General features: G+C 67.2%; 49 protein-coding genes and 2 pseudogenes (1 of these 51 running past the window's edge). 34 read left to right on the forward strand and 17 right to left on the reverse strand.

The window, feature by feature from the left end:
* A partial coding sequence (locus tag ACTICP_RS03355) for a DUF1775 domain-containing protein (RefSeq protein WP_441889496.1) occupies positions 1–428 on the reverse strand: 428 nt, incomplete at its 3' end.
* Between the two features lie 97 nt (positions 429–525).
* Positions 526–1,107, reverse strand: coding sequence for a hypothetical protein (locus ACTICP_RS03360; RefSeq protein WP_441889498.1), 582 nt, complete (start codon positions 1,105–1,107; stop codon positions 526–528).
* 70 nt (positions 1,108–1,177) lie between these two features.
* Here ACTICP_RS03360 and ACTICP_RS03365 point away from each other — a divergent pair, with 70 nt between their 5' ends.
* Entirely contained in the window at positions 1,178–2,488 is a 1,311-nt protein-coding gene (locus ACTICP_RS03365) for a M50 family metallopeptidase (protein WP_441889500.1), read from the forward strand.
* 3 nt (positions 2,489–2,491) lie between these two features.
* Here ACTICP_RS03365 and ACTICP_RS03370 read toward each other — a convergent pair whose 3' ends face one another.
* Entirely contained in the window at positions 2,492–4,381 is a 1,890-nt protein-coding gene (locus tag ACTICP_RS03370) for an anthranilate synthase family protein (protein WP_441889502.1), read from the reverse strand.
* Between the two features lie 188 nt (positions 4,382–4,569).
* Here ACTICP_RS03370 and ispG point away from each other — a divergent pair, with 188 nt between their 5' ends.
* Together ispG and ACTICP_RS03380 are read left to right on the forward strand one after the other, a co-directional pair.
* Positions 4,570–5,721 carry a flavodoxin-dependent (E)-4-hydroxy-3-methylbut-2-enyl-diphosphate synthase gene (gene ispG, locus ACTICP_RS03375; protein ID WP_441889504.1) on the forward strand — a complete coding sequence of 384 codons (1,152 nt, stop codon included), beginning with the start codon at positions 4,570–4,572 and terminating at the stop codon, positions 5,719–5,721.
* A complete protein-coding gene (locus tag ACTICP_RS03380) occupies positions 5,718–6,590 on the forward strand; it encodes a hypothetical protein (protein WP_441889506.1) in 873 nt (290 codons plus the stop codon). The genes ispG and ACTICP_RS03380 overlap by 4 nt, the downstream gene beginning before the upstream one ends.
* Positions 6,591–6,610: 20 nt before the next feature.
* Here ACTICP_RS03380 and ACTICP_RS03385 read toward each other — a convergent pair whose 3' ends face one another.
* The 4 genes from ACTICP_RS03385 to ACTICP_RS03400 form a co-directional block, all read right to left on the reverse strand.
* On the reverse strand, positions 6,611–8,104 hold the full coding sequence (locus ACTICP_RS03385) for a DUF222 domain-containing protein (protein WP_441889508.1): 1,494 nt from the start codon (positions 8,102–8,104) through the stop codon (positions 6,611–6,613).
* Between the two features lie 66 nt (positions 8,105–8,170).
* Positions 8,171–8,785 (reverse strand): HAD-IA family hydrolase, encoded by a 615-nt coding sequence (locus tag ACTICP_RS03390; protein ID WP_441889510.1) that lies wholly within the window; start codon positions 8,783–8,785, stop codon positions 8,171–8,173.
* A gap of 37 nt (positions 8,786–8,822) precedes the next feature.
* Positions 8,823–9,338: a DUF2087 domain-containing protein gene (locus ACTICP_RS03395; RefSeq protein ID WP_441889512.1), complete on the reverse strand. Its 516-nt coding sequence runs from the start codon at positions 9,336–9,338 to the stop codon at positions 8,823–8,825.
* A gap of 208 nt (positions 9,339–9,546) precedes the next feature.
* Positions 9,547–10,233, reverse strand: a complete 687-nt coding sequence (locus ACTICP_RS03400) for a TetR/AcrR family transcriptional regulator (protein ID WP_441889514.1) — start codon at positions 10,231–10,233, stop codon at positions 9,547–9,549.
* Positions 10,234–10,316: 83 nt separating this feature from the next.
* Between ACTICP_RS03400 and ACTICP_RS03405 the strand changes: the two genes are divergently transcribed.
* From ACTICP_RS03405 to ACTICP_RS03430, 6 genes and pseudogenes are all read left to right on the forward strand, one after another.
* Positions 10,317–11,876, forward strand: coding sequence for an MFS transporter (locus ACTICP_RS03405; protein ID WP_441889516.1), 1,560 nt, complete (start codon positions 10,317–10,319; stop codon positions 11,874–11,876).
* Positions 11,876–12,145: pseudogene (locus tag ACTICP_RS03410) on the forward strand (site-specific integrase); the annotation flags it as partial. The gene ACTICP_RS03405 and the pseudogene ACTICP_RS03410, both read left to right, overlap by 1 nt.
* Positions 12,146–12,240: 95 nt before the next feature.
* A pseudogene (locus ACTICP_RS03415) lies at positions 12,241–12,519 on the forward strand (DUF6262 family protein); the annotation flags it as partial.
* Positions 12,520–12,693: 174 nt separating this feature from the next.
* Positions 12,694–13,317 (forward strand): GrpB family protein, encoded by a 624-nt coding sequence (locus tag ACTICP_RS03420; RefSeq protein WP_441889518.1) that lies wholly within the window; start codon positions 12,694–12,696, stop codon positions 13,315–13,317.
* Between the two features lie 614 nt (positions 13,318–13,931).
* Positions 13,932–14,339 (forward strand): RidA family protein, encoded by a 408-nt coding sequence (locus tag ACTICP_RS03425; RefSeq protein WP_441889520.1) that lies wholly within the window; start codon positions 13,932–13,934, stop codon positions 14,337–14,339.
* A gap of 51 nt (positions 14,340–14,390) precedes the next feature.
* Positions 14,391–15,299, forward strand: coding sequence for an aminoglycoside phosphotransferase family protein (locus ACTICP_RS03430; protein WP_441889522.1), 909 nt, complete (start codon positions 14,391–14,393; stop codon positions 15,297–15,299).
* On the opposite strand, the gene ACTICP_RS03435 is transcribed toward ACTICP_RS03430, so the two are convergent.
* Genes ACTICP_RS03435 through ACTICP_RS03445 form a run of 3 tightly spaced genes read right to left on the reverse strand, consistent with a single transcriptional unit; the run spans position 15,286 to position 19,859 of the window.
* On the reverse strand, positions 15,286–16,131 hold the full coding sequence (locus tag ACTICP_RS03435) for a phosphotransferase (RefSeq protein ID WP_441889524.1): 846 nt from the start codon (positions 16,129–16,131) through the stop codon (positions 15,286–15,288). The two genes, ACTICP_RS03430 and ACTICP_RS03435, sit on opposite strands and share 14 nt — an antisense overlap.
* Complete coding sequence (locus ACTICP_RS03440) at positions 16,128–17,549, reverse strand: RNB domain-containing ribonuclease (protein WP_441889526.1); 1,422 nt, start codon at positions 17,547–17,549, stop codon at positions 16,128–16,130. The genes ACTICP_RS03435 and ACTICP_RS03440 overlap by 4 nt, the downstream gene beginning before the upstream one ends.
* A gap of 51 nt (positions 17,550–17,600) precedes the next feature.
* Positions 17,601–19,859 (reverse strand): LLM class flavin-dependent oxidoreductase, encoded by a 2,259-nt coding sequence (locus ACTICP_RS03445; RefSeq protein ID WP_441889528.1) that lies wholly within the window; start codon positions 19,857–19,859, stop codon positions 17,601–17,603.
* Positions 19,860–19,967: 108 nt separating this feature from the next.
* Here ACTICP_RS03445 and ACTICP_RS03450 point away from each other — a divergent pair, with 108 nt between their 5' ends.
* From ACTICP_RS03450 to ACTICP_RS03460, 3 genes are read left to right on the forward strand one after another with little or no spacing between them, the layout of a single operon-like run.
* On the forward strand, positions 19,968–20,738 hold the full coding sequence (locus ACTICP_RS03450; RefSeq protein WP_441889530.1) for an isocitrate lyase/PEP mutase family protein: 771 nt from the start codon (positions 19,968–19,970) through the stop codon (positions 20,736–20,738).
* Between the two features lie 16 nt (positions 20,739–20,754).
* Positions 20,755–22,509 (forward strand): proline--tRNA ligase, encoded by a 1,755-nt coding sequence (locus tag ACTICP_RS03455; RefSeq protein WP_441889531.1) that lies wholly within the window; start codon positions 20,755–20,757, stop codon positions 22,507–22,509.
* A 2-nt stretch (positions 22,510–22,511) separates the two neighbouring features.
* A complete protein-coding gene (locus ACTICP_RS03460; protein ID WP_441889533.1) occupies positions 22,512–23,543 on the forward strand; it encodes a TIGR00730 family Rossman fold protein in 1,032 nt (343 codons plus the stop codon).
* Positions 23,544–23,587: 44 nt separating this feature from the next.
* On the opposite strand, the gene ACTICP_RS03465 is transcribed toward ACTICP_RS03460, so the two are convergent.
* On the reverse strand, positions 23,588–26,131 hold the full coding sequence (locus ACTICP_RS03465; protein WP_441889535.1) for a LamG-like jellyroll fold domain-containing protein: 2,544 nt from the start codon (positions 26,129–26,131) through the stop codon (positions 23,588–23,590).
* Between the two features lie 156 nt (positions 26,132–26,287).
* On the opposite strand from ACTICP_RS03465, the gene ACTICP_RS03470 reads away from it, so the two are divergent.
* The 7 genes from ACTICP_RS03470 (at position 26,288) to ACTICP_RS03500 (ending at position 35,795) form a co-directional block, all read left to right on the forward strand.
* Complete coding sequence (locus tag ACTICP_RS03470; RefSeq protein WP_441889537.1) at positions 26,288–27,523, forward strand: ATP-binding protein; 1,236 nt, start codon at positions 26,288–26,290, stop codon at positions 27,521–27,523.
* Positions 27,520–28,776, forward strand: a complete 1,257-nt coding sequence (locus ACTICP_RS03475) for a tetratricopeptide repeat protein (protein ID WP_441889539.1) — start codon at positions 27,520–27,522, stop codon at positions 28,774–28,776. Before ACTICP_RS03470 ends, ACTICP_RS03475 begins: the two co-directional genes overlap by 4 nt.
* A gap of 83 nt (positions 28,777–28,859) precedes the next feature.
* Positions 28,860–29,846, forward strand: a complete 987-nt coding sequence (nusA, locus tag ACTICP_RS03480; protein ID WP_441889541.1) for a transcription termination factor NusA — start codon at positions 28,860–28,862, stop codon at positions 29,844–29,846.
* A gap of 41 nt (positions 29,847–29,887) precedes the next feature.
* Positions 29,888–30,160, forward strand: coding sequence for a YlxR family protein (locus ACTICP_RS03485; protein WP_441889543.1), 273 nt, complete (start codon positions 29,888–29,890; stop codon positions 30,158–30,160).
* A gap of 94 nt (positions 30,161–30,254) precedes the next feature.
* Positions 30,255–32,957 carry a translation initiation factor IF-2 gene (gene infB / locus ACTICP_RS03490; RefSeq protein ID WP_441889545.1) on the forward strand — a complete coding sequence of 901 codons (2,703 nt, stop codon included), beginning with the start codon at positions 30,255–30,257 and terminating at the stop codon, positions 32,955–32,957.
* A 59-nt stretch (positions 32,958–33,016) separates the two neighbouring features.
* The gene (rbfA, locus tag ACTICP_RS03495; RefSeq protein WP_441889547.1) at positions 33,017–33,454 is read left to right on the forward strand and encodes a 30S ribosome-binding factor RbfA; all 438 of its coding nucleotides are present in this window, start codon (positions 33,017–33,019) and stop codon (positions 33,452–33,454) included.
* Between the two features lie 85 nt (positions 33,455–33,539).
* Entirely contained in the window at positions 33,540–35,795 is a 2,256-nt protein-coding gene (locus tag ACTICP_RS03500) for a LuxR C-terminal-related transcriptional regulator (protein ID WP_441889549.1), read from the forward strand.
* 20 nt (positions 35,796–35,815) lie between these two features.
* Here the strand turns inward: ACTICP_RS03500 and ACTICP_RS03505 are convergent, their stop codons facing one another.
* Positions 35,816–36,715: an A/G-specific adenine glycosylase gene (locus tag ACTICP_RS03505; protein ID WP_441889551.1), complete on the reverse strand. Its 900-nt coding sequence runs from the start codon at positions 36,713–36,715 to the stop codon at positions 35,816–35,818.
* A gap of 64 nt (positions 36,716–36,779) precedes the next feature.
* On the opposite strand from ACTICP_RS03505, the gene truB reads away from it, so the two are divergent.
* From truB to ACTICP_RS03535, 6 genes are all read left to right on the forward strand, one after another.
* Entirely contained in the window at positions 36,780–37,673 is an 894-nt protein-coding gene (truB, locus tag ACTICP_RS03510; RefSeq protein WP_441889553.1) for a tRNA pseudouridine(55) synthase TruB, read from the forward strand.
* Entirely contained in the window at positions 37,670–38,038 is a 369-nt protein-coding gene (locus tag ACTICP_RS03515; protein WP_441889555.1) for a hypothetical protein, read from the forward strand. The genes truB and ACTICP_RS03515 overlap by 4 nt, the downstream gene beginning before the upstream one ends.
* A 50-nt stretch (positions 38,039–38,088) precedes the next feature.
* Positions 38,089–38,535: a hypothetical protein gene (locus ACTICP_RS03520; protein WP_441889557.1), complete on the forward strand. Its 447-nt coding sequence runs from the start codon at positions 38,089–38,091 to the stop codon at positions 38,533–38,535.
* Complete coding sequence (locus ACTICP_RS03525; RefSeq protein WP_441889559.1) at positions 38,532–39,488, forward strand: bifunctional riboflavin kinase/FAD synthetase; 957 nt, start codon at positions 38,532–38,534, stop codon at positions 39,486–39,488. The genes ACTICP_RS03520 and ACTICP_RS03525 overlap by 4 nt, the downstream gene beginning before the upstream one ends.
* A 149-nt stretch (positions 39,489–39,637) precedes the next feature.
* Positions 39,638–41,773 (forward strand): DEAD/DEAH box helicase, encoded by a 2,136-nt coding sequence (locus tag ACTICP_RS03530; protein WP_441889560.1) that lies wholly within the window; start codon positions 39,638–39,640, stop codon positions 41,771–41,773.
* Positions 41,774–41,980: 207 nt separating this feature from the next.
* Complete coding sequence (locus ACTICP_RS03535) at positions 41,981–43,009, forward strand: 6-phosphofructokinase (protein WP_441889562.1); 1,029 nt, start codon at positions 41,981–41,983, stop codon at positions 43,007–43,009.
* Positions 43,010–43,230: 221 nt separating this feature from the next.
* Here the strand turns inward: ACTICP_RS03535 and ACTICP_RS03540 are convergent, their stop codons facing one another.
* Together ACTICP_RS03540 and ACTICP_RS03545 are read right to left on the reverse strand one after the other, a co-directional pair.
* Positions 43,231–44,202 (reverse strand): hypothetical protein, encoded by a 972-nt coding sequence (locus ACTICP_RS03540; protein ID WP_441889564.1) that lies wholly within the window; start codon positions 44,200–44,202, stop codon positions 43,231–43,233.
* Between the two features lie 257 nt (positions 44,203–44,459).
* Positions 44,460–46,553, reverse strand: a complete 2,094-nt coding sequence (locus tag ACTICP_RS03545; RefSeq protein WP_441889566.1) for a S9 family peptidase — start codon at positions 46,551–46,553, stop codon at positions 44,460–44,462.
* A 156-nt stretch (positions 46,554–46,709) separates the two neighbouring features.
* On the opposite strand from ACTICP_RS03545, the gene ACTICP_RS03550 reads away from it, so the two are divergent.
* The 3 genes from ACTICP_RS03550 to ACTICP_RS03560 all read left to right on the forward strand — a co-directional run bounded on the left by ACTICP_RS03550 (position 46,710) and on the right by ACTICP_RS03560 (position 50,053).
* Positions 46,710–48,179: an anion permease gene (locus ACTICP_RS03550; RefSeq protein WP_441889665.1), complete on the forward strand. Its 1,470-nt coding sequence runs from the start codon at positions 46,710–46,712 to the stop codon at positions 48,177–48,179.
* Complete coding sequence (locus ACTICP_RS03555) at positions 48,176–48,511, forward strand: peptidase (protein ID WP_441889568.1); 336 nt, start codon at positions 48,176–48,178, stop codon at positions 48,509–48,511. Before ACTICP_RS03550 ends, ACTICP_RS03555 begins: the two co-directional genes overlap by 4 nt.
* 81 nt (positions 48,512–48,592) lie before the next feature.
* The gene (locus tag ACTICP_RS03560) at positions 48,593–50,053 is read left to right on the forward strand and encodes an aspartate ammonia-lyase (RefSeq protein WP_441889570.1); all 1,461 of its coding nucleotides are present in this window, start codon (positions 48,593–48,595) and stop codon (positions 50,051–50,053) included.
* Between the two features lie 28 nt (positions 50,054–50,081).
* On the opposite strand, the gene ACTICP_RS03565 is transcribed toward ACTICP_RS03560, so the two are convergent.
* Positions 50,082–50,951, reverse strand: coding sequence for a fumarylacetoacetate hydrolase family protein (locus ACTICP_RS03565; protein ID WP_441889572.1), 870 nt, complete (start codon positions 50,949–50,951; stop codon positions 50,082–50,084).
* A gap of 59 nt (positions 50,952–51,010) precedes the next feature.
* Here ACTICP_RS03565 and ACTICP_RS03570 point away from each other — a divergent pair, with 59 nt between their 5' ends.
* From ACTICP_RS03570 to ACTICP_RS03580, 3 genes are all read left to right on the forward strand, one after another.
* Complete coding sequence (locus tag ACTICP_RS03570; RefSeq protein ID WP_441889574.1) at positions 51,011–52,273, forward strand: PrsW family intramembrane metalloprotease; 1,263 nt, start codon at positions 51,011–51,013, stop codon at positions 52,271–52,273.
* 216 nt (positions 52,274–52,489) lie between these two features.
* On the forward strand, positions 52,490–52,858 hold the full coding sequence (locus ACTICP_RS03575; RefSeq protein WP_441889576.1) for an FKBP-type peptidyl-prolyl cis-trans isomerase: 369 nt from the start codon (positions 52,490–52,492) through the stop codon (positions 52,856–52,858).
* Between the two features lie 152 nt (positions 52,859–53,010).
* Complete coding sequence (locus ACTICP_RS03580; protein WP_441889578.1) at positions 53,011–53,565, forward strand: YceI family protein; 555 nt, start codon at positions 53,011–53,013, stop codon at positions 53,563–53,565.
* A 26-nt stretch (positions 53,566–53,591) separates the two neighbouring features.
* Here the strand turns inward: ACTICP_RS03580 and ACTICP_RS03585 are convergent, their stop codons facing one another.
* Entirely contained in the window at positions 53,592–54,875 is a 1,284-nt protein-coding gene (locus ACTICP_RS03585) for an MFS transporter (RefSeq protein WP_441889580.1), read from the reverse strand.
* A gap of 166 nt (positions 54,876–55,041) precedes the next feature.
* Here ACTICP_RS03585 and rpsO point away from each other — a divergent pair, with 166 nt between their 5' ends.
* A complete protein-coding gene (gene rpsO, locus ACTICP_RS03590) occupies positions 55,042–55,311 on the forward strand; it encodes a 30S ribosomal protein S15 (RefSeq protein ID WP_144795440.1) in 270 nt (89 codons plus the stop codon).
* Between the two features lie 82 nt (positions 55,312–55,393).
* Here rpsO and ACTICP_RS03595 read toward each other — a convergent pair whose 3' ends face one another.
* Complete coding sequence (locus tag ACTICP_RS03595; protein WP_441889582.1) at positions 55,394–55,921, reverse strand: DUF488 domain-containing protein; 528 nt, start codon at positions 55,919–55,921, stop codon at positions 55,394–55,396.
* 100 nt (positions 55,922–56,021) lie between these two features.
* On the opposite strand from ACTICP_RS03595, the gene ACTICP_RS03600 reads away from it, so the two are divergent.
* Together ACTICP_RS03600 and ACTICP_RS03605 are read left to right on the forward strand one after the other, a co-directional pair.
* Positions 56,022–56,900 carry a hypothetical protein gene (locus tag ACTICP_RS03600; RefSeq protein ID WP_441889584.1) on the forward strand — a complete coding sequence of 293 codons (879 nt, stop codon included), beginning with the start codon at positions 56,022–56,024 and terminating at the stop codon, positions 56,898–56,900.
* A protein-coding gene (locus ACTICP_RS03605) for a hypothetical protein (protein WP_441889586.1) crosses the window boundary here: on the forward strand, positions 56,897–57,671 show its 5' portion. Its footprint extends 125 nt past the window's final position; only the first 775 of its 900 coding nucleotides appear in the window; it begins with the start codon at positions 56,897–56,899; the stop codon falls past the right edge of the window. Before ACTICP_RS03600 ends, ACTICP_RS03605 begins: the two co-directional genes overlap by 4 nt.

Consider the following 57,671-nt stretch of genomic DNA (forward strand, 5'->3'; position numbering starts at 1 on the left):
ACCCACTCGTTGACGCCGGTCTCGCACTGCTGCTCGACGGGGAAGGCGAGCGACTCCGGTGCGTCTTCACCGAGGCTCACCGCCATCGTCACCTCCCCGCGCAGGTCGTGCGGAATCGGCTCCGAAGCTGTGTAGGTCACGGCCGATACGAGACCGTTGTCCGCGCGCTCGACGGCGACGTCCCACGTCGCGTCGATCGTGGGCGAGACCGACGTCAGGCCCTCGGGCATGGTGACGCGCAGCGCCGTGGTGGGCGAATCTTCGCAGCCATGGGTGAACGAGAAGGTGAGCACCGCCGACCCTTCGGGCGTGACGCTGTCAGGGCTGACGCCGACGTGCGCCTGGGCCGCGGCGGGCGCCGCGAGAACGAGCCCGGCGGCGAGGGCAGCGACGACGGCGCCGCGACGGGTGAAGCGAGTTCTGAACAAGGTTCTCTCCAATGCAAGTGCAGATCTGTTTCTGCGTGCGAACGCGCCCGACAGGCGCGGAACACCGCGAGATGAATGTGATGCGTGTGCGCCCGGATCAGGCGCGGGAGAGGAGCGGCGGCCCGCGTCGGGAGACGTCTCCGACGGACATGAACGTCACGACGATGCGCGCCGTGCGGGCGATGGATGCCGGTACCGGCCAGTCGGGCTGCGGCTGCGGCATCCGCTCGCGGAGGATCGCACGGACCCACCGAGCGATCGAGCGCAGCATGTTCTCGCCGCGCCAGAGAATGGCGACGGTGACGACGGCTGCGGCAAGGTGCGCGCCGAGCATCCCGACATCCGGTGCGATGACCTCGGCGGACTCGCCGATCGGCGCGAGGACGAGCGCGTGGTGGTGCCCCGAGGTGGCGATGGTCGGGGTGACTGTCGCGTTCAGCACACTGAACAGCACGTGGAAGATGCTCTGCGACAGGAGCACCGTCACACTGAGCCGCGTCAGGCTGAGCCGCCGGCCGACCAGGACCGCGGCGATCGGGGTGAAGAAGACGCTGAGCGCCACGATGAGCAGCGGATGCGGTGCCGCACCACCGCCCAGCGCGTGCGACACCGCGGCGATGATCGTCGCGATCGACGATGCAGCGGCCCCGCGCACGAGTCGCAGCTGCCGAGAGGTCACGCTTTCAGCCTAGTCGCGGCTTGCGCCCTCATGCGGCGGATTCCTAGTTCACGGGCAGTAGCGTTGGCTCGTGGAAATCCTGCTCTACGTCGTCGGCATCCTATTCATGCTGGTCGGCCTCGCCCTGTCGATCGGGCTGCACGAGATCGGTCATCTCGTGCCCGCGAAGCTGTTCGGCGTGCGCGTGGGGCAGTACATGATCGGCTTCGGCCCGCGGCTGTGGTCCAAGCGGATCGGCGAGACGGAGTACGGGGTCAAGGCTCTGCCTGTCGGCGGCTTCATCTCGATGTCGGGGATGTATCCGGCATCCGATGGCAAACCCGTACGCGGGGTCTTCGCGTCGCTCGTGCAAGATGCCCGCGTCGCCAACGACGAGACGATCGCCGAGGGCGCCGAAGACCGCGTTTTCTACCGCTTGCCGGTGTGGAAGCGCGTGATCGTCATGCTCGGCGGCCCGCTGATGAACCTGATCCTCGCCATGCTGATCTTCACCGTGCTGGCATCCGGCATCGGCCTGCAGCAGGGCACCACGACGATCGCCAGCGTGAACGAATGCGTGCTGCCGGCGGGCACGACGCAGACGGAGTGCGAACCGGGTGACCCGGCATCGCCCGCGGCCGACGCCGGCATCCTGCCGGGCGACGTGCTCGTCTCGATCGACGGCACGTCGGTATCGGACTTCGCCGAGGCGACCGAGATCGTGCAGGCATCGCCGGGCGAGACGCTCGACATGGTCGTCTCCCGTGAGGGAGAAGAAGTTCCTCTTTCGATCACCCCGGTCGCTGCGGAGCGCGCCCTGACGGATGCTGGCGGCCAGCCTCTTCTCGATGAGAACGGTGAGCAGGTGGTGGCCGAGGTCGGCTACGTCGGCATGGGCGCGCAGATGGGATTCGTGCCGCAGCCGATCGGCACAGGCGCCCAGATGACGGGGCAGAACGTCGCACTCGTGGGCGAGCTCATCGTTCAGCTGCCCGTGAAGCTGTGGGACGTCGGTGCATCCCTGGTGACCGGAGCGGATCGCGATCCTGATGGCCCGCTCAGCGTCGTCGGCGTCGGACGTCTCGCGGGCGAGGTCGCGGCGACGGATGCGCCGGTCCTGAACCGGTTCGTCTTCCTGCTCAGCCTCCTGGGCTCGCTCAACATCGCCCTGTTCGTGTTCAACCTGCTCCCGCTGTTGCCGTTGGACGGCGGTCACGTCGTGGTGGCGTTGTGGGACGGCATCCGGCGGGCTGTGGCGAAGCTCTTCGGTCGTCCGCCGCCCGCGCCGGTGGATGCGACCAGGCTCGTGCCGCTGACCGTCGTCGTGGCCGTGGTGCTGATTGCGATGGGCGCGCTGCTGATGTTCGCCGACGTCGTGAACCCGGTGAACCTGTTCCAGTAGTTGCTACGTCAGGGCGTGGCCGATGAGCCGCTCGAGCGTGCGGATGCCGTCGCGCGACAGGATCGACTCGAGATGCCCCTGCACGCTCGCGAAGTGCTCGCCGCGCAGCGCATAGACGTCGCCCGTTGCGGTGTCGGCCGAGATCTCTGCGGCTCCGATGCGTTCGGTGCCGGGAGCGACGCGCGCCGTGAACGTGTTGTAGAAACCGATCGACGCGTCTTCGCCGAACACCGGAACCGTCTTCTGCAGACCCTGATGCGGCGCGGACAGCGGTGCGAGGTCGATGCCGAGGCTATCGGCGAGGATCTGGTGGCTCAGGCAGACCGCGAGCAGGGGCGTGCCCTGATCGAGGCGCCGCGCGACGATCTCGCGCATGCGGACGATGCGTTCCGATGTCGTGTCGCGCGGGTCGCCGGGGCCGGGGCCGGCGACGAGCAGTTCCGCCGCGTCGATGTCAGCATCCCGCACGTCGCTCCACAGGACGATCCGCGCGTCGAGGCCGAGGTGGCGCAGCTGGTGCGCGAGCATCGTGGTGAACCGGTCTTCCGCATCGACGACGAGCGCACTGCGCCCGGCGAACGGGCCGGCGGTGCCGTCCTGCTGCGGGTTGAGCCAGAATTCGGCCAGGCGCGAGTTGCGTGAGGCGAGCAGCTCGGCGACCTCGGGGTCATCGGCGAGAGCGGCGTCTGCGCCCGGCTGATCGGGATCGGTCTCGGTCGTCGGGCCGACGTCGCGCGGGATCGCTCCGATCGCGCCGAGCACGCCGGCGGCTTTACCGTGCGTCTCGCTGACCTCGCCGTACGGGTCGGAGTGGCGCACGAGCGTCGCACCGACGGGCACGCGCAACCGACCGTTCTCGAGGTACACCGTGCGGATGAGGATCGGCGCGTCGACGTCGTGACCGCCGTCGTCGTTCGGGGTGAAGAGCGCCGCAACGCCGGAGTAGTACCCGCGCGGCGACGTCTCGTGGCGTCGGATGACCGCGCAGGCGTTCTGCATCGGAGAGCCGGTGACCGTCGGGGCGAACATCGTCTCGCGCAGAATGTCGCGCGGGTCGAGGCGGCTCCGGCCGCGCAGCATGTACTCGGTGTGGGTCAGACGAGACATCTGCTTCAGATGCGGCCCGGTGATGCGACCGCCGTCGGAGCAGACGGCGCTCATCATCTTGAGCTCCTCGTCGACGACCATGAAGAGCTCTTCGGTCTCCTTCGTGGACGAGAGGAATCCGACCAGCGTCTCCTTCGTCGCTCCTCCGGCGGGGTGGCGGAAAGTTCCCGAGATCGGGTTCATGGTGACGATGCCGTCGCGGGCGACAACGTGGGCCTCCGGGCTCGCCCCGACGGCGATGTGGCCGGGGGTGATGACGGCGAAGGTCCAGTACGCACCGCGTTCGTGGGTGAGCAGCGCACGGAACCAGGCGAGCGCTGTACTGCGTTCCTCGGCATCCACGGTCGCGGTGTAGTCGCGGCGGATGACGAAGTTCGCGCCCTCGCCGCGGCCGATCTCATCGGAGATGACCCGGGTGACGACCTCGGCGTAGTCATCGTCACTGATGTCGAATCCGGCATCCTTCAGCGGCACCGGGTCGGCAGGGAGCGCGGCGACGGTCTCGGTGCGGGACAGGTGTCGGTGTTCGTCGACGAGAAGGCAGCGCAGCGGCGTGCCGTCATTGACGGCTTCGAAGCCGCGCTCGCGCACCTGGCGGTACGGCACCATCGCGAACACTTCGCGGGGTGTGCCGTCGACGGTGAGGGGGATGTCGGCGAGCAGATCGACGTCTGAGACGTCGCCGGTGAGCAGTTCGACACTGTTCGTGCCGTCGCGTGCGATCAGCACGAAAGATGCCTCGGCATCCTGCATGAGTTCGGCGAGCAGAGCTGCGGTATCGGTCATCGAAGTCTCCTGTGCAGTGCTCCGGCTCGGGCAAACGAAAAGACCGCCCCGGAGGCGGTCTGGATTCGTGAAATGCGAACGCACCGCCTACAAGGCGGGCCACCAGGTGGTTGTGCGCATGGGCTGAAACTATCACAGTGCTGGGTGGCTTCCAGCCCTCGTCGATCAGAGCCGCGTAACCTTGAGGTGTGCCTGCAGTCAATCTTGGGATGCCGCGCGTCCCCGAAGTCCTGAGCCCCCGTCGCAAGTCCCGTCAGATCCGTGTCGGAAGGCTGCCGGTGGGTGGCGACGCTCCCGTCAGCGTGCAGTCGATGACCACGACCAAGACGACCGACATCAACGGGACCCTTCAGCAGATCGCCGAACTGACCGCGTCGGGTTGTGAGATCGTGCGGGTCGCCGTGCCGACGCAGGATGACGCCGATGTGCTGCACATCATCGCGAAGAAGAGTCAGATCCCGGTGATCGCAGACATTCACTTCCAGCCGAAGTACGTCTTCCAGGCGATCGACGCCGGGTGCGGTGCGGTGCGCGTCAACCCGGGCAATATCCGCAAGTTCGACGACCAGGTCGGCGCGATCGCGAAGGCTGCGAAGGATGCCGGTGTCTCGCTGCGCATCGGCGTGAACGCCGGCTCGCTGGATCGCCGTCTGCTCGAGAAGTACGGCAAGGCCACGCCCGAGGCGCTCGTGGAGAGTGCCGTCTGGGAGGCGTCGCTGTTCGAGGAGCATGACTTCCACGACTTCAAGATCTCGGTCAAGCACAACGACCCCGTGGTCATGGTCAAGGCGTACCGGCAGCTCGCCGAGCGGGGCGACTGGCCGCTGCATCTCGGCGTCACCGAGGCGGGCCCGGCGTTCCAGGGCACGATCAAGTCGGCCACCGCTTTCGGCATTCTGCTGTCGGAGGGGATCGGCGACACGATCCGCGTCTCGCTGTCGGCTCCGCCAGCGGAAGAGGTCAAGGTCGGGCATCAGATCCTGCAGTCGCTGAATCTGCGAGAGCGCAAGCTCGAGATCGTTTCGTGCCCGTCCTGCGGTCGCGCCCAGGTGGATGTGTATTCGCTCGCCGATTCGGTGACCGAGGGGCTGAAGGACATGACGGTTCCGCTGCGCGTCGCCGTGATGGGGTGCGTCGTGAACGGCCCGGGTGAGGCTCGCGAGGCCGACCTCGGTGTCGCGTCGGGCAACGGCAAGGGCCAGATCTTCGTCAAGGGCGAGGTCATCAAGACTGTGCCCGAGGCCGATATCGTGCAGACCCTCATCGAGGAGGCGAATCGGATCGCCTCGGAGATGGGGCCGGATGCCGCTCCTGGCACGGCGCAGGTCATCACCGCGTGATTCGTCAGGCCACGACCGTCACCTTTCCGCACGGATCCACGGCCGGGGACGGCGAGGTGCTGTTCGTCTCGTCTGACCGGGATGGCGCGATCGTCGTCGTGGATGAGACGCCTTTCCATCCGGTGGATCACACTTGGCCGGATCAGCCGGGGGATACCGGAGTTCTTCGCCGCGGCGACGATTCCGCTGTCGTCGTGGAGGCGGTCATGGCGGCCGTCAGCGACGACGGAGAATTCGCCGTTGGCACGGATATTCCGGTCAAGCGCGGTGTCGAGGGCTGGACGTGGCTGGTGGGGCACCGCCTCGACGTCGCTGAGCCGCCGTCGTGGCTGACTGGTGGGGCTGAGGTCTCTCTCGATGTCGACGCCGCTCGGCGCGCGAGTCTCAGTCGTGGGCACACGGCGTGCCATCTGGCGTCGCTGGCGCTGGATCTCGCGGTCGCCGACCTGTGGCGGAAGGACCCGGGTGCGGATGCGCTCGGCACCCCTGACTTCGAGGGACGCGCGAATCAGGCGAGCCGTATTCATGAGGACGGCAGCGTCGACGAGTACCGGCTGGGGAAGAGCCTGCGTCGCGCAGGGTTCGACACCGAGATGTTCTCGATGACACTGTCGGAGCGCGAAGCGCGGAGCAACGCGCAGCTGTCGACGTGGGTGGCATCGGGTGCGGCGAGTAGCGTCGAGACGGACGGTCCGACGATCGTCGACCGCCGCCGCTGGCGATGCGCTCTGCCCGAGGGGGATGCCGTGATTCCGTGTGGTGGCACGCATGTGAGTTCGGCGGGTGAGTTCGCGTCGATCACGGTCACGCTGGAGTTGCGCGATCCGCAGACGCTGGTCATGACGACTGCGGCGGTATCGAAGGGCTGAAATGGTTGCTGGCACCGCAGTCACGCCGCCACCCCGAAACGCTTCGGCGGGGGATCGATTCCGGACCACGCATACTCCAGGGCAAGGCGCGGTTTGAGTACGGTCTGCTCTCCCGAACGATGTCGCAGGACGAAATCATCCTGCCCTTCTCGTGTGATGCGCCACTGGCCGTGATGGAGTTCCATATGGTGGAACCGGCACAGCAGGATCCCTCGATCGATATCGGTGCGCCCGCCCTCTGAGTACATGTCGATGTGATGCGCTTCGCAGTACGACGCGGGTCTGTCGCATCCTTTCCACCGGCATCCACCGTCTCGAGCGCTCAGCGCCATCCGCTGTTTCGCGGTGAAGAGTCGGTGCTCGCGCCCGACATCGAGCGGGCTGCCGTCGGTGTCGATGGTTATCTTTGCGGTGCCGCTATCGCAGATGCGCTGTCCAGCGAATGACGCGGGGATGGCGATCAGGCCGTCTTCTGTGAGTGCGGTGCGCGAAGCATTGCCCTTCGTGTCGACCTGCTGCACGAGGCGGACTCCCGCTTGCCTCGTACCGAATACAGTCTCTGCGTCGGCCAGGGTCCCGGCGCGGAGCACATCTATGATGAGGTCGTAGGCGAGCTGTTCGTTCGTTCGCGGGTCGCCGACGAGGGCGGCTCCGCGTGCCTTTTCTTCAGCATCCACGAACCGTGGTCCGCCGCGGCGCGGGCGCAGCGCGGCATCCATGACGGTCTTCAACCAGAGGTAGCCGTCATCATCCAGCGCTGCCGAGGCATGGTACCCGCCGTCGGCGTCGGTCCAGAGGCGGAACGATCGTGCGGCATGACGTTCGAGGAAGCGCGCTTCCGCGCCATCGGGGTCCAGTTGATCGCGGATCGTTCGTGCGGCTGAGCGCAGTTCTTCCAGTGTGCGATGCGAGCTCTCGGAAACGAGCTGCTCGGCGGCCAGTGCCCAGGCTTCGCGGAACCCGAGGATCACAGCGTCGGTCGCGCCTTCGGGCTCCGGTGGTTCGCCCAGCCCTCGTCGGATCGCGTCATGCTGCTGGTTCGTGATCGTGCGTCGGAACAGTGCCGTGCGCAGCGGATCATCCCAGCGGCGTGCGCGCGTAGGCGGCGTTGCGCCTTCGGGATCGTCGCCCTGAGAATTGTCGCCCTGAGAATCGTCCTTCGGGTTTTCTTCGCTCGCCAGCAGGGATTCGCCGACGCGGCTTTGGCGCGCAGCATCCGCCTTCGACGTGCCCGTGATGTCTTGGATCAACGATGCAGAGTTGCGGTGCCCGCGTGATTGGGCGAGCCCGGAGTGCCCGGCCGTGCGCTGCGATCGTCGCGTGATGACGCCGGCTGCGACGAGGCTCACCTGTTCCGCGGCCCGCACAAGTTCTGTCGCCTGCTGCAGGAGCGTGACGACGGCTGCATCGTCGAGCGCACCGATGCTGGAGGGCAATTCCTCCGCCCGCGCGACGTCGCCGAGGAGGTCGCGCATCGTGCTGATCCCGTCGGTGATGTCGGTGAAGAAGGCCATACCTCATACTCTCGTGGACCACCGACATTCGAATAAAAGTACGAGAGGCGATCGAAAGTCGACGCGTCAATCTGCGAGAAAGCGCTCGATCGCTGCGATCGTCGCGGCGTTGTCGCGATGCAGGACCGCACGGATGCCGCATTTCTCTGCGCCTGCCTTCGGGCCCACGTTGTCATCGATGAAGAGCACGTCCTCGGCGGACGCTCCCATCCTCTTCAGAGCGGTCAGGTAGGCGCCAGCATCCGGTTTCGCGATTCCCAGTTCGTGGCTGTAGCAGATCGGATCGAAGATCGTTGAGAAGCTGAAGCGTCGCTCTTCTTCCTCACGCGCGCCGTCGCCGGAATTGGACAGGATGGCCAGGCCGGCGCGCCCTCTCAGCGACCGTGCATGATCGAGAAGCTCGTCGTTCGCTTGACCGCAGTAGGCATCCCATAACTGTGCGCGCATGGCCGCGACTTCCGCGTCGCTGATCCGCAGTGCGGCGCCGAATTTCCGCCAGTACTCGTCTGCGACGCCTGTTTGCAGCGTCGTGTCAGGCAGATCAGCGGCATCCAGACGAGCCTGTAGATCGTCGACGGACAGACCGAGGCGCCCACTCCAGCTCTCTTGCAAGTCCTGCGGCCAGCTGTGATCATCGACGAGCTCGAGGACGCCACCGACGTCATAGAGAATCCACTTCATCCGGGCAACCTAGCAGCCGCATCGCCGCGGAACATCGTCACGTGGATGTGACGGCCCGGTCGTTCTCGTTGGTGGCCACTCGGTATGCCGCTCCGGAGGGATCGCGGTCGAGGAAGCCATGGTCGACGAGGGCGCGACGCAAGCGTGCAGTGTCGTCAGTCAGGGCTGACAGCCGAGCGCCGAGCTCCGCTTCGTTCAGCGTCTCGGCCGAATCGATCACGCGCGACACGATCGCCTGCAGGAGCTCGTCCCGGTCATCAGGTTGCGTGGGATACCGGTCAATGCGTCCGTCGGGGGTGAAGAAACGCTCCGGGCCGTCCTGCGGGCGACGGCGTACGCCCTGCTGAAGCAGACTGCGCAGCCGTGCCTCATCGACGGCCCAGGTTTTGCCGGAGCGCACGATGAGTCCTGCAGACTCCAACTGAGTCAGGGCACGTTCTTCGCGGCGAGAGGGAACATCGGATGCTGCATCCAGCACCACCCGCGCGAATGCTTCGCGTGCCGCCGGGTTCGCCAACGCCGCAAGGAGAGGACGTATCGAGTCGTCGGGCATGCCCTCCACTATCTCAGAGGGGGCCGTCGCACCGGCGCCCTGGTCCAGCTATAACAGGGGAGCGAAGCCGGTCGCGTGGCGATCGAGACCACCTGACCGAAATCGATCGTTATCTAGAGTCCTGATGCTGGAAGCATGCTGTGATCTTCGGTTGGGTGTCGTGGACGGTGTCTATGACAAGGCAAGTCCGGCTATTGGCTTGGTCGCGCTACCCATCGATTCCCCGCTGATTCGGGTGTGGGGGTTGGCGTGCCTGGACACCGTCGAGAATTACATCCAGCCCTCCTGTGAACCAGTCTCGTTCGCTGGCGGGAAGCCGATGCGCGATGAGTCGGCTCAGGTGGGGGAAATCCCCCAGGTCCAGATCGTGGAGTCGGTGCTGCCAGGCACGGCCCGGGTCGTCTCCCACGTCGGCTTGCCGATCTCCCAGGGCCACGCGTGCGCTGCCCTGGACGTAGTTGTTCATCGTCATGATCGCACGGGCGGCCGCGTCCGGCATCAGCTGCAATTCCTCCAGGGCGGACAGCGCCCATTCCATGGCGGCCAGCGAGGCGGTGCCGAAGGGTGGGGTGACGGTGGCGTTGGCAGTCAGTAGCCACGGGTGAGCGAGAAACGAATCCCAGTCCTGCCGGGCAAGTATGTGCATGCATTCCCGCCAGCCCAAGCCGGTTGCGTCAGGGTACGAGTATTCGGCGGTGACCTGCTCGACCATGGCGCCGATGAGCTCGTCCTTGTCGGCCACGTGCCGGTATAGCGACATCGCTCCGGCACCGAGCCGTTCGGCAACGCGCCGCATCGTCACCGCGTCCAAACCGTCCTCGTCGGCAAGTTCGATCGCCGACGCGACGATCCGGTCGCGGGATAAAGGGCCAGACGGCCCGACTCGTGGACTCAAGCGACACCTCCGGAACCCAGTGTATCGCGATGGGTACACCGTACGCTACGGTTGTTTGCGTACGTTGTACCCAAGGAGGAACTATGTCGTCCCAAACTTCTCGTTCACTCGGTCCACGGTCGCGGTGGCTCGGACTCGCCGTGCTGACGTTGCCCGTGATATTGACCTCGATGGACATCACAATCCTGCACATCGCGATTCCGACCATCACGCATGAGTTGACCCCGAGCCCGAGCCAGACGCTGTGGGTTCTCGACGCCTATGGGTTCCTGCTGGCCGGCCTGCTCATCGTCATGGGCAACATCGGAGACCGGATCGGCCGGCGTCGGCTGCTCCTGATCGGAGCCGCAGTGTTCGGCGTGGCCTCGACGCTGGCGGCGTTCGCTCCGACCCCGGAGGTGCTTATCGCCGCACGTGCCCTGATGGGAATCGGCGGGGCCACACTCATGCCCTCGACGCTCTCACTGATACGCAACATGTTCACCGACCCGGCCGAGCGCACCCGAGCCATCGGCATCTGGACTGCGAGCCTGTCCGGGGGCATCGCGCTGGGTCCGATCATCGGCGGTCTGCTGCTCGAAGCCTTCTGGTGGGGATCGGTGTTCCTCATCAATGTGCCCGTGATCGTGCTCCTGTTGATATTGGCACCCCGCCTCGTTCCCGAGTACCGGAGCCCGACATCGGCGCGACTGGACGTGCTCAGCGTCCTACTATCCTTCGCCGCGATCATCCCGGTCGTCTGGGCGATCAAGACCGCCGCCGAGGAACTCGCACTCACCCCTGGCGCCGTGGTCGGACTGGTCGTCGGCGTACTGGCTGGCACCGTGTTCCTCATCCGGCAGCGGCGTCTCCAGTCGCCTTTGGTCGATGTCCGCCTGTTCGCCAACCCTCGTTTCAACGGTGCCGTCCTGGGGGCGGGTCTGGCGATGTTCTCACTTGTCGGCGTGATGCTCTACAGCGCACAGTATCTGCAGCTCGTTGCAGGACTGTCACCGTTGCTCGCCGCCCTTGCGATGCTGCCGATCATGGTCGCCGTCGGCGGAATGTCGGTTCTCGCATCCGTGCTCGTGCCCCGCTTCGGCTACCCCCTTGTGTTCGGGGCAGGCGCGGCCGTGGCTGCCGGGGGAATGCTTGTGCTCAGCCGGGTTCCGGTCGACGATGGCTTGATCGTCGCCGTCGTCTCATCGGCCTTCATCGGTGCAGGTATCGCCCCGATGATGACGCTCGCCACCGACGTCGTGGTCGGCTCCGCCCCGCCGAACCGCTCGGGCGCTGCATCTGCCCTGTCGGAGACCGCCGCAGAACTGGGCGCTGCGCTGGGCATCGCCGTTCTGGGCTCGATCGGTACCGCCCTGTACCGTTCACGAGTCCTCGACGGAGTACCCGACGACCTCCCTCCGGATGCCACTGAGGTCATCAGCTCGAGCCTCGGCGCAGCCATCAGCGTTGCCGAGCAACTTCCGGCTGAAGCCGCAACTCACCTCGCTGTCCTTGCCCGTCACGCCTTCGTCGACGGGCTCGGTGCCGCCACAATCACGGGAGGACTCGTCCTTGTCGCGACCGCCATCGTGTGCCCGATATTGCTCCATCGGGGAAGAACCCCAGCGCAGTCCACGCACCCGACCGCAGATACCGAGAAGTGATGAGTACGGTCGCACCGGTGAGTGGCCTGTTTGTCCAGCGGGTGCTCTCGCCGGTCGATGCCGTGGAGTCGTGGACAGTGCTGGGCGGGGACGGTGCCCCTGTGGCTCCGATTGAGCGGTATCTGGCGTACCGTACCCAGATCGAGCGGTCACCGAACACGGTCAAGGCCTACGCCCACGACCTGAAGGACTGGTTCGAATTCCTCGGGACCCAAGACCTGGATTGGCGTGAGGCGCGATTGGAGAACGTCGCCGAGTTCGTCGCCTGGCTGCGCCGTCCACCAGAATTGCGCGACGGGACGGTCCCGATCCTGCCTTCAGTGCGGCACCACTGCACTGAAGCGACGACCGCGAAGGCGGGGCGGTCACCTTCCAGATCGTCGCGCAGAAAGCGCAAGTCTCACGTTCCTGGCTCTACACCCAGCCCGACATCTGCGCCGAGATCCGACGACTCCGCGACCTCCAGCAAGGAGCCGGCGGTGCACCGCTGCCCGCGTCGCAACGTTCCACTGATGCGTCCTTACGACGCCGCCTCGAAGTTGCCAACGCTCGCGTCCGCGACCTCACCACCGAGAACCAGCAACTCCGGAAACAACTGGAACACACCCTCGGGCAACTACGGGCATCGAACCCGGCACAGTGACGAAGCCGAGCCGCTTGATGGGCGGCTCAAGATATCCGCGTCCACCAGGAAGACTTCCGATCCGCTGAGTCTCGTGCTGGACGTCATGACCACGTCTGACCAGACTCTAGATAACGATCGTTTGCGGCGGGATGCGAGGATCGGCAGGCTCACTACTCGTGGGATGGTTGCGACATGCAAACACACCCTCTCTGGCGACCTTTCAACCCTGGCGCGAATGCCGCCCGCCAGGGCGAGCGAGTCGCATCCCGACAGACAGCTCCCGGTGCCGTACAGGCACACGACGAAGACTGGGGAGAGCAATTCGAGGGGACTCGCAGGGTGCTCACGGAGTCGATTGGAGACCTCGCGCTATCGATTTCCCATGTCGGATCGACGTCAGTTCCCGGTCTTGCTGCGAAGCCTGTCATCGATGTCGACCTGATCGTTCCCGATGTGGAAGATGAACACAGCTACATGCGTCGGTTGGACGCCGCTGGGTTTCGTCTCATCTTCCGTGACGTGATGAGCGGAGATCCTCACCGCCAGCTAACGTTCGCTCGACCCAACACCAATCTGCACGTCTGGAGCCCGGGTGCTATCGAGCCGCAACGTCACGTGGTCTTCGCCGACTGGCTCAGGACGAACCCGACAGACCGGCTGCGATACAACGCCGCGAAGGCCGCCGCTTCAGCAGGGGACGGGAGTGCCCGCTATAACGATCTGAAAGCAGCTGCGGTGTACGACATCTACGAGCGAGCCTTTGCCGCTGACGCACATCACGCCCACGACCCGCACCCGCGCGCCCTCGTCGAATAGCTCGGTCTGCGGAGCGGTGTTCCGGGCAGCCATTGTGGCGACTCGGACGAGCACGCCGCTCGATCACGCCAGAAACGATCGATTTCGGCAGGAGCGCGGGCCTTGAACCGTCTCGTATTTCGTATTACTGATGAGTTCATGGGAAAGCGGATAATTCAGGGGCGCGAAGTCTCCGCCGCGCAGGTGCAGGCGTGGGCCGATGAAGCCGAGGCTGGCTACGACGTCGAGGAGCTGCAGAAGCGGTGGGGGCGTCCGCCGCGGGCCGAGCGGGCGTCGCAGGTGGTGCCGACGCGGTTCTCTGACGCAGAACTGGCTGAACTGATGGCGCGCGCCGATCGCGAGGGGCTGGATCGCTCAGCGGCGATTCGGGATGCTGTACACGCGTGGGCGCACGTGTGGTTGTCTCCCCTTCGGCACGAAAGCACGGAATCAGCGACGAGGACGCAAAGTCGGCCTCGAGATCGGTACTCGCGGGTGGCCCTTGGATGACGAGAACCCGCAGCGCGAGTTGCGCATCGGGTTAGACACCTCAGGGTGATTGCTCGAGATCGTCGTGCTGCTCTGGGATGCTCGTGAGAGGGTGAGGCAACGATCTGCCACGAGGAAGGTACATCTTGTCCAAAGCAGTAACCCTGATCCGCTCGGCTTCGCTCTCCGATGCCGCCGAGTACGCGTACGCCGCAACGGCTCCGGCGGAGGCACGGTTGATCTTTCTCGCTGGCTCATGCCCTTTGAACGAAAACGGTTCTACGGCCGGCGTCGGGGACTTCGCCGCTCAGGCGGCAAAGTGCATCGAGAACATGACTATCGCTCTGGCCGAGGCCGGTGGCGACTTGAACGATGTCATCAGCACTCGTGTTCTGGTTGCGTCGTCGCAACAATCAGATCTGGTCATCGCTTGGGACGTCGTACGTGATGCGTTCGGCGAGCACGATGTGCCGAGCACCCTCCTCGGCGTCACCGTTCTCGGATACGACGACCAGCTCGTAGAGATTGAAGCGATAGCCGCCGTCCGAGACTGAAAACGCGATTGGCGCGCACAGACCCCGCCGCCACCCAACTATCGTCGAAACATGAAGATGCACGATGACCAGCTCGATATCGACGCTGACATCACGCGCTCCCTGATTGATGAGCAGTTCCCGCAGTGGCGGGCGGAGCCGGTTCGCCGGGTCGCCGGGCACGGAACAGTGAACGCCATCTTCCGGATCGGTGAGCACCACGCTGCCCGATTCCCGTTGAGCGTGGCCGCACCCGACCACGTCAGGGCCGCACTCGTCCGCGAAGCGGCGGCGATGAACGAACTCGTGGTGGCATCTCCTGTCCCGACCCCAGTTCCCGTCGCGATCGGCGAACCCGGATCGGACTATCCACTGCCCTGGTCGATTCAGACGTGGGTTCCGGGGGAGATCGCGACTCCGGATGCCGCCTCGCACTCGACAGCATTCGCCCACGACCTCGCGCGCCTCGTGCAGTCTCTCCGCCACGCCGACACCCGAGGACGGCCGTTCAGCGGGCAGGGTCGCGGCGGCGACCTCCGAGACTCCGACTCCTGGATGGCCACGTGCCTCCATGAGAGCGAGGGGATGCTGCCGGTCGAAGAACTCCGCGACATGTGGGCCCGCGCACGAGAGCTGCCCGACGCCACCGGTCTCGCGATGACTCACGGAGACCTGATTCCCGGGAACCTGCTGCTCGACGGCGACCGGCTCAGCGGCGTGATCGATGGCGGAGGCTTCGGCCCGACCGACCCGTCGCTCGACCTCGTCGCGGGGTGGCATCTGCTGGATGCCGACGCCCGCGCCGTTTTCCGAGACGAGCTTGGCGCTGACGACCTCGAGTGGCACCGAGGTGCGGCGTGGGCGCTCCAACAGGCCATGGGCCTCGTCTGGTACTACGCCGCATCCAACCCGCCGATGAGCGCGCTCGGCCGCAGCACGCTGCGCCGCCTCCTCGCCGCCGACGATCTCAGAACGCCGTGAGCGCCTCGTCCAGCATCCGGTGCCCCTGCACTTCGAACGCCTCCTCGCCGACCTGGAATGCCCAGCAGGCCGTGCCGACCGCCTCTTGCAGGCGTGCGAACCGCCAATCATCGGCGGCTCGCGGATCCTCGCCGTAACCGTCGAAGAACGCGGCCTCCAACTCGGGATGCCGTCGCCACTGCTGGGCGGCAAGACGGGTGAGATCCGTCGCAGCGGGACGGAACGCGAATCGCCCGAAGTCGATCACGCGCACGATGCCGTCGTCGATCAGCCAGTTGCGCGGTTGCCAGTCCCCGTGAGTTGGTACGACGTGGGCCGGTGCAGCCGGTTCTGACTGCAGGATGCGCCGAGCCGCTGCCGCGGCATCCGCATCCACACGATGCGTGCCGTCCAGCCATGACAATGCTCGACCATTCGTGCGTGCCCAGTATCCGGCATCCTCCCGGGCCTCCTGACGATGAAGCGTGCGCAACAGCGTACCGGCGAGGGTGTAGGTCTCGGGCTGCTTCTCCGCTTCCGTGCCCTCCACCAGGCGCCCAGGGAGATAGTCGAGGATCATCACTCTCAGCGACGAATCGGCAGCGCGAAGTCGCGCGGCGCTTCCAGCCGCGACGAGCGAGCGCGTGTACTCCGGATGCGCGGCGATCTCGCGGTCGACGTGGTGATTGCTCGTGCCGCCCGCTTTGACGACGACGTCACCCTCTGCGCATTGCACGTGCAGAACGATCGATTCCACCAGGTTCCACGACATGTCGTGCACGGATTGCGGGTCTCCCAGCCGCTGATGAACCCAGTTCCGTTGCTCACGCGACAGTCGGTCCCATGCACTCACACCGCGAACTCCATCTCACCCTTCGCGATGTCCGCACGCACGACCTTCAGCATCACCGTCTCGCCGGGCTTCGTCCCCACCGGCACCGGGGCGGATGCCGTCACCGCAGGGTCTGCGATCTGAATGCCCGCGCGCTCGCCGTCGTTGCGGATCTCGATCACGGTCGCTTCGATCGTCGAACCGACCAGTGGCTTCACCAGCGCAGCTTCGACGCGATTGATCGTGTCGGCGTTCAGTCGCGACGCGCGCTGTCCCGAAGACTGCATCAGCCCCGGGAGTTCGGCGAGCGACTCGCACGCCCACGCCGGTACCCCCGAACCATCCGAAATGCCGAGGCAGATCGCCAACGCCCAACGGTCGACCAGGCGTCGCAGGGGAGCGGTGGCATGGGCATACGGCGCCGCGATCGCCGCCTGCTCGAGATCTGCGGGAACGGATCCGTCGAACGTCACGTATCCGGCCCCGCGGAACAGCGAAGCCGCCGCCTGCAGCACCGGCAGGGTCAGCGGGTCGGCGCGGTCCAGCCCGCGCAAATACTCGCCGTACTCACCGTCCGTCCACGGGCGGCCGAGCGCTTCGGTCTGGCGACGGAATGTCTCGAACGCCTCGGCATCCGGCTCCGGCATCGTCCGCAGCACACCGACCTTCGCCTCGACCATGAGGGATGCCGCGGCCATCCCCGTCATCAGCGACAGCTGCGCGTTCCATTCCTCGACCGGCAGGGGACTGCGGCGCTCGATCGAGTAGGTGCCGTCGTCGAGCTGCACGACCTCCTCATCGGGCATGTTGAGGCTCGCCCCGCCGCGTTCCTGCTCCTTCGCGATGCGCAGTTCTCCGATCTCGCGCAGCAGGGATGCGGGGGATTCCTCACCGGCATCCAACGCCTTCTGCGTGCTCTCGTAGTCGAGCTGCCCGCGCGAGCGGATCAGCGCCCGCTCCAGTCGGAAGTCATCCACGTCTCCCGACGACGACAGCGCGAATGTCCACACCAGCGCGGGCCGATCCACATCCGGCAGCAGTGACGCACTGCCCTCGCTCAGCTCACGCGGATGCAACGGGATCGACCCGTCCGCCGCATACAGCGTCTGTCCGCGCTCACGCGCCTCGGCATCCAGCGCTCCGCCCGGCGTCACGAACGCCGGAACATCCGCGATCGCGTAGCGCACCTCGAACCCCTCGCCGCTGCGGGAGAGATGGAACGCCTGGTCGAGATCCTTCGAGCCGACCGGATCCAAGGTCGCGAACGGCACATCCCGCAGATCGAGTTCAGGCGCGGGAGGCGAGACCGAGGAAGCCTCGGCGATCGCTTCCGGAGAGAACTCGGTCGGCGCCTCGGCAGCGACCCGCAGCGCGGCCAGCGCCTCTGCGAGCTCACTCTGTGCAGCGGACGGGGCGACATGAGATCGGCGCTGAGGCATGCCCCCAGCCTAGACAGGCAGTGGCTTTCCCTGTTCTGACGCGCGACCGCGTCAGGCCGCGATGCCGTCGCCGCCCTGGTCACCCGGTCCTTCGGCAACCGCCCCCGTGCAGACGGCGAAGTTGTCGCGGAAGAGACCAACAGGATCGTAGCGACGCTTCACCTCGCGCAGTCGTGCGAGGGTCGCTGGCGGGAACGCCTTTGCCAACAGGGTCGGATCCGTGCGGGATTCGAAGCTCAGATAGAGACCGTCGAAGTGTTGCTCCAGCTCGCCCCACAGCTGGTCGAATTCCTCACCGTGACCGATAGCCGCGATCGAGAACTCAGCGTCGCGGAACGCATATGCGGTCGCGTCGGTCGGTACGTCGGCGATCGCGCCGCCGACGGCCCGGAGCTGGAACCATGGCGCTGACCCCGAGTGCACGATTCTCGCGATGGTGGCCGCGGCCTCATCATCTATGGCGCCGATGAGACCGGATCGGAACGCGGGCTCACCCTCTCCGCTGTGCGCGGCATCCGATGCATTCGCCATAACGTCCGCATAGGACGCGAGTTGCACGGATTGCCCGACAAGTGGGGCGAGCTGCGCGAACGGCTGCAGACGCTCGACAATCGTGTCGGGGTCAGCGCTGTCGACGACGCCGTACACCTGGGCGATCGGGGGTTGCCCGCGGCGAGACGGAGCGAGGATCGCGAACAGCGTGACATCGCGCCGCGCTCCACGCAGCGTGTCCGAAAATCGTCGTACGAAATCAGCTGTGTCGGAGGCATCGAAGGCGAGCTGCACCCAGCCGACGTCACCGATGGTGGCTGCTTCGAACTCGAGTGCCACAGCGATGCCGACGTTGCCGCCGGCGCCGCGTAGGGCCCAGAACAGGTCGGGGTTCTCCTCTGCTGAGGCTCGTACGATCCGGCCGTCGGAGAGAACGACGTCTGCCGCGACGAGTCGATCGATCGTGAGACCGTGCTCGCGGCCGAGGAACCCGACACCGCCGGCTGTGCCGAGACCGCCGACGCCGACGCCGCCGTAGTCGCCGGAGCTCAGCGCCCACCCGTACGGCTCCAGCGCACGAGCGACGTCCATCCAACGGGCGCCGGGGCCGATCCGCACGCGCCGGGTGCTCTCGTCGAGGACCTCGATTTCCGAAAGGGCGCGAAGGTCGATCACCAGGCCGCCATCGTTCGTCGAACGTCCGCTGATGCCGTGGCCGCCGGAGCGCACTCCGAGTGGGAGGTGGGTGTGTCGGCGCGCGAAACGTACGGCATCCACGACCTCCTCGGGTGTGCGTGGCCGCAGGACGATCCCTGGCTGGCCGCCGCGGAGATAAGTGGAGCGGACGCTTCGATAGTCGAAGTCGCCCGGTTCGATGGCGGCATCGCGAAGGGACTCCGGGAGCTCGTCGTATGCGATGCGCTCGGCGCGTGCCGCAAGTGCAGCCATAGTACGACCAGGCTTGCTGGTACCGGAGCGGGCGCGTTCGGCGGCGACCGACTCGCGCACCGCAGGCGCGATCTCATCTGCGAACTCCTGCAGGAAGCGGGGGTCATCGCTGGCGACGATGAAGGTCGAGACACCATCCTCGATGGCGAGTGCTGCGAGCTGGTCGGCAGACTCTCGCCCGGAGATGTTCAGCAACCGCTCGATCTCGTCGGGCTTGCGCCCGCTGTCGGACGCCGCGTCATCGATGCGCGCGTTGCCGGCCGGGTGGTCGCCCGGCTTCATATATGCGAGCGAGGGCAGCCATCCGTCAGCGAGGCGACCGGTGAGCCGCAACATGCGCGGCTTCAAGGCACCGATCCAGATCGGCACGCGGTGTGCAGGTGATGGGCCGCGCTTTGCGCCATCGACCGGGTAGTACTGGCCGCCGCGGACGACGGCGCGGGAATCGGTGTCCCACAGGTCACGGATCAGCGGTATCGCCTCGGCGACCGCCTCGACCGCCTGGCCGGTGGTGAGGCGCTGTGTCCCCATCGCTTCAATCGCGTCCCAGAACCCGCCGGCGCCGAGCCCGAGCGCGAATCGACCGCCGGAAAGCAGATCGAGGGATGCAGCGGCTCGGGCAGTGACGGGCGCAGGGCGCAGCGGCAGGTTCAGCACGTTCGGCGCGATCTCGATCGTCGCCGTCGAAGCCGCGGCGTACGACATCAGCGTCCATGTATCGAGGAACGCAGGCTGATACGGGTGGTCCTGGAACGTGGCGAGGTCGTAGCCGAGACGCTCGCTCAGCTGCGCCAGCTGCACGGGCCGTTGCGGGTCTGTCGCGAGCGGGGTGAGAAAAGTTCCGAACCGAATCGGGTACCCGTAGTCCATGCTGAGCAGAACGCTCTATTCGTCAGAATGATTCCCGCTTTCGCGGTGACCGCGGTCGAATGATCATCGGCCGCGTCCTGCACCTCGCTCAGGCATTAGCTTGGAGATATGACCGCTGCAGACAAAGCTCAGAAGCTCCGTTCGCTCTACGACGCCCCGCAGATCCTGCGCGTCGTCAACATCTGGGACGTCGTGTCGGCCACGGCCGTCGCCGATCTTCCCGAGACCGCCGCGCTCGCCACCGCCGGTCACTCCATCGCCGCGACCTACGGGTACCCCGACGGCCAGATCCCACGCGAGCTCATGATCGACATGATCGGCCGCATCGCAGCATCCACCGACCTTCCCGTCAGCGCCGACCTCGACGACGGATACGGCGACGCGGGGGAGACCACTCGCCTCGCCATCGGCGCCGGCATCGTCGGTGCGAACGTCGAAGACCGTCTGAAGCCCCTCGCCGAATCCGTCGCCGCCGTCGAGGCGATCGTGAAGGCCGGTGAAGCCGAGGGCGTGCCCTTCGCCCTCAATGCCCGCACCGATGCGTTCGTCCGCGCCGGCGACCGCCCCATCGAAGAGAGCATCACGGATGCCATCGAGCGCGGCCGTGCGTTCCTCGAAGCCGGCGCGACCTGCGTGTTCGTGCCCGGCATCCTGAACGCCGACGTCACCACGCAGCTCGTCGACGGCATCGGCCGGGGCAAGATCAGTGTGATCGGCCTGCCCGGGGCGCTCACGGCCGCGGAGTACGAAGCTCTCGGTGTCGCCCGCATCTCCTACGGCCCGATGATCCAGCGCGTCGGACTCACGGCCGTGCAGGACGTCGCTGCGAGCCTGTACGCCGACGGAGTCATTCCCGAGGGGACGCGCGCGCTCAACTAGTCCCTAGACTTGACGCGTGGTCACACGTCTCTCGAAATTCTTCCTCCGCACGCTCCGCGAAGACCCGGCAGGTGCCGAGGTTGCCAGTCATAAGCTGCTGATCCGCGCGGGCTACATCCGGCCGCAGGCTGCTGGCATCTTCGCCTGGCTGCCGCTCGGGCTGAAGGTGAAGGCGAAGATCGAGACGATCATCCGTGAAGAGATGGGGGCCGCTGGCGCGCAGGAGGTCCACTTCCCGGCCCTCATGCCGCGCGAGCCCTACGAGGCGAGCGGCCGCTGGGACGAGTACGGCGACCTGCTGTTCCGCCTGCAGGACCGCAAGGGCGGCGACTACCTGCTCGCACCGACGCACGAAGAGGCTTTCACTCTGCTCGTGAAGGACCTGTACTCGTCGTACAAAGATCTGCCGCTGACGATCTTCCAGATCCAGGACAAGTACCGCGACGAGGCGCGCCCGCGCGCGGGGCTCCTGCGCGGCCGCGAGTTCACGATGAAGGACGCGTACTCCTTCGATGCGTCCGACGCCGGGCTGGATGACAGCTACATGGCCCAGCGGTATGCCTACGAGCGGATCTTCCAGCGTCTGGGTCTCGAGTACGCGATCGTGCAGGCGGATGCCGGTGCCATGGGCGGATCGCGCTCCGAGGAGTTCCTTCACCCGACCACCGTCGGGGAAGACACGTTCGTGCGCAGCGAGGGCGGCTACGCCGCCAATGTCGAGGCGTTCACGACCGCTGTTCCGGATGCCGTGCCCTTCGACGACGCCCCCGCGGCCACTGTCTTCGACTCGCCCGACACCCCCACCATCGAGACCCTCGTCGCGCACTCGAACGCCGTGCTCGACCGTGAGGTCACCCCCGCCGACACCCTGAAGAACGTCGTGCTGGCGCTCGTGCACCCCGACGAGACCCGCGAGCTCGTCGTCGTCGGCATCCCCGGCGACCGCGAGGTCGACGACAAGCGCGCAGAGGTGGCCTTCGCCCCCGCAGAGGTCACCACCGCCACGCCGGAGGACTTCGCGGCCAACCCGCTGCTGGTCAAGGGGTACATCGGCCCCTGGTCACAGACCGGTGCCGTGCTCGGTGAGGAGTCTGCGACCGGCCTCCGCTACCTCGTCGACCCCCGGGTTTCCGAGGGCACCTCGTGGATCACCGGCGCCAACATCGACCAGAAGCACGCGCACTCGGTCATCGCCGGGCGCGACTTCACCGCCGACGGCATCGTCGAGATCGCAAACGTCCGCGACGGCGACCCCGCGCCCGACGGCTCGGGCCCGGTGTCGCTGGCGCGCGGCATGGAGATCGGCCACGTCTTCCAGCTCGGCCGCAAGTACGCCGAAGCGCTTGGACTCAAGGTACTCAACGAGAATGGCAAGCTCGTCACGGTGACCATGGGGTCGTACGGCATCGGTGTCACCCGCATCCTGGCGATCATCGCCGAGCTGAACAACGACGACAAGGGCCTCATCTGGCCGGCATCCGTGTCGCCCTTCGACGTGCACGTCGTCGCGGCGGGTCGCGACCAGGTGGCCTTCGACGTCGCAGAGCAGGCCTCGGCCGACCTCGAGGCCGCCGGTCTCGACGTGCTCTACGACGACCGCCCGAAGGTGTCACCCGGCGTGAAGTTCGGCGACGCCGAGCTCGTCGGCATCCCGCGCGTGCTCGTCGTTGGCCGCGGGGCCGCCGACGGCCAGGTCGAGCTGTGGGACCGTCGCACGGGGGAGCGCGACGCCCTCTCGCTCGCCGATGCGATCGAGAGGCTGACGCGCTGATCATGACGGATGCGCAGCACGCCGAGCTCAAAGCCGCGATCGATCAGATCGTGGCGGAGTCCGGCGTCACCGCCAACCGCTCGCTGATCCGCAAGATCCTGAGCACCGGCATCCATCTCGGCGAAGACGACACGAGCCGGCTGAATCTGAAGATCGCCTCAGCCGCTCTCGCCGAGATGCGCGACGCCTTCCGACTCTTCCAGCCCTATGCCGATGTGCCGAAGGTGACGGTGTTCGGCTCGGCGCGCACGCAGCAGGACGACCCGCTCTACGACCAGGCGCGCTCCGTCGCCGAGGTGCTCGCCCAGCGCGGGTGGATGGTCGTAACGGGCGCTGGTCCGGGAATCATGCAGGCTGCCGCCGAGGGAGCAGGCGAGAAGATGGCGCTCGGCGTCTCGATCCGGCTGCCGTTCGAAGAGAAGCCGAACGCGGTCGTCGCGAAGGACACGCAGTCCGTCGAGATGAAGTACTTCTTCACCCGCAAGCTCATGCTCGTGAAGGAATCGACCGGATTCATCTGTCTGCCCGGTGGCTTCGGCACGCTCGACGAGATGTTCGAGCTGCTCACCCTGCAGCAGACCGGCAAAGCCGAGCCGATGCCGATCGTGCTGCTCGACGAGCCCGGCGGCACCTTCTGGGCGGGGCTCGAGCGATTCGTCGTCGAGAGCCTCATCCCTGCGGGCGTGATCTCGCCGCACGACTTCGACCGCGTGCTCGTCACGGATTCGGCAGAAGAGGCGGTCGCCGAGGTCACCGGGTTCTGGCGCAACTACGACTCGCTGCGCTGGATCGACGACCTGCTGGTCCTGCGGCTGAAGAATCGCCCGACGGATGCCGAGGTCGAACGCCTCAACGAGGAGTTCGCCCCGATCATCGCCGAGGGCCGTATCGAGCTCGTGGACGCGCACGCCGTCGAAGTATCCGACAACGATGTGGTCGACCTGCCGCGGCTCGCCCTGCACCTGCGGCAGCGCGAGGTCGGCGGGCTGTACCGACTGATCGACGCGATCAACGCCCTCGACTCCGCACGCTGAACGCGGGGTGCCGAAACCCGTCGGCTTCCGCACCCCGCGGGGTTTCAGCGGCGGCGCACCAGCGAGCGCACGGTGAGCGCGCTTCCGCCCACCAGCAGCGCACCGGCGATGGCCACCAGCATCAGCCACACGGACTGATCGAGACCGGTCGTCGCCAGATCTCCGTCCGGACTGGAGGCTTCGCCCCCGCTCCCGGCTCCGGGCGCTCCGTCGTCGGCGTCATCACCCGGGTCGCCGTTTCCGCCGCCGTCCCCGTCCCCGTCTCCGGGAGGCTGGGTGCTGTCCTCGGCGACACGGAAAGCGACGGGCAGACTCGCCCCGGTGCGCGCTCCGAGAGCCTGCACGATTTCGCCCTCCTGGGTTCCTGCCGTGAGTCCGCTCATGCTGAGCGTCCAGGTGCCGTCAGCCTCCACTGTGCCCGCTGCTGGCGCCGCGGCGGCAGCGACCGCCTGTGTGGAAGAGGGAGCGAACCGGATGTCCGCGCCGGGGAAACCCGTGCCGCTGAACGTGGCCGTCTCGGTGCCCGCGGGCAGCGTCTCCTCGGGGGACGCGGTGATCTGCAGCGCACTGATGTCGGCGCGCTGGGTCAGCCATTCGTCCGGAGTCGTCGCACGATCGATGATGCGCGTCTCGCCGATGCAGCCGTGCCAACCGTTGCGGGCGGCGTCGTCGCTCCAGTCCGAGCCGAGGATCCAGGGCATGCCCTCGTTCCAGGTCATGCCGGCCGTGTCCGTCGCGTTGCGCAGTACGGGCGCCCCGTCGACGTACATCGTCGTCGTGCTCGAAGCCGGGTCGTTCACGACGGCGACATGCGACCAGCTGTCGGTCATGATCTCGCCGGACCAGTTCACACGATCGCCCTTCGCAGCGTCGGCCGAGAGACTGGTGAACTGGAACTCGCGCAGGTTCGAGATGCCCAGTGCCGTCGGGGACGCGGTGTAGTCCCACTGGCTCGGCGGCATGTCGGTCCAGGAGCGGTTGCCGGTGCGCACGATCGCCTTCGACCAGCCGTTCTGATCCGCGGTCCAGTCGGCGTCCATCTTGATGAACGTCTCGATCGTGTACCCCTCGTTCAGATCGACATCGTTCACAGCGGCATCAGCGGACGTCGTCAGGTAGCTGAACCGGCTCGCCGACGCATTGTCGAAACAGACCGCGGCAGAATCCGCGGAGAACCCATGGACGTCGGTGCTCTCGATCGTGACGTCCGACCACTCGGCGTCCTCGGCATTCGTGAGAGCCGGGTCGACTCTGCGCAGATCGTTGCCGCCAACGACATCCGGAACGACGACATCGGCGTCGACGACACCATCCAGACCGTTGAACCGCCAGTGAGCGACCGTCCCCTCGGCCTCGATGTAGTCGCGTTCATCGCCCGGGTGCTCGGTGCTGATGGGCTCGGGGCCTTCGAAGCCGTCGAGCAGAATCTCACGCGCCGTCTGTGTGAGCGACGGCTCGTCCGCTGTCGCACCCTCACCGAAGCCCGGTGCGAACCCGCTGAAGCGCTCGGAGAAGTCGATGTCCACCGTGTACTGCTGGTGTGTGCCCTCCAGGAAGGGCTGGTCATAGCTGGTCAGCGTCTCCTGAGGCTTCGATACGACCCAGGGCGAGGCGGTCTGCGCGCTGATCCGGCCGTTCGTGAGATCGAACTCGAGCAGCCCGAGGTGGCCGTTTCCGCCCTCATAGGCCATCTGATAGTCGATGAGCACTTCGTGGACCTCGTGCCCGGCGTCGTTGATCTTGGTGAGCCGCGATGCACCGTGGAAATGCCCGTTGAAGGTCAGGAAGATCTGATCGTTGGGCGCGATCAGACGGTCCCACAGACGCAGTCCGTACTCGGTCTCTCTGGGGGTCTCGGCGTCGGCCTCGACGTTCAGCACCTCATGGCTGGAGAGGATCACCGGCAGAGTCGGATGCTCGGCAATCACCTGGTTGGCCCAGTCCAGCGTCGCGTCGGAGGCGCGCCAGGCGAGCGAGATCACCATGAACTCCTGTCCCTCGGCCTCGAAGACGTAGTAGCGGTTCAGCCCTGTGGGGTCGCTTCCGCCGTAGGTCTCGCTCTGCGCTGCCCGGTCTGTGCCGAACCAGGCGAGGAACGGCTCGCTGGCCAGGTCGTAGTCGATGTCGTACACATCGTCGCTGCTGTCCAGGACGTCATGGTTGCCGGTGAGGATCGAGTACGGCGCCCCCGCATCCTCGAGATTGCGCATTGCGCTGTCCGCAGCCTGCCACTCCGCTTCGACGCCGGCACGGTCGACGACGTCGCCGACGTGCACGGTGAAGGGGATGTCGAGGGCCTCGGCGTTGTCAGCTATCCACTGGGTCTGGGTCGCGAACGGGTCGGTGCCGTAGCGGGGCATGAACTGGTCGGCGGAGTACCGCGAATAGAACTGGGTGTCCGGCAGGACAGCCAGCGTGAATCGCGACGCCAGATCGGGATCGACGGCGCTCGCGGGGGTGACGCCTGCCGTGGCGGGCGCGACGGCAGCGCCCAGCATTCCGGCGGTGAGCCCCGCTGCGACCGCGAAGGCGGAACAGCGGGCGAGGAGCTTGCGGCTCCGGCGGGCAGAGGACAGGGGAGGGTGCACGGATGCTTTCCTTCGGTTATCGGGGGGATGTCGAGCCGCGATCAGACGGTGCGGACGGGACGGTATACGGCGACGATCCCGGCACCGGGTGACCGTGCGGTTGCCGAGGGATGACCGTGCGGTTGCCGTTGCCGACCATGTGGAAGACTGATCCGGATGCCTGACGAGAACTTCATCGATGTGATCGCCGTTGCGGTCGCCGCAGATCCGGACAACCTCGCCCTGCGCGAGGACTACATCGCACTTCTGCTGTCGGAGGATCCGACGCGCGCGGCCGAGGAAGTCGAGGAATTCGCCGCCCGCGGTGGTGATGCGCAGAAAGTGCGACTGCTGAAGGCGCGCACAATGGCGGCACGCCTGCGCGGACCCGCGAGCGCGCCCACCGAGAGCGCCTTACCGGCCGCGCCTCCGCCGATCAAGCCCGCCTCGGCCCCCGGTATCCACGAGGACGAGGACGAGCACGAGGACGAGGACGAGCACGGGGGCGAGCGGCATCCGTCCGAGGCGTCGGCGGTGCGAGCGGAGCGCCCGCGTGTGACGCTCGCTGACGTCGCCGGGCTCGCCGATGTCAAACAGCACCTCGATCAGACGTTCCTCGCTCCGCTGCGCAACCCCGAAATGGCCGCCGCCTTCGGACAGACCCCGGGTGGATCGCTGCTGATGTACGGGCCTCCCGGCTGCGGCAAGACCTTCATCGCCCGTGCGATCGCGGGGGATCTGGGGGCGAGCTTCATCCACGTCACGCTCGCCGATCTGCTCAGCCAGTGGCTCGGTGAGAGCGAGCGTGCGATCCAGAGCGTGTTCCGAGACGCGCGTGCCAGTTCGCCGTGCGTGATCTTCTTCGACGAGTTCGATGCCATCGGCGGGCGCCGCTCATCCGGCGGCGGGTCCCAGGCCATGCGCACGATCCTCACCCAGCTGCTCGAAGAGCTCGACGGGGTGCGCAGCGCTAACGAGGGCGTCTACTTCCTCGCGGCCACGAACCGTCCGTGGGACATCGACGCGGCGCTGCGCCGTCCGGGGCGCATCGACAAGACCGTGCTGGTGCTGCCGCCGGATGCTGTGGCGCGCGCCGCGATGATCCAGCAGGCGCTCGAAGGCAAACCGGCCGGTGACGTCGATGCCGTCGAACTCGCCGCGGCGACAGTCGGTTTCTCCGGTGCCGACCTCAGCCACATGACCACCACGGCGCTGCAGCAGGCGATGAGCGAGTCGATGAGCGCAGGCACCGTCGTTCCGGTGACCACCGAGCAGTTGGTGCGGATCGCGCAGGGCATCACGCCGTCGACGAACAGCTGGTTCGATCAGGTGGCACCGGTACTCGAGTACGGCGTCGACGACGGCACCTTCGATCAGCTGCGGGCGTATCGGGTTGCGCGGGGCATGCGATGAGCGACGAGCTGACCTACACCGACCGCGACCGCACGCTCGCCTGGGATCTGTACGACGCGCAGCCGACGAACCCGAAGATCGAAGAGCTCGCATACCGGGTGCTCGCCGACGAGCCGTGGCGCACCGGCATGGTGATCCTGCTCGCCGACCACTACGCCGCCCGGCGCCGTGTCGATGAGGCGCGGCAGAAGTATGAAGAGGTGCTGGGGCGACGCGATCAGTTCTTCGCGAACGCCGCGGCGGGATTGCGCGACCTCGAACTCGGGGCGCGCAACCACGCGCGGGGGCTCGAGCTGGCGATCACGGCCGTCGAAGAGGACTCGGAGCTGTGGTTCAACCACATGCAGCTCGGCAACGCCATGGCTGCCTGCGGCGACTTCGAAGCGGGCTGGGATCTCATGGACGACGCTGTCGCCATGTGCGGGCGCACGATGCCGGACATGCTGGGCGCCGCGCTCGCGGCACAGGTCACGCGCCTCGCCGAGGGCTTCGCACCGCCGGAGCGTCAGATTCCGGTCGCACGCGCAGCGATCGAGGCCGACCCGGCAAACGTCTGGGCGGCCGAGATGCTCGGGTGGTCGTATCTTCTGCAGTACCGCTTCGACGATGCCGAAGAGCTGGCACGGCGGCTGCTGCGTGAGGACCCGCAGAACGAGCTGATGCATACATTGCTCTCATTGGCGAACAAGTTCCGCAGGGTCATCGACGAGAACGACGTGCCCGCGGAGAAGATGCGCGCAGCGGGGTTCGTGGAATCGGCGTGGCGGCACCAGCTCGACATGGAGCGGGGACTCGACCTGGAATCCGCCCTCGACGCGCTCGACGCGGTACTGCCGGATGCTGTGCAGGCGACGCTCCGCGGGGCCGCTGACCCGGACGAGACCGCGAACCTGACCCGCCCGCTTCGCACTCTCGCACGTTGGCATGACGGGCAGGAGCCCGGCACTGGTGCGGTGTGGGGGCTCGCGGAGCCGTTCCGGCTGATGACGGCCGCTGAGCTCGACGAGCTCGATGCCGCCATCGACGCCGACGCTGCAGCTTTTCCGGAGTGGCCCGAGGACGAGATGTGGGATCAGGTCCTGACCGACGACGACGGCGCCTATCTTGCTATCGTCGCGTTCGGCCGGCTCGTGCGGCGCTCGCGCGACCGGGACGACGTCGTGATCGCCGACAGCCTCGCCGACTGGGTGTGGGATCGCGTCGCCGCGTTCGGCGGACACGATCCGCGACCGAAGCGCCCCGCGCTCGGCTGACAGCTCCCGCGCGAACCAGGTATCCTAGTACGGATGCCGGGCGTGCACGATGCCGCGGCGAAGAGCTGAATATGGAGACCGTCATGGAGATCGAACTGGGGCTGTTGCGCGGAATCGAGAAGGAGAAGGCGATTCCCTTCGACGAACTCGTCGCCATCATCGAGCAGGCCATCCTGACCGCTTACGGCAAGCACGTCTCGCCCGAGGGCACGGCCCCCGAAGGGGTTCGCGTGGAGCTCGATCGCAAGAGCGGGCACGTCGCCGTCCTCCAGCCCGTCACCGATGACGAGGGCGCCGTGATCGGCGAAGAGGAGACCACCCCCGATGACTTCGGGCGCATCGCCGCCTTCGCAGCCAAGCAGGTCATCAGCCAGCGTTTGCGCGATATCGCCGACGACGCTGTGCTGGGAGAATTCCGCGGCAAGGAGGGCGACATCGTCGCCGGTGTCATCCAGCAGGGTCCGAACCCGCGGATGATCCACGTCGACCTCGGCACCGTCGAGGCGATCCTGCCGCCCGAGGAGCAGGTTCCCGGCGAGGAGTACACCCACGGATCGCGCCTCCGCGTGTACGTGACCAGCGTCGCCAAGGGGCTGAAGGGACCGCAGATCACCGTCTCGCGCACCCACCCGGGCCTGGTGCGCAAGCTGTTCGGTCTGGAGGTCCCCGAGATCGCCGCCGGACTCGTCGAGATCGTCTCGCTCGCCCGCGAGGCGGGGCACCGCACCAAGATCGCCGTGAAGGCGAATGACCCGTCGATCAACGCCAAGGGCTCCTGCATCGGAGAGCTCGGACGGCGCGTCCGCGCCGTCACCGAGGAACTCGCGGGGGAGAAGATCGACATCGTCGACCACGATGCGGATCTGGCCACCTTCGTCGCGCACGCGCTCTCACCCGCCAAGGTCACCAGCTCCTTCGTGCTGGATGCCGGCACCAAGGCAGTGCGCGCCCTCGTTCCCGACTACCAGCTGTCGCTCGCGATCGGCAAGGAAGGGCAGAACGCGCGTCTCGCCGCCAAGCTCACCGGCGCGAAGATCGACATCCAGCCCGACAGCATTCTGGATGAGTGACGGCCGCGACGCGGATTCGTCACCCAGCGGCGCGGTGTAGGATGGAGCCCGTACGAACATGCGTCGGCTGTCGCATGCGTGCTTCCCGATCCGCTCTTCTCAGAGTGGTGGCCGATCACGGCATCCTCGTCTTCGATGAGCGTGCCGTGTTGCCGGGGAGGGGCGCGTGGGTGCATCCGACACGTGAGTGCCTGGACACGGCCATCCGGCGTCAGGCCTTCGCACGAGCACTACGCGTGTCGGCATCCATCGGGTTTTCCGAGGCCGCCGTCTCGCAGACCATCGAACAGCACCTTCCGAAGAACAAAGGCTGAACGGCTATGGAAACAAAGTGAACGGCTCGAGATGAGACCCGTCCGCGACTAGTGGTCTGCCCTGTCTGGGCAGACCGACCCAGACAGGAGAATTGTGGCTGCCAAACCACGCGTACATGAGATCGCCGCCGAACTCGGCGTCGACAGCAAGGTCGCACTCGCGAAGCTCAAAGAGCTCGGCGAGTTCGTGAAGAGCCCGTCCTCGACGGTCGAGCCGCCCGTGGCTCGTAAGCTCCGTGCCGCCATCGAGGCGGACGACGCGATCAAGCCCAAGACCGAAGAGAAGCCCGCCGCGAAGCCGGCTGCGGCGAAGCCCGGCCCGAAGGCGCCGACCCCCGGCCCGAAGCCGGGACCGAAGCCCGCGCCGGAGGAGAAGCCCGCCGCCGAGGCGCCCGCAGCGCCCGAGGGGCCCGCGGACCCCGCTCCGAGCGCCCCTGCGGCCCCGGCCGCGGACTCGGATGCACCGAAGCCCGGCGCTCGGCCCGGCAACAACCCCTTCTCGTCCGCACAGGGCATGGGCCAGCGTCCGGCTGGTCCACGCCCCGGCAACAACCCCTTCGCATCCGCACAGGGCATGGGCCAGCGCCCGACGCCGGGTAACATCCCGCGTCCGCAGGCCCCGCGCCCCGGCGCCCCGCGTCCGGGTGCTCCCCGCCCCGGTTCCCCCCGCCCCGGTGCCCCTCGCGGCGGCCAGGGCGGTCGTCCCGGCGCACCGTTCCAGCAGCGCTCCGGCGGCCCCGGCCGTCCCGGCGGCGGTCCCGGTGGCCCCGGTGGTCCCGGTGCACGTCCCGGCGGCGGCTTCGCCGGTCGTCCCGGTGGCGGCGGTCGTGGTCGCGGTCCCGGCGGCGGAACCGCTGGCGCGTTCGGAAAGGGAGGCGGCAAGTCCAAGCAGCGTAAGTCGCGCAGGGCGAAGCGGCAGGAATTCGAAATGCGGGATGCTCCCGTTGTCGGTGGCATCAATGTCACACGCGGCAACGGTGAGACGATCCGCATGCGTCGCGGCGCATCGATCGCCGACTTCGCGGACAAGATCGAGACTCTGACCGGCTACACCGTGCAGCCGGGAACCCTCGTCACGATCCTCTTCAACCTCGGCGAGATGGCCACGGCCACCGAGTCGCTGGACGAGGCGACCTTCGAGGTGCTCGGCGAGGAGCTCGGCTATAAGATTCAGATGGTCTCGCCCGAGGACGAGGACAAGGAGCTCCTGGAGGGCTTCGGCCTCGATCTCGAGAAGGAACTCGAGGCCGAGAGCGACGACGAGCTCGAGATCCGTCCTCCTGTGGTCACCGTCATGGGTCACGTCGACCACGGTAAGACCCGACTGCTCGACGCGATCCGTCAGACCAACGTCATCGAGGGCGAGGCCGGCGGCATCACCCAGCACATCGGTGCTTACCAGGTGTGGACCGAGCACGAGGAGGTCGAGCGGGCCCTGACCTTCATCGACACCCCCGGTCACGAGGCGTTCACCGCTATGCGTGCCCGTGGTGCAGAGGTCACCGACCTCGCGATCCTCGTGGTCGCCGCCGATGACGGCATCATGCCGCAGACGGTCGAGGCGCTGAACCACGCCCAGGCGGCAGGCGTCCCGATCGTGGTCGCGGTGAACAAGGTCGACAAGCCCGAAGCCAACCCGGCGAAGGTGCGTCAGCAGCTCACCGAGTACGGTCTGGTCGCTGAGGAGTATGGCGGCGACGTCATGTTCGTCGACGTTTCGGCGCGACAGAACACCGGAATCCAGGAGCTCCTGGACGCCGTGCTGCTCGTCGCAGACGCAGGTCTTGACCTCACGGCCAACCCGAACAAGCCCGCTCGCGGCGTCGCCATCGAGGCGAAGCTCGACAAGGGCCGCGGTTCGGTCGCCACCGTGCTCATCCAGTCCGGAACGCTGCGCATCGGCGACTCGATCGTGGCAGGCACAGCCTTCGGCCGTGTCCGCGCCATGCTCGACGAGAACGGCGACGCTGTCGACGAGGCAGCACCGTCCCGTCCGGTCCAGGTTCAGGGTCTGAACTCGGTGCCGCGTGCCGGCGACGTCTTCATCGTCACCGAGGAAGACCGCATGGCGCGTCAGATCGCTGAGAAGCGTGAAGCCGTTCAGCGCAACGCACTGCTGGCCAAGGCCCGCAAGCGCATCTCGCTCGAGGACTTCACCCGTGCTCTCGAAGAGGGCAAGGTCGAGACGCTCAACCTCATCATCAAGGGTGACGTCTCCGGTGCCGTCGAGGCTCTGGAGGAGTCGCTCCTCAAGATCGAGGTCGACGATTCGGTGCAGCTGCGCATCATCCACCGCGGTGTGGGTGCGATCACCGAGTCCGACGTGAACCTGGCGACCATCGATAACGCGATCATCGTCGGCTTCAACGTGCGCCCCGACACCAAGGCTCGCGAGGCCTCGGCACGCGAGGGTGTGGACATCCGGTTCTACTCGGTGATCTACGCGGCGATCGACGAGATCGAGAACTCGCTGAAGGGCATGCTCAAGCCGGAGTTCGAAGAGGTCCAGTCGGGCGTCGCCGAGATCCGCGAGGTGTTCCGTTCGTCGAAGTTCGGCAACATCGCCGGTGTCATCGTCCGTTCGGGAACGATCACCCGAAACGCGAAGGCTCGTGTCATCCGCGACGGCGTCGTGCTGGCCGATGGCCTGGCCATCGAGTCGCTGCGCCGCTTCAAGGACGATGTCACCGAGGTCCGCACGGACTACGAAGCCGGTATCGGCCTCGGAAAGCACAACGACATCCAGGTCGGCGATGAGATCGAGACGACCGAGCTGGTGGAGAAGCCTCGCGGCTGATCCGGTCGAACGTGAGGGGCGCCTGCGGGCGCCCCTCATTCGTCACAGAGGAGAGGGAAATGGCTGGAGAACGACAGGCCCGACTGGCGGATCGCATCCGCGTCATCCTGGCCGAACGGCTGGAGAAGGGACTGCGCGACCCGCGTCTCGGATTCGTGACCATCACCGACGTTCGCGTCTCGGGTGACCTCCAGCACGCCTCTGTCTTCTACACGGTGCTCGGCACCGATGAGGAGCGCGTCTCGAGTGCAGCCGCCCTCACTTCGGCGACCGGGATGCTGCGCAGCGAGGTCGGTCGTCAGCTCAGCACGCGCCTGGTGCCGACGCTGGAGTTCATCCCCGATGCTCTGCCGGAGAACGCCGACAACATCAGTGCTCTGCTGCGCGAGGCGCAGGAGCGCGACGCCGAGGTGGCGAAGATGGCGTCTTCGGCGACGCACGCCGGCGATGCGGATCCGTACATCCGTGCAGATGACGGTGAAGACGAAACGAAGTAGCTGACAGCTCCCGCACCTGCTAGCCTTTCGCCGTCGTCGGCTCGTGGATGACGACGCGTGGCTGGGAAGTGTGGGACGACGTTCGATGAAGACGGCACAGCAGGAGCACCTGCCCGCGCAGCCGACGGCGATCGGCGTCCGCCAACGTGTCCCGACTGTCGTGTCCGAGCTGTTTGCGACCGGTCGTCCGACCGCACCGCACGTCGTCGCGAAACTGCTCCGACGGCTGAACGGCGATGCGCTGACGGTGCACGAGGTGGCCGCCGAGTTGACGGACGCGCAGCGCGCCGGACAGCGGATGCTGCCACGACTGCTCCCGCTCGTGCCCTCGATCTCACGATCCTTCGACAGCCTCGAACTCGACGATGACGATCGCCGGGTGCTGCTCCTGGCAGCCCTCCGCACGGATGACGATCTCGACCTGCTGCTCACCGCATCGCAGCGGACCGCGCGGGCGCTCGCGACCGGACCCCTGGGAACTCATCTGCGGATCTCCAACGGGCATTGTCGGTTTGCCGACGAGCGCATGGCGATCTGGCTGGAGCGCACAGCACCGGCCCCCGACCTGATCAGCGCGCACGCACGCCTGCATCGGGCGCATCGCCAGCACGATGCTGAACAGCACGATGCGGAACTGCGGGGGTCCCGACCGTACCGTGCGTCAGTGAGCGCGGCCTGGCATCTGGCGTGCGGAGCGTTCGAGCGGACGCCCGCTGTCGCCCCGGCCCTCATCGCCGCAGCGCGGGAATTGTCCGACTCCGGCCACACGGATCGCGCCTTCACGGTCGCCGCCGAGGCCGCAGATCACGCCGAGGGGGCTGACCGGGATGAAGCTCGGTTGATCGCGGGGGCGGCCGCCGTCGCGGCGGGCTGCTTCGAAGATGCCGGCGACTGGCTCGGCGGGTTGTTCCCGCACGGTGACGTCGCCGTGCGCAGCCGGGCACTCGCCAGCCTGCTCATCGCAGAGACCTGCGCGCACGGCATGATTCCCGTGATCGACCCGGCAGAGCACCGGCCGCGAACAGCAGACGCGCAGCAGTGGAGGGAATGGGCGAGGACGGCGGGATTGGCGGCAGTGATGTGCGCCGAGCGCGGTGCGCCGACGTCCATGCGGATGTGGCTGGCAGAGCTGCGCGACGCCGATGCGCGAGCCGAGGCCGGCGGAACGATCCGCGAACCGGCTGTCACCCTGTGCTGGATCCTCACCGGGGAGACGGATGACGACGGCGACGATGCCCCCGGGCCGTTCTCCGGCGGTGTCATCGGCGCGCTGCGCGCGGCTGTCGGCGGCGACATCGAACACGGGTTGCTGCTGCTGGCACGTACGTCATCCGCGTACATCAGCGAGACGGACCCGCTGATGACCGGATTCGAACGCAGTCCGCTCATGGGCGCCCATCTTGCTGTCACCGAAGCACTGCTGTACTTCTGGCGCGGCGACATCGGCACGGCGCGAGAGCGGCTTTCGTCGGCATCCGTCGACCTTCCGATCGGTGTACCGTTCGCGGGGCTGGGCACGGTGCTGGCCCGCCGGCTCGACATCAACGCTCTCGGCGGCACGGGGGCGCTGCCGCAGGTCCTGGCGGCCACGCTGCCCCACGGCATCCGGATCGACGCGATCGTCGACCGGGGACTCTCCGCCTACCTCGGCGGAGCGCGGGAGCAGGCCGACGCGGAGCTCGCGCTCTGGCACGACCGGGGAGCGGAGGAGCCGGCGCTGAGCTTGCCGGGCCTCGACGAGGTCGGTCCGATAACCGATCGACGGCGCGTGGAGCCGCCAGAGCAGCGCATGACGCGTGAACTGCTCGTGCGCATCCGACGGCTCCCCGAGGCGAGCTGGCGACGAGAGCACGACGACATCGCAGCAGCGGGGCGCGGACTGCGTTCGTCGTTCTGCCGGGGAAGAGTCGAGGCGCTGCTCGGATCTGCCTGCGTCGTCCACGGCGACGTGCTTGCCGGGCGACGCCACCTGCGCGCCGCGCGGAGCCTGTTCGAAGACGCCGGAACCCCGGCATGGCGAGATACCGTGGACGACCGGATCGCCCGGCTCGGCGCGCACCTGAACGCTCGGAGCCAGGAGCCGACGGCGCCGATCGCCATCATCACCGATGCTGACCCCGTCGAGAACTGCCGCGTCGCCTGGTCGGCGGTGCTCAGGGAACGCGAGCTCGAGGTGGCGATGCGCGTCATCGAAGGGCTGACTAACGGAGAGGTCGCCACCGCGTTGGGTATCTCGGTTCGCACCGTAGAGGTTCATATCGGGCGTGTGATGAGCACCTTCGGCGTCCGAAACCGCGTCGAGCTCACCGCTCTCGCGCACCGGACCGCGCGTCACCTCTGACGCATCAGCGATTCTCGCCGTCAGCGGGGGAGACGGAACGATTCGTCGACAGCCTCGATCAGACCGTCCGCGACCAGCGAATCGATCGCACGATCGCGTTGTGCCGCGTCGGCCCAATCGTGGATCACGGCATCCGCGGGAACGACGGCGTCCGGGCTGTCACGCAGCGCCCGAAGGACGGCCCCGCGAGCCTGCCGATCCGACCCCTCATAGCGGGCCTGCCGGGGCCGGTCATCGCCGGTGTCCGGACGCCCCGCAGCCACCCACGCGCAGGAATCGGCGATCGGGCAACGGTCGCAGCGCGGCGCACGTGAGGTGCACACCACGGCGCCGAGTTCCATGACCGCGGCATTGAACACCGCAGACGCGGCGTCGCCCTCGGGCAGCAGCGCCGCCATTGCTACCAGATCGCGTCGGGCAGCCGGTCCCGGCTGCGACCGGCCATCGAGGGCACGGGCGATCACCCGGCGCGTATTGGTGTCGACGACGGGATGCCGGTCGCCGAAAGCGAACGTGGCGACAGCGCGTGCCGTGTAGTCGCCGATGCCCGCGAGTGCGAGCAGGGCATCGACGTCACGCGGCACTTCGCCGCCGTGCCGTTCGGTGATCTCGACGGCCGCCCGGTGCAGCCAGAGTGCACGTCGCGGATACCCGAGGTTCGCCCACTGCTGCACGACCTCGGCCGGGGTCGCACGCGACATCGCCGTCGGCGTCGGCCAGCGCTCCAGCCACGCGGCCAGGTGCGGTATGACGCGTGTGACGGGTGTCTGCTGCAGCATGAACTCGCTGACCAGCGTGCCCCATGCGCCGAACCGGTCGTGGAACTGCGGGTGGCGCCACGGCAGATCCCGGGCATTGTCGCGGTACCACTGCGACAGTTCCTCGGCGAGACGTGAGGGGGACAGCGAACGGGCAGGCACCTCGTCAGCCTATGCGGAGCGTTCGACGAAGGACGAGCACTGTCCGCGTCGGTAGGCTGGATGAATGGTCGCACCCGGCATCCTCCTCGTCGACAAGCCCGGCGGGCTGACCAGTCACGACGTCGTCGCCCGCACCCGCCGGGCGTTCGGAACACGCAAGGTCGGGCATGCGGGAACGCTCGATCCGATGGCCACCGGGCTGCTCGTTCTCGGTATCGAAGGCGCCACCCGGCTGCTCACCTACGTCGTCGGCGCCGACAAGACCTACCTCGCCACGATTCGTCTGGGCGAGGCGACGACGACGGACGACGCCGAGGGCGAGGTCGTCGCGCGTGCAGAGGCGGAGAAGATGGATGCCGTCACCACCGCGCAGGTCGGAGAAGGCATCGCCGCGCTCACCGGAGACATCACACAGGTGCCGAGTTCGGTTTCAGCCATCAAGGTCGACGGGCGCAGAGCTTACGACCGGGTCCGCGCCGGCGAGGAGGTCGAGCTCTCGGCCCGTGCCGTCACGGTGCCGCGCTTCGAAGTACTGGCCGAACGCCGCACCGCCGACGCCCTCGATCTCGACGTGATCGTGGACTGCTCCTCGGGAACATACGTGCGCGCCCTGGCCCGTGACCTGGGTGCCAGCCTGGGCGTCGGCGGGCATCTCACGGCGCTGCGCCGCACCAGGGTCGGGCCGTTCGACGTTGCGGATGCTGTCGGCATCGACGCGCTCGATGACGCGCAGCCGCTGGGCCCCGGTGCCGCCGCATCGCAGGTGCTGCAGCGGCTCGACGTCACCGCAGAAGAGGCCCGTGACCTGCGCCACGGCAAACGCCTCGTCGACCAGGCCGAGCGTCTCGGGGGAGCGCAGGCCGCGGCGATCGACCCCGACGGCGCGCTCATCGGCATCGTCGAACGCCGCGCACGCGACATCAAGAGCGCCATGAACATGCCCGAGGAGATCCGATGATCCTGTGGTTCACCATCGTGCAGATGGTCGTCGCCGTTGCGGCAGGGCTTTTCGCCGCGATCGTCGGGCTGAGGGGACGGCGTCCGAGTGACTACACCGTGGGTGCGCTCGCCCTGGTCGAACTGCTGCTGATCGTGCAAGTGATCATCGCGATCATCGCTCCGCTCGCGGGAAACCCGCCCACCGGAGATCTGCTGGAGTTCTGGGTCTATCTGATCTCGGCCGTGCTGCTGCCGGTCGGAGGAGTGACCTGGGCGCTCGTGGAGCGCAGTCGGTGGAGCACCGTCATCCTGGGCCTGCTCTCGCTCGCGGTGGCGATCATGCTGTGGCGCATGGAAGTGATCTGGACCGTCCAGGTGGCGTAGCACGTACCGCACATCCGGCACCGGGCTGCGCGCTTAGGATGGAAGACGCTATGACCACCACCGACACTCGCTCTCGGATGACCGGCATCGGCCGCGTTCTCGTCATCGTCTATGCGATCATGGCGCTCGCAGCCACCGGGCGCAGCTTCGTGCAGATCTTCCGCAGATTCGACGAGGCGCCGCTGGCGTACGCGCTCTCTGCGCTCGCCGCCGTCGTGTACATCATCGCCACGCTCGGTCTCGTCTTCGCCGGGCGGCGCGGATGGTATGCCGTCGCCTGGGTGGCCATCGTTTTCGAACTTGCCGGCGTCGTCGTCGTCGGAACGCTGAGCCTCACCGCCCCCGAGCTGTTCCAACACGATTCGGTGTGGTCGGTGTTCGGCCGCGGGTATCTGTTCATTCCGCTCGTGCTGCCGGTGTTCGGCATCTGGTGGTTGCGGACGCACCGGCCCGCGGTTCCGGCCTCCACCGCGCGCCGGCAGGAGGTCGCCGCGTGATCGTCTTCCGCGACCCGAGCGAGATCCCCGCGGAGTTCGGGCGATCGGTCGTCGCGATCGGAAAGTTCGACGGCGTGCACGCCGGTCACCGAGCGGTCATCGAGAGGCTCAAGGCGGATGCCGCGGCATCCGACGCCCGCGCCGTCGCGGTGACCTTCGATCGCAACCCGCTCGCGCTGCTGCGCCCGGAGCTCTGCCCGGTCAACGTCGTCTCCGTCGATCGCAAGCTCGAGCTTCTCGGAGAGCTGGGGATCGACGCCACGCTGGTGCTGACGTTCGACCAGGAGCTCGCATCGCGCTCGGCGGAGGACTTCGTCGAGGACATCCTCGTCGGAGCCCTGCGTGTGTCGACCGTGCTCGTGGGGCGCGACTTCCGATTCGGCCACCGCGGCGCCGGCACTCCCGACCTGCTGCGCGAGCTGGGGCCGCGCTACGACTTCACCGTCGACGTCGTCGACGACGTGTTCATCGACGGCTCCGACCGGCGCGTGTCGTCGAGCTGGATCCGTGAGCTGCTCGCCGAGGGCGACGTCGCCACGGCTGCACAGGTGCTCGGTCGCCCTGTCGACGTGCGCGGCGAGGTCGTGCACGGGCACAAGCGCGGCCGCGAGCTCGGATTCCCCACGGCGAACCTCTCCGAGACCACCGACGCGTTCGTACCTGCCGACGGCATATACGCCGGATGGCTCGATGACCACGACACCGGCATCCGCCACCCGGCCGCTGTATCGGTCGGCACCAACCCGACGTTCGACGACGTGCTCGTCCGGCAAGTCGAGGCCCACGTGCTCGACGAGGTCGGGCTCGATCTGTACGGACACGACGTGACGGTCGAGTTCGCGCAGCGCCTGCGCGGCATGGTCGCGTTCGAGGGCATGGACGCGCTGCGAACCCAGATGTCGGCGGATGTCGAGGCCACGCGCGCGATTCTCGCCGCCGATGCTCTAGGATGAGAGTGGTTCTCGACGTTGCAGGTGTGGATTTCACGCATCGCTGAGCGCGAGAACGAACTCCGCACGGTCATGGCTTACACCACACGCGGACGATACGTACGGCACGGTTCGCCTCTGATGGTGCACCGGCACTCACGCTCAGGAGGAGCATGCCGACTACGGCAGCAGCCGCGACGCGGCGCAGAAAGACATCCCGTCGTGATGACGAGGCCCCGCTGATCCCGATCCTCGCGCGCAAGGTGCGCGAGATCGAGGCGAAGGCGCAGCGCGGCAAGCTCGGCCCCACGAATCGGGTGAAGTTCCAGGTCATCGCATTCCTGGTGCGCGAAGAGCGCGCTCGGGTGAAGGCCGATGACTCCTTCGCCGACTCCGCGCGCGCCGAGCTGCTCAAGCGCCTCGACGGCGTCGCCACGATCCTGGCGAAGACGGCCGCACGAGACACCTCGCTGATCCAACTGCTCGAGGCCGACCAGGCGACCAGCCCGGTCGCCCAGCGCATGCGCCGCGACTGGCTGCTCGAATCCGGTGCGGAGCTCGCGCCGGAAGAGCTCATCATCACCGATGTGGCCCCCGTGCAGGCGCCCGTCGTGCCGGCGGCTCTCGCCGAGCGACAGGTGACGCCGCCCGCTGTCGAATCGCGTCAGCTCGCGAATCCCTTCCTCGCGCCCGATCTCACGCCGCGGACGACCACCACCCCGCGCCGTCGCCTGGACGGCTGGGAGCTCATGGGGCCGCTGTACAAGGCGTTCGAGACCGGCGCCGGTGGTTCCTCCGCCTCGATGCCGCTCCCACCGGTCCCCGAGTACGACCACATCTCGCCCAAGGGGCTCGAGGTGATGGTGCACCAGTCGCGCTTCCTCGAATCGGTGCGTGCGGGCCACCGCAGCTTCCTGCTCGCGGACGAGCCGGGCCTGGGCAAGACCGCGCAGTCGGTGCTCGCAGCATCCATCGCCGATGCGTACCCGCTGCTGGTCGTCGTCCCCAACGTCGTGAAGATGAACTGGGCGCGCGAGGTCGAGCGGTGGACGCCGCAGCGTCGCGCGACCGTCATCCAGGGCGACGGCATCGACATCGACGCCTTCGCCGACGTGTTCATCGTGAACTACGAGATCCTCGACCGGCACCTGTCGTGGCTCGGGTCGATCGGCCTGCAGGGCATGGTCGTCGACGAGGCGCACTTCATCAAGAACCTCGGCTCGCAGCGTTCGCAGAACGTGCTGGCGCTGGCATCGCGCATCCGCGAGCGCATGCGCGACCCGCTGATGATGGCGCTGACCGGCACGCCGCTGATCAATGACGTCGAGGACTTCGACGCGATCTGGCGCTTCCTCGGCTGGACGACGGGAGACAAGCCCGGCACCGAGCTCATGCAGAAGCTGGATGCCACGGGCCTCACACCCGCCGAGAAGGCGTTCTACGGCGAGGCGCGCGACGCGGTGATCTCGATGGGCATCGTCCGACGCAAGAAGAAGGACGTCGCCGCCGACCTGCCCGACAAGCTGATCGCCGATCTGCCGGTGCAGCTGGACGACGAGTTCGGCCGCGGCATCCGTCAGGCCGAGCGCGAGCTGGGGGAGCGGCTGGCCGCGAAGTACCGCCGCATCATCGCAGCACGCGGAGACCGCGGACTCGCCGAGGGCGAGATCGATGAGGACATCGTGCGGCTGGTCGCCACCGGCGAGCTCGAAGAGTCGCGCGCGGCCGGCACCGGCGGAGACAACGTCTTCACGATGGTGCGCAAGATCGGTCAGGCCAAGGCCCTGCTCGCCGCCGACTACGCAGCGCAGCTGCAGCGCTCGGTGGGCAAGGTGGTCTTCTTCGCCAAGCACATCGACGTCATGGATCAGGCTGAGGCGCACTTCGCGGCATCCGGCATCCGCTACGTGTCGATCCGCGGTGATCAGACCACGCCCACGCGCCAACAGGCGATCGACGACTTCAACGGCGACGAGAGCGTCGGCGTCGCGGTGTGCTCGCTGACCGCGGCCGGCGTCGGCCTCAACCTGCAGGCGGCGTCGAACGTCGTGCTCGCCGAGCTCAGCTGGACCGCGGCAGAGCAGACTCAGGCGATCGACCGCGTGCACCGCATCGGTCAGGACGAGCCGGTCACGGCGTGGCGCATCATCGCCGCGCACACGCTCGACACGAAGATCGCCGAACTCATCGACCAGAAGCAGGGGCTCGCGGCGCGCGCACTCGACGGTGAGGCCGTCGAAGAGACAGCGAGCGAGACCGTGCAGCTCGGCGCCCTGATGCATCTGCTGCGTGAGGCGCTCGGCGCGTGAATCGGGCTTAAGAATTCCGGTTCTTTCGGGTGTTTCCGGGCCGATTTTGGCTGCTCACGGCAAGATCGATCATCACGGCCGATGAGCCCGGCAAGATCGGCGGTTCTCGCGCCCTCCGGAATGGCATCCGACGGTCGCGGCCACTAGGGTCGAGAGCAGGCAGCGTCGCCCGTTCCCCCAGCTCTCGAAACGTCTGAAGGCACCAGCATGAAGATCGGCATCCTCACCAGCGGCGGCGACTGCCCCGGCCTCAACGCGGTGATCCGCGGCGTCGTGCTCAAGGGCACCACGTCGTACGACCTCGAGTTCGTCGGCATCCGCGATGGCTGGCGAGGCGTCGTCGAGGGTGACTTCATGCCGCTCACCCGTCACGAGGTCAAGGGCCTGTCGAAGATCGGTGGGACGATCCTCGGCACGAGCCGCACGAACCCGTACGAGGGCGAGCGCGGCGGTGCGGAGAACATCGCCAAGACGCTGTACGGGCACAAGATCGACGGCATCATCGCGATCGGTGGCGAGGGCACTCTCGCCGCAGCCGATCGACTGGCGAAGGACGGCCTGAACGTCCTCGGCGTGCCGAAGACGATCGACAACGACCTGCGCGCCACGGACTACTCCTTCGGCTTCGACACCGCCGTCAACATCGCCACCGACGCGATGGACCGCCTGCGCACCACCGGCGACTCGCATCAGCGGTGCATGGTCGCCGAGGTCATGGGGCGGCACGTCGGATGGATCGCGCTGCACGCCGGGATGGCGGCCGGAGCGCACGTCATCTGCATTCCCGAGGTGCCGATGTCGATCGACGAGATCGCGTCACAGGTCGCCAGCGCTCACGAACGCGGCCGTGCACCGCTCGTCGTCGTGTCGGAGGGATTCACCCTCGAGAACATGGACGAGGCATACAGCGACAAGGGACTCGACGCCTTCAACCGCCCGCGCCTGGGAGGCATCGGCGATCAGCTCGCGCCCGAGATCGAGCGCATCACGGGCATCGAGACGCGAGCGACGATCCTCGGCCACATTCAGCGCGGCGGTTCGCCCTCGGCGTTCGACCGTGTGCTGGCCACGCGGCTCGGCCTGCATGCCGCAGACGCCATTGTTGAAGGCGCCTGGGGGCAGATGGTCGCCATGAAGGGCACCGACATCGTGCGCGTCGAGTTCGAAGAGGCCCTCGGCGAGCTCAACACCGTGCCCCGCTACCGCTACGACGAGGCTGCCGCGCTCTTCGGCTGACCCGCCCGGTTTGTCTGGGCCGGCCCGGCCTGCCTCGGGCCCGCTCTGCCCATCCCGGGCCCGGCCGCCCGTCCCACCTGCCGTGCCCACCAGACCGGCGGGGTATGTCGGGGTTGTTCCGGGTATTTCACCGTCGTACCCGCCTCTTCCCGGACGCATTCCGGAGCGTGTCGGGATAGGTGGCGGTTGCGGATGCCGTGACCCGCAGTTTCTCCGACATGTCATCGTCGTCCGGGCCGCCAACCTGCGGCGATGAGTGCCTGCGCGACCTTGTCGATCGCCGGCTGAGGGTCGGGATGCAGGTGATGGCTGAGCACACGCACCAGGGTCCAGTCGTGCGTGCGGATGTCGTCCCAGCGATCAGCATCCTTGGCGAACTGGACCTCCTCTGCGTGCTGGCGACCGTCGTACTCCGCTGCAACGCGATACCGCGGATAGGCGATGTCGAGCCGCGCGATGAACCTGCCAGCATCGTCGTGCAGGTTCCAGTTGAGCTCCGGTTGAGGCAGACCCGCGCGCGTGATGGCCAGTCGGAGGGCAGTCTCCCTCGGACTCTCCGCACCCTCCCGAATCTCGAGGAGCGCGCGCCGAAGCATGCCGCGCACGTCTCCGGCATCATGGACCTCGGCCCACAGATCGTCGATGGTCATCAGCCCATTGCGCGGGTGCACGAGGAAATCCCCGGCGGCGATCAGGTCATCCAGGCTCCAGCTCGCGGCGACCTGTCGCCACATCCGAGCCGGGTGCTCGATCGGCAGGTCTTTTATCGTCCATCGCGCAGCCTCACGTGTCTGAAGTCGGTGCGCGGTTACGCCTTTGCGCTCGGGCTGCGGCGCTGGCCGCCGCACGGACACGTGCAGGTCGAGCTGGGCGCTCGTCGAATACGGCAGCGGGGCTCCGATCAGCCCGAGCCCGGTGTCGTGACTGAAGAACTGCGCCGGCGTCAGCGCAGGAGCGAACGCTCGTGCCCGCGCGCACATGTCCTCGTACAGCCGGATCATGCGCTGCGTGGCTGTCTCCTGTGTGAGATCCAGGGGTTCGGCCGCGGGGCCGACGAGCGAGCGCACCCCGCGCGTGGGCGACTCGAGGTCGGTGGCGCGGAGGCGCGACGCGGACACACCGTGATCTCGTGCCACCGAGACGGCGAAGGGGCCGTTGCCCAGGTCGAGCGGGAGTGGTCTGCGTCGGGTCATCCGGCCATCAAAGCCTGTTCGACGGCGCCTCAGGGCCCCCAGACCCGCGAGGTCTGGACAACTGGCGTCGTCGCTGTGTTGTGCAGAGCGAGTGGCATGTCTGGGAAGAAGCGGGTCCGCGGCCCGAATACCGGCCACAACCCAGACATCCCGCGGGGCGTGTCCGGGAAGCGGCGAGTCCCGGCGCCGTTGACCCGCAACAACCCAGACATGCAGCGGGCGCCCGGGTGACGGTCGGGCGCCCGGGCCCGCGCGGCTCAGGCGAGGCCGAGGGCGTCCAGCATCCAGGCGAGCTCGAAGGCGCGCTCGCGCCAGGCGTTGTACCGTCCGCTCACGCCGCCGTGCCCGGCCGCCATCTCGCACTTGAGCAGCACGTCCTGCGCGCCGGCGTGCCGGAGGGCCGCGACCCACTTGGCCGGCTCGACGTACAGCACCCGCGTGTCGTTGATCGAGGTCATGGCGAGGATGCGCGGGTAGGCGCCGCCTGGCTGCACGTTCTCGTAGGGCGTGTACGACTTCATGTACTCGTAGACCTCGGGGTCGTGCAAGGGGTCGCCCCACTCGTCCCACTCGATGACGGTGAGCGGCAGCGACGGGTCGAGGATCGAGGTGAGTGCGTCGACGAACGGGACGGATGCCAGGATGCCGGCGAACCGCGTCGGAGCGAGGTTCGCGACCGCGCCCATCAGCAGCCCGCCCGCGCTGCCGCCCTCGGCGACCATCCGCTCGGGAGAGGTCACGCCGGTGTCGATGAGGTGTTCGGCGCATGCGACGAAGTCGGTGAAACTGTTGCGCTTGTTGCGCAGCTTGCCGTCCTCGTACCAGTTGCGGCCCATCTCGCCGCCGCCGCGCACGTGCGCGACCGCGAAGACGACGCCGCGGTCGAGCTCGGACAGGCGGGCGACGGAGAATCCGGGGTCGATGGAGTGCTCGTACGAGCCGTACCCGTACAGATGCAGCGGGCGCACGGTGTCGCCCGGCGCGCCGAATGACTTCTTCCACACCAGCGAGATCGGCACCGCGGTGCCGTCGGATGCTTCGGCCCACCGGCGCTCCTGCGCGTATTCGGATGCCTCGTACCCGCCGAGCACCGGCTGCTGCTTGCGCAGCACGAGCTCGCGGGTCGCAAGATCGAGGTCGTAGACGGTCGCCGGCGTCACGAACGAGGTGTACGACAGGCGCAGAAACGGCGCGTGCCACTCGGGGTTGCCGGCTGGCCCCGCTGAGAACAGCGGCTCGTCGAAGGCGAGCTCGTCGACGGCATCCGATGAGTAGTCGAGCAGTCCGATCCGTTCCAGTCCTTCGCTGCGGTACCCGACGACGGCGAAGTCGCGGAAGCAATCCACGCCGAGAAGCCGCCGCCCGGCCTCGTGCGGCATGATCACGTGCCGCTCGCCCTGAGGATCGGATGCTGCGACGGAGACGAGCTCGAAATCGAGAGCATCCTGATTGTGCAGGATCAGCAGGCGGTCCTCGCCCTCGATGACGGCGTGCTCGACCTCGTACTCGACGCCCTCGACCCGCGGCCAGATCAGCTGCGGCTCGGCGGTGATCTCCCCGCGAAGATCGACGAGGTACTCCTCGGTCGTGATGCTCGAGCCGACGCCGATCACGAGGTACCGGCGGCTGCGGGTGAGACCCGCGCCCAGCCAGAACCGCTCATCGGGTTCGTGGAACAGCTTCACGTCGTCGGCGACTTCCGTGCCGAGACGGTGCAGCCAGAGGGTGTCGGGACGCCAGGCCTCATCGCGGGTCGTGTAGACGATCGCCGCGCCATCCGGGGTGAAGAATCCTCCCCCCGTCTGCGGGATCTCATCGGCGAGGGTCTCACCCGTCACCAGATCGCGCACGCGGATCGTGTAGAGCTCGTCGCCCTCGTAGTCCGGCGCCCAGAGCAGCTTCGTGGCGTCATCGGATACATCGAAGGCACCGAGGGAGAAGAACTCGTGCCCCTCGGCTTCGGCGTTGCCGTCGAGCAGGATCTCTTCGCCGGGCACCGGAACACCTGGCGTGAGCGTCGGGGGCGTCCAGTCGCCGGGCTCTGCCGCGGCCCGGCACTGGATGCCGTACTGCGCACCCTCTTCGCTGCGGCGGTAGTACCACCAGTCGCCTCGCCGCGACGGCACCGAGAGGTCGGTCTCCTGCACGCGGCCCTTGATCTCCTGGAACAGCTGCTCGCGCAGCCCCTCGAGGTGTGCTGTCGCCTCGTCGGTGTGTGCGTTCTCCGCCTCGAGATGGGCGACGACATCGGGCGATTCCTTCTCACGCAGCCACTCGTAGGGGTCGTCGAAGACGTCTCCGTGGTGCGTGCGGACGTGTGAGCGGCGGGCGGCGATGGGGGCTTTGGTCACCGTTCCACGGTATCCCGTGTCGAGTTGACCGGAGGTGTGCCCGGTGCGAGGATTTGTCGGGGCCGGTTAACGGACAACAAACCCGCGGTGAACTCTTCGTTCACCACGCCGATCTCGTCGGCACACATTCCAGATTCCTCGATCTGAAAGCGAATGGTGGAGACCGCAGCCCTCATCGTCGTGCTGGTCATCGCACTGGCACTCTTCTTCGATTTCACGAACGGCTTTCACGACACCGCCAACGCGATGGCCACACCGATCGCGACCGGTGCCCTCAAGCCCAAGACCGCGGTATTGCTGGCCGCGGTGCTCAATCTCGTCGGCGCTTTCCTCTCGACCGAAGTGTCGAAGACGGTCTCGCACGGCATCATCAACGAAGGCGCAATCCTGCAGGCCGGCGCCGAGCTCTTCCTCGCCGTGATCTTCGCCGGACTCATCGGTGCGATCACGTGGAACATGCTGACCTGGCTGCTGGGTCTGCCTTCCAGCTCATCGCATGCGCTGTTCGGCGGGCTCATCGGCGCGACGATCGTCGGGGTCGGACTCGGCGGGATCGACTTCGGCATGGTGCTGTCGAAGATCGTGCTGCCCGCTCTCATCGCTCCGCTCACGGCCGGGATCATCGCGTACGTCGCGACGAAGATCGCCTACTCGATCACTCGGCGATACGACGGCAAGCCCGATGGCCGCGACGGTTTCCGATGGGGGCAGATCTTCACGTCATCGCTCGTCGCCCTCGCGCACGGCACCAACGACGCGCAGAAGACGATGGGCGTGATCACCCTCGCACTGATCACGGTCGGCTGGCAGAACCAGGACGACGCGGATCCGTACCTCTGGGTGATCGTCGCCTGCGCGTTCACCATCGCCCTCGGAACCTACCTGGGCGGATGGCGGATCATCCGCACGCTCGGCAAGGGACTCACCGAGGTCAAACCCGCCCAGGGATTCTCAGCGGAGAGCTCGACCGCAGCCACGATCCTCGCTTCCAGCGCTCTCGGCTTCGCGCTGTCGACGACGCAGGTCGCCTCCGGCTCGGTGATCGGCTCTGGTCTGGGCCGTCGCGGCTCGACGGTGCGCTGGCGCACGGCCGGCCGCATCGCCATCGGTTGGCTGCTGACGCTTCCGGCCGCGGCGACCGTCGGCGCGCTGGCCGCGCTGCTGGTGGTGTGGCTGGGCAACTGGGGCGTGGCGATCGATGCGGTCCTCGCGCTGGTGATCATCGTCGCTCTGTTCCTGAGGTCGCGCCGGAACGCGGTCACTTCCGAGAACGCGATGAGCGGTGTCGCCGAATCCGGCCGCGCCGTCGAGCATCCCGACGTACCCCCGCCCACGCGCCGGCAGACGCGGATCGAACTCGTCCGCGCTCTCGATCGTGCCGAGCGCAAGGCCGCGGATGCCGAGAAGGCCGGTCGTCGCGCACGCAAGCTCAAGAAGAACGGTGGCTCGGTCGCTGAGATCAAGGCAGCGCGCAAAGCGGCAGATCGCGCCAATCGAAAGCTCGCCGAGGCGCAGAGCGCCGCGCACGAGTGGGAGTCTCTGCGCGCGAGCCGTCGAGCGCGTGCGGAGCTTGCCGAATGGGACGTATCTGACGAAGAGGCAGCCGACCGAGAGGCACAGCAATGAGCATCGAGATCGACTGGATGGCGTTCGTCGGTGTGTTCTTCGCCGCTCTGCTGGGCGCTGCGGCGATCGTGACGTTCTACGCCACCGGTCTGCGGCTGCTCGTGCGGGCGGGACGGATCCCGGTGGTGACGCCCGCGGAGTTCACCGATGCGATCACGATCCTCACGGAGAAGCAGGTCAGGCGCGCCGAGCGCCAGGCCGCCAAGGCGGCGAAGAAGAGCCCCCTCAGTGCCGGGCAGAAACGTCTCGCGCTCATCGGCGCATACGCGTGCTTCGTCCTGTGCGCACTGGCTGTCATCGCCGGTATCCTCATCATCGTCGTCGGTCACTGATTCATCGGGCTCTTGCCGTGCGCGCGGCATAGGATGGAAGCACCCCCGAGCTTCATCCGCCACCACCCACGAGGAAGTGACATGGAATCCGACGCGCCCGCACCGACCCGCACCGAGACCGATTCGCTCGGAAGCATGGAAATACCCGCCGAGGCGTACTGGGGCATCCACACCGCCCGCGCCGACGCGAACTTTCCGATCACGAAGCGGCCGATCTCGGTGTACCCGGATCTGATCCGCGGGATCGCGATGGTGAAGCAGGCCAGCGCCAGAGCGAACCGTGAGATCGGCGTCCTCGACCGGCAGCGCGCCGAGCTGATCGACGCTGCGGCCCAGCGCGTCATCGACGGCGAGTTCCACGACCAGTTCACGGTCGGCGTCATCCAGGGCGGCGCCGGCACCTCGACGAACATGAACGCGAACGAGGTCATCACCAACATCGCTCTCGAGATGGCGGGGCGCGAGAAGGGCGACTACGCGTTCCTCTCGCCGATCGATCACACCAACCGCAGTCAATCCACCAATGACGTCTATCCGACGGCGATCAAGATCGGCCTGTCGCTGAACCTGCGCTCGCTGCTCGACGAGCTCGAACTGCTGCGCCGCTCCTTCCTTGCCAAGGCTGTTGAGTTCCACGATGTGCTGAAGGTCGGGCGCACACAGCTTCAGGATGCCGTGCCGATGACTCTCGGCCAGGAGTTCCATGGGTTCGCGACGACGCTCGGTGAAGACCACTCGCGCCTCACCGAGAACGCCAAGCTGATGTTCGAGATCAATATGGGCGCCACCGCGATCGGCACCGGGATCACCACGCACGTGGACTACTCGACGTCGGTCCTCAAGCACCTGCGTGAGATCAGCGGCCTTGATCTCGAGACCGCGTCCGACCTCGTCGAGTCGACCAGCGACACCGGCGCATTCATGTCGTTCTCCTCGACTCTCAAGCGCAATGCGATCAAGCTGTCAAAGATCTGCAACGACCTGCGGCTGCTGTCGTCGGGGCCGCAGGCCGGTTTCGGGGAGATCAACCTGCCGGCGAAGCAGGCGGGTTCGAGCATCATGCCCGCCAAAGTCAACCCCGTCATTCCCGAGGTCGTGAACCAGGTCGCCTTCTCGGTGGTCGGCGCCGACACGACTGTGACGATGGCTGTCGAGGCCGGTCAGCTGCAGCTGAACGCTTTCGAGCCAGTCATCGCGCACTCGATCTTCCAGTCGATCACCTGGATGCGTCAGGCCATGTGGACGCTGCGCGTCAACTGCGTCGACGGCATCACCGCGAACGAGGACCGCCTCGGCGCCATGGTCGGAGCATCCGTCGGCGTCATCACCGCACTGACCCCGTTCATCGGCTACGCCGCGGCGGCGGCGCTGGCCAAGACCGCTCTGCTGACGAATCGGAACGTCGCAGACCTCGTCGTCGAGGCTGAGCTGATGTCGCGCGAAGAGGTCACCAAGCAACTCTCCCCAGCGCGGCTGTCGGGCCTGGAGGCCGCGACGGCGGCGATCAACATCATCCCGCCGGAGGACATGATCCAGATCTGACCGGCGCAGCGACCGGGGTGCTGGCCGATCAGCCGTCGATGCGGCAGTGGGTGGTCAGCTCGCCGATGCCGTCGACGCCGACAGTCACCGTCGAGCGGTCGCGCAGGAAGATCTGCGGGTCGCGCGAGTAGCCGGCGCCGCCGGGGCTTCCGGTCGAGATCAGCGTTCCGGGCTGCAGGGTGATCGACTGCGACAGGTGCGCGATGAGCGTCGCGACGGACCGGACCATCTGCCCGGTGCTGGCATCCTGCACGGTGTGGCCGTCGATGGTGGTCCAGATGTGAAGATCCTGCGGGTCCGCGACCTCGTCAGCGGTCACGACGAACGGACCGGTCGGGGTGAAGCCGTCGAACGACTTGCAGCGCGACCACTGCGCTTCAGCGAACTGTATGTCGCGGGCGGTGATGTCGTTGACGACGGTGTACCCCCAGACGTGGTCGAGGGCGCTCTCGGACGCGACGTCCTTCGCCGGGGCGCCGATGAGAACGCCGAGCTCCGCCTCGTAATCGACGGACTCGCTGAGCGAGCGCGGCCAGGTGGTCACCTGATCATGGCCGGTGAGCGAGTTCGGCCAGAGCGTGAAGACCGTCGGTGCCGTGTCGGTCTTCAGGCCCAGTTCGCTGGAGTGGGCCGCGTAGTTGAGGCCGATGGCGAGGATGACGGGAGGGTTCAGCACCGCGGAGGCGAATCCGAAATCAGCGAGCGGATGCCGCGGGGCACTGCCGTCCGCCAGCGCCGAGCGCAGCGCGCCGAGCACGTCGTCTCCGCCCTCGATGAGCTCCTGCAGTGTCGTCGGAGCAGGGGACAGGAGGTCGGCGACGAGGACGGCCGCGGAATCTTCGATGACAGCGAGATGGATGCCGGCAGAATCCGAGCCGCGCAGATGAGCGAAACGCATACTTCTACGCTACCGGTCGCCGATCGCGGCCGTCGTATCGATGCCTCTAGGCTTTGGCTATGACTTTCGGAGGACCCGCCACCCCCCAGGACAGCCAGCCGCAGTATCGTCCACCCCAAACCGGTCAGCATCAGCCTGGTCAGGGGCACGGCGAGCGGCAGGTCTACGCGTCCGCGCTCGCGCAGCCGACGGCGTATACGCCTCCGGCTCCCGTCGTGGTGGACCCCGGTCCTGCGCTGCCTGCGCTGCCGGTGCCGGCTAAGAAGGGGCGCACGGTCTCGATCTGGCTGTTCGGCATTCTGGGGTTCGTTCTGGTCGTTCTGATCGGCTACTTCGTGTGGGCACTGGGCGCCGTGGCATCCGGTATCGGACTCGTGATCGCGCTCCTCCCGCTCGCGATCGTCTTCTTCGGCGTCTACATCATCGACCGCTGGGAACCGGAGCCGAAGCCGTTGATCGCGTTCGCGATCGCGTGGGGAGCGATCGCGGCGATCGGGATCACGCTCCTCGTCGACCTGGGCATCACGATGATGCTCGGATTGCGGCCCGAGGTGCTCAGTACCGTGATCCAGGCCCCGATCATCGAGGAGATCGCCAAGGGGCTGGGCATCTTCATCATCTTCTTGATCGGTAGACGCGCCTTCGACGGTCCCATTGACGGGATCGTCTACGGGGCGCTGATCGGCGGCGGGTTCGCGTTCACCGAGAACATTCAGTACTTCGCCATCAGTCTGATCGAGGGCGGCGGTTCGCAGTTGACGGCGACCTTCGTCATGCGCGGGCTGCTCTCACCGTTCGCGCATGCGATGTTCACGGCCCTGACCGGGTTCGCGATGGGGCTCGCGGCCCGCCGTCATGCGTCTCGCAGCGCGGTGCTCGGCGCAGGCGGCATCGGTGTCATCGGCGCGATGCTGCTGCACGGGTTCTGGAACGGCTCGGCGATGTTCGCCAACTTCCTCGCGCTGTACGTCACGCTGCAGGTTCCGCTGTTCATCGGGTTCATCCTGGCGATCGTGGCGCTGCGCCGCGAAGAGGCGCGCGTGACCCGAGAGCGCCTGGGGGAGTACGCCGCCGCCGGATGGTTCACGCCAGAGGAAGTGACGATGCTCGCGACACCGGCCGGCCGGAAGGTCGGGATGCAGTGGGCATCGACGCTGCGCGGAGACCGCAGGTCGCTGATGAAGCAGTTCATCCGTGATGCCACCGCACTCGCGGCCGTCCGCCAACGGGCGATCACCGGCCGCGACCCGCTCGCCGCCGACGACGAGCGTGCCCTGCTCACCCGCACCGGCGCGACCAGGGCCGCGTTGCTGGCGTACTGAGAGCAGCGGCGTTGCTTTGGGGGAGGTTTCGACTCGCCTACGGCTCGCGCAGCAAGACTCAGCGCCCGGTGCTGCGGCGATGCCTGCGAGTCTCCCGGGCGCTGAGTTGGTCTGACACCAGGGTGCACCCGGGGTCAGAGGAAGTCAAGACCTCTGTTCGCTGTCAGCGGGTGTCATCGCGTTGACCGACGCCGGGTGCTCAGGTTGTATGGAGGCATGACTGATCGCACAAAGCCTGAGTTCGACGCCCCTACCGGTCCTGCTCCCGCAGAACTCGTCATCCGAGACATCATCGACGGCGACGGTGCCGAGGCAGGTCCCGGCGACACTGTCACCGTCCATTACGCGGGCGTCGAGTACGACTCCGGCGAGGAGTTCGATTCGTCTTGGGGTCGTGGCGAGACCATCCAGTTTCCGCTGCGCGGCCTGATCCAAGGCTGGCAGGAGGGCATCCCCGGCATGAAGGTCGGCGGGCGCCGCGAACTCATCGTTCCGCCGCACCTCGCGTACGGTCCGGCTGGCGCCGGGCACTTCCTCTCCGGCAAGACCCTCATCTTCATCATCGACCTGGTGGCCGTCGGCTGATCTGGCGCTCCGGTACGAGGGCCCCTGTTCGCAGCCAAGCTGCGAGCGGGGGCCCTCATTTTTTTCTCGCACTCTCGGAATACATGCAGGTGCATATGAGTTATCTTCGGGTGTACGCCGCGAACGCGGCCTGATCTCAAGGAGAGCACCGCATGACCACGATCGACATCCCCGGCTACCGTTCGGGCACCTGGACCCTCGACCCCGCCCACAGCGAAGTGACTTTTAGCGTCCGTCACATGATGATCTCGAAGGTGCGCGGAACTTTCGGCATGAAGAGCGCGACGCTGGTCGCCCCGGAGAACCCGCTCGATGCGAAGGTCGAAGCCTCCGTCGACGTCACCTCGGTCGACACCAACGATGAGGGACGCGACGGTCACCTGCGCTCGGCCGACTTCTTCGACACCGAGAACTTTCCGACGATGGACTTCGTCTCCACCGGCGCACGCGCCGAGAACGGCGACTTCTTCGTCGACGGCGACCTGACGATCCGCGGCATCACGAAGCCGGTGAGCTTCGAGTTCGACTTCGGCGGCTTCGGGCAGGACCCGTACGGCAACTACAAGGCCGGTGCCTCGGCATCGACCACGATCAACCGCGAAGACTTCGGCCTGACCTGGAACGCCGCGCTCGAGACCGGTGGCGTGCTCGTCGGCAAGGACGTCACGATCACCCTCGACCTGCAGGGCTCACTGCAGGCCGGCTGACCCTCTGCCCGAGAACCCCGTGTCCATCAGGGCACGGGGTTCTCTGCGTCGTAGTCGCGGAATCGCGGCGTGAGACGCACGAGCAGCGCCACCAGCACGATGACGATGAATCCGCCCAGCAGCGGTGGGAACCACAGCGATGTGAGCGTCGCGAGTGTTCCGGCGTAGAGAGCGCCGACGCGCGGGCCGCCGGTCACGACGATGACGAAGATGCCCTGCAGGCGGCCGCGGATGCTATCGGGCACCGAGGACTGCATCATCGTGCTCCGGTAGATCGAGCTGACGTTATCGGCACCGCCGGAGACGGCCAGCGCGATGCATGCGGCGATCACGAGGCCGAGGTTGACCGCGGTGTCGCTGGCCGGCGGCATCCAGACCCCGATGAGCAGTACGGCCCCGAACGCGAAGATCGCGGCGCCGTACACCTGGATGGCGCGCTGGATGCCGCGTCCGTGCCAGCGGTAGCGCACGACGCGTCCGGAGAACAGGCTCGACAGGAAGGTTCCCGCGGCGACGGCCGCGGTGAGGGCTCCGGTGGTGATGGCGCCCCCGCCGAGCAGGACGGTCCCGAGCGCCGGGTACAGCGCCATCGGCTGACCGAACGTCATCGCGATGATGTCGAGGATGTATTGCATCCGGATGTTGCGGGCGCGCTTGAGGAACCGCCAGCCGTCGACGAGGGATTCCAGGCCCGGCCGAACGATCGTTCCTTCGGGGCGCAGGGAGGGGAGCGTCCACAGGCCCATGAACATCGCAAGCATCAGGATGACGTCGATCGTGTACGTCCAGCCGTAACCGGTGGTGGCGACGAGGATGCCGGCGAGAGCGGGCCCGGCCATGACCATGATCCCGATCGTGATGCCGTTCAGCGCCGATGCCGATGCCAGCAGCTCGCGGGGGATCAGTCGGGGGATGATCGCGCTGCGTGTGGCGAGTCCGACGGAATTGGCGGCGGCGTTGATGATGCTGAGTGCGTACAGCCACCAGATCGTCTCCAACTGCGTCCAGGTGAGCACCGCGAGCAGCAGGGTCGAGACGAAAGTGAAGACGGCGGCGACCAGGCCCACGATGCGGCGGTCGAAGGCGTCGGCCAGCATCCCGCCGTACAGACCGGCGAGGATCATCGGCACGAGGCCGGCGACGGCGACCATCGAAACCGCGAAGGTGCTGGCGGTGAGCTCGAACACGTGCAGCATGACCGTGACGAGCGTGAGTTGGCCGCCCATGCCCGCCAGCGTGGAGCCGATCCACAGCCGGGTGAACGCCTTACTGGCCCGGAATGGGCGCAGATCGATCAGGGCGCTGTTCACCTCATGAGGCTACCCGTTCGAGGGGCGCTCGTCGGAACCGGCCAGGTCCCGGAGACGGGTCGACGACTGGTAGACTCTACAGGTTGCCGTTTGATCGGCCGCGGATAAAGAGAGCCCTCGCATCAGGCGTCGGGCGCCGCGCAATGAGTGAAAGGGGATCGAATCTATGGCACTGGAAGCAGACGTCAAGAAGGCGATCATCGAAGAGTACGCGACGCACCCCGGTGACACCGGATCCCCCGAGGTGCAGGCCGCAATGCTGACGCAGCGCATCAAGGACCTCACCGAGCACCTCAAGGAGCACAAGCACGACCACCACTCGCGTCGTGGACTGTTCCTGCTCGTCGGTCAGCGCCGCCGTCTGCTCGGCTACCTCCAGAGCGTGGACATCGAGCGCTACCGCTCGCTGATCCAGCGTCTGGGGCTTCGTCGATAAGGCATTCGACCAGCGTTCAATCGCGCAAAACTTTCTTGGAAGGCCGCCCCGGGTGTGGGGCGGCCTTCGTCGTTCCCGGCGCTCAGGCGGGGTAGACGACATCGGTGCCGTCGACAACGGCCCCCTCCGTGAGTTCCGCCGGCTGCCTGCGCTCCCGTCCCATCAGATGGAAGACTTCCTCGCCGCGGGCGAGCAGATGGTCGGCGATGATCCTCCGGTGGCACCGCCACCAGACGGCCTCTGAGCACATGACGGTCGTCCGTCGCTCGCTCCCGATCGCGAGCAAGCGGTCGAGCCCGGTGCGGAAATCATCGGAGAGCGCATAATCGGCGTAGTTGTGGAAGCTCCTGTTCTGCCAGAACGCATTGGTCTCGAAAGGCACGACTTTCGACACCGGCCGGCGGCCGCCGAGCTCGGCGATGCGATCGAGACGGATGCCAGCAGCTCGGAGCGATTCGCGCAGCGAGTCCTCATCGAACTGCGGATGCCGTCGGGATCCGGGCAGCCTGCGCACATCCACGACGTTCTCGATCCCGGCCGATCGCAGCAGCGCGATGAAGGCGTCGATCGGTCGGTCGGAATGGCCGAGGGTGAAGAACTGCTCCGACATGGAGACAGGCTAAGCCCGCGGAGTCATTGACTCCTCACGAACTTTCCGGTAGGAAAGTGACTGAACTTTCCATGAGGAAAGTCGGCGGAGGAGGCCCCCGATGGATCAGCGTGACGCACCGGCATCCGTGCCACCGGAGCCGCCGTCGCCCGCTGTGGCACAGGCGTACCTCGATGGGATCGGAACCGTCGAGCAACGACGCGACGACCGCATCGACCGCCGTGCGATGGGGTGGCTGGACATCGTGAGCGGTGCCATTCTCGGCGCCTACGTGACGCTGGCGCTCAGCATGCTTCGCGGTGAAGCGGGCTCGACGTTTCTCCTCCTGCTGGTAGCCATGGGGCTGTGGATCCAGCTCAGCGCGGGCCTCCAGGAGCAAAACGGTGCCCAGCGCCGACCGACGGGGTACTCATGGTGGGGCTGGAGCGCACTGATCGTCGTCCTTGTCTCCTGCTTCGCGGCCATGTTCGTGCTCCGTCTTCTCGACGCGCAGATCCCCGAACCGTTCTTCTTCGTTCCCGGCATCATCGCCTTCGTCGTATTTCTGGCGCGCGGGGTCAGACAGTTGACACGCGCTCGTGGGTCGAGCGGGGTGAGCCGCCGTGCTCACCGCTCGTTTACTCGCGCCGAATCAACCGGAACGGCCGTGATCGGCCTGATGATGGGGGCGGCGATCGTCGTGGCGGCGGTGCCCAACGATTTCGTCTCCGCCGTGGCGACGATGGTCCTTCTGCTCGGCCTCGTCGTCTGGATCCTCAGTTACTCGAAGCCGTGGGGGCTGCCGAGCATCGGTGCCGCATGGCGCTGGCCGCACTGGGCGCTCATGGCGGTCTCCGCTGTCGTGCTCGTCATGGCCATCGCCTTTCCGACCCTGCTCGGTCCGGCCACGTGGATCGCGGCTGGCGGCGTCGGCGCGATCGTCACCGTACTCTTCGTCGTGTTGGGACGGCGTGGCGAGAGGATCGGTGAGCACGCGTGATGGAGCAGAAGCCGATGGGCGGTGCCGAGCCCCTCCTGCCGCCGACGGCAGAGGTCGCGAGTGCTTTTCTCGACGCAGCCGGCCTGGTCGAGCGGCGTCGCGAGGAGCGCATCGATCGACGGATGCTCGGCTGGTTGCACCTGATCGACGGCGCCGTGGTGGGGGCGCTTCTCTCGGCTGTGCTGGTCTCCATGCAGTGGGGGCCGCCGGGGCGGCAGATTCCACTGCTGATCATCGTGGCCCTGGTTATCTGGATGGAATGCGCCGGCGAACTCCGCGATCGGACGGGGTTCCAGCAGTCGTGGCTGCGTAGTTGGTCCGTGCCGTACCTGATCGTGTTCGTGCCGACGATGGCACTCGGGTTGATGCCACCGGGTGATCTGCCATCCGATCTTCTCGTTCTGGTGCCGTTGGTCGTGTCGCTGGTCGCATTCGGGAGTCTGGCGACGAAGCAGTGGCGATCAGCCCGCCCCGACGAAAGCGTTGTACGCGCCGAGTCTGAGCGGTTCACCGGACGTGCCGCGATCTCGACGACAGTGGTCGGAGCGCTCATCGGGGCGATGATCGCCGCTGTCGGACTCGGCGATCCCGCAAGCGGATCCGTCGTTGCGCTCGTGCTGATGTGCGTTCTGCTGGGAATCACAATCGCGAAGCGGGCATGGGCGTCCGTGCCGGGACTGGCACAAGGGTGGCGTCGGCCGCAGTGGATCGCTCTGAGCGTCGCGGCAGTGGTCTTCCTCGCTCTCATCGGCCTCGGCGCGTGGACGTCCC

This window comes from Microbacterium sp., from assembly GCF_052102115.1.
Taxonomy (GTDB): Bacteria; Actinomycetota; Actinomycetes; order Actinomycetales; family Microbacteriaceae; genus Microbacterium.

What these genes read in the sequence shown, in the direction of transcription:
- ACTICP_RS03370 (WP_441889502.1), bottom strand. Translation starts at nt 4,381, where the DNA reads ATGACCGATACCGCAGCTCTGCTCGCCGAACTCATGCAGGATGCCGAG.
- ACTICP_RS03385 (WP_441889508.1), bottom strand. Translation starts at nt 8,104, where the DNA reads ATGGCCTTCTTCACCGACATCACCGACGGGATCAGCACGATGCGCGAC.
- ACTICP_RS03390 (WP_441889510.1), bottom strand. Translation starts at nt 8,785, where the DNA reads ATGAAGTGGATTCTCTATGACGTCGGTGGCGTCCTCGAGCTCGTCGAT.
- ACTICP_RS03395 (WP_441889512.1), bottom strand. Translation starts at nt 9,338, where the DNA reads ATGCCCGACGACTCGATACGTCCTCTCCTTGCGGCGTTGGCGAACCCG.
- ACTICP_RS03405 (WP_441889516.1), top strand. Translation starts at nt 10,317, where the DNA reads ATGTCGTCCCAAACTTCTCGTTCACTCGGTCCACGGTCGCGGTGGCTC.
- ACTICP_RS03420 (WP_441889518.1), top strand. Translation starts at nt 12,694, where the DNA reads ATGCAAACACACCCTCTCTGGCGACCTTTCAACCCTGGCGCGAATGCC.
- ACTICP_RS03430 (WP_441889522.1), top strand. Translation starts at nt 14,391, where the DNA reads ATGAAGATGCACGATGACCAGCTCGATATCGACGCTGACATCACGCGC.
- ACTICP_RS03440 (WP_441889526.1), bottom strand. Translation starts at nt 17,549, where the DNA reads ATGCCTCAGCGCCGATCTCATGTCGCCCCGTCCGCTGCACAGAGTGAG.
- ACTICP_RS03445 (WP_441889528.1), bottom strand. Translation starts at nt 19,859, where the DNA reads ATGGACTACGGGTACCCGATTCGGTTCGGAACTTTTCTCACCCCGCTC.
- ACTICP_RS03450 (WP_441889530.1), top strand. Translation starts at nt 19,968, where the DNA reads ATGACCGCTGCAGACAAAGCTCAGAAGCTCCGTTCGCTCTACGACGCC.
- ACTICP_RS03460 (WP_441889533.1), top strand. Translation starts at nt 22,512, where the DNA reads ATGACGGATGCGCAGCACGCCGAGCTCAAAGCCGCGATCGATCAGATC.
- ACTICP_RS03470 (WP_441889537.1), top strand. Translation starts at nt 26,288, where the DNA reads ATGCCTGACGAGAACTTCATCGATGTGATCGCCGTTGCGGTCGCCGCA.
- ACTICP_RS03475 (WP_441889539.1), top strand. Translation starts at nt 27,520, where the DNA reads ATGAGCGACGAGCTGACCTACACCGACCGCGACCGCACGCTCGCCTGG.
- nusA (WP_441889541.1), top strand. Translation starts at nt 28,860, where the DNA reads ATGGAGATCGAACTGGGGCTGTTGCGCGGAATCGAGAAGGAGAAGGCG.
- ACTICP_RS03485 (WP_441889543.1), top strand. Translation starts at nt 29,888, where the DNA reads ATGGAGCCCGTACGAACATGCGTCGGCTGTCGCATGCGTGCTTCCCGA.
- rbfA (WP_441889547.1), top strand. Translation starts at nt 33,017, where the DNA reads ATGGCTGGAGAACGACAGGCCCGACTGGCGGATCGCATCCGCGTCATC.
- ACTICP_RS03500 (WP_441889549.1), top strand. Translation starts at nt 33,540, where the DNA reads ATGAAGACGGCACAGCAGGAGCACCTGCCCGCGCAGCCGACGGCGATC.
- truB (WP_441889553.1), top strand. Translation starts at nt 36,780, where the DNA reads ATGGTCGCACCCGGCATCCTCCTCGTCGACAAGCCCGGCGGGCTGACC.
- ACTICP_RS03515 (WP_441889555.1), top strand. Translation starts at nt 37,670, where the DNA reads ATGATCCTGTGGTTCACCATCGTGCAGATGGTCGTCGCCGTTGCGGCA.
- ACTICP_RS03520 (WP_441889557.1), top strand. Translation starts at nt 38,089, where the DNA reads ATGACCACCACCGACACTCGCTCTCGGATGACCGGCATCGGCCGCGTT.
- ACTICP_RS03530 (WP_441889560.1), top strand. Translation starts at nt 39,638, where the DNA reads ATGCCGACTACGGCAGCAGCCGCGACGCGGCGCAGAAAGACATCCCGT.
- ACTICP_RS03535 (WP_441889562.1), top strand. Translation starts at nt 41,981, where the DNA reads ATGAAGATCGGCATCCTCACCAGCGGCGGCGACTGCCCCGGCCTCAAC.
- ACTICP_RS03540 (WP_441889564.1), bottom strand. Translation starts at nt 44,202, where the DNA reads ATGACCCGACGCAGACCACTCCCGCTCGACCTGGGCAACGGCCCCTTC.
- ACTICP_RS03555 (WP_441889568.1), top strand. Translation starts at nt 48,176, where the DNA reads ATGAGCATCGAGATCGACTGGATGGCGTTCGTCGGTGTGTTCTTCGCC.
- ACTICP_RS03560 (WP_441889570.1), top strand. Translation starts at nt 48,593, where the DNA reads ATGGAATCCGACGCGCCCGCACCGACCCGCACCGAGACCGATTCGCTC.
- ACTICP_RS03565 (WP_441889572.1), bottom strand. Translation starts at nt 50,951, where the DNA reads ATGCGTTTCGCTCATCTGCGCGGCTCGGATTCTGCCGGCATCCATCTC.
- ACTICP_RS03570 (WP_441889574.1), top strand. Translation starts at nt 51,011, where the DNA reads ATGACTTTCGGAGGACCCGCCACCCCCCAGGACAGCCAGCCGCAGTAT.
- ACTICP_RS03575 (WP_441889576.1), top strand. Translation starts at nt 52,490, where the DNA reads ATGACTGATCGCACAAAGCCTGAGTTCGACGCCCCTACCGGTCCTGCT.
- ACTICP_RS03580 (WP_441889578.1), top strand. Translation starts at nt 53,011, where the DNA reads ATGACCACGATCGACATCCCCGGCTACCGTTCGGGCACCTGGACCCTC.
- rpsO (WP_144795440.1), top strand. Translation starts at nt 55,042, where the DNA reads ATGGCACTGGAAGCAGACGTCAAGAAGGCGATCATCGAAGAGTACGCG.
- ACTICP_RS03595 (WP_441889582.1), bottom strand. Translation starts at nt 55,921, where the DNA reads ATGTCGGAGCAGTTCTTCACCCTCGGCCATTCCGACCGACCGATCGAC.
- ACTICP_RS03600 (WP_441889584.1), top strand. Translation starts at nt 56,022, where the DNA reads ATGGATCAGCGTGACGCACCGGCATCCGTGCCACCGGAGCCGCCGTCG.